The sequence below is a fragment of the Sphingomonas sp. TREG-RG-20F-R18-01 genome (genome assembly GCF_022662475.1).
Lineage (GTDB): Bacteria > Pseudomonadota > Alphaproteobacteria > Sphingomonadales > Sphingomonadaceae > Sphingomonas.
On record NZ_JAKNQQ010000001.1, the window covers coordinates 456,126 to 508,914 of the forward strand.

At 66.1% G+C, this 52,789-nt stretch carries 59 protein-coding genes and 1 tRNA gene (2 of these 60 only partly in view); 23 read left to right on the plus strand and 37 right to left on the minus strand.

Annotated elements, in window-relative coordinates; genetic code table 11:
• On the minus strand, positions 1–2,117 hold the 5' portion of the coding sequence (lon, locus tag L8K25_RS02250; protein WP_242137289.1) for an endopeptidase La. 313 nt of this gene lie to the left of the window's left edge; the window shows 2,117 of its 2,430 coding nt (coding positions 1–2,117); the start codon lies at positions 2,115–2,117; its stop codon lies off the left edge, out of view.
• Between the two features lie 320 nt (positions 2,118–2,437).
• On the opposite strand from lon, the gene L8K25_RS02255 reads away from it, so the two are divergent.
• On the plus strand, positions 2,438–4,390 hold the full coding sequence (locus L8K25_RS02255) for a beta-N-acetylglucosaminidase domain-containing protein (RefSeq protein ID WP_242137290.1): 1,953 nt from the start codon (positions 2,438–2,440) through the stop codon (positions 4,388–4,390).
• Positions 4,391–4,478: 88 nt separating this feature from the next.
• Here the strand turns inward: L8K25_RS02255 and L8K25_RS02260 are convergent, their stop codons facing one another.
• A complete protein-coding gene (locus L8K25_RS02260) occupies positions 4,479–5,525 on the minus strand; it encodes a lactonase family protein (RefSeq protein ID WP_242137291.1) in 1,047 nt (348 codons plus the stop codon).
• Between the two features lie 177 nt (positions 5,526–5,702).
• Complete coding sequence (locus tag L8K25_RS02265) at positions 5,703–6,305, minus strand: PEPxxWA-CTERM sorting domain-containing protein (RefSeq protein WP_242137292.1); 603 nt, start codon at positions 6,303–6,305, stop codon at positions 5,703–5,705.
• Positions 6,306–6,665: 360 nt separating this feature from the next.
• On the opposite strand from L8K25_RS02265, the gene L8K25_RS02270 reads away from it, so the two are divergent.
• Complete coding sequence (locus L8K25_RS02270; protein ID WP_242137293.1) at positions 6,666–8,402, plus strand: M1 family metallopeptidase; 1,737 nt, start codon at positions 6,666–6,668, stop codon at positions 8,400–8,402.
• Positions 8,403–8,429: 27 nt separating this feature from the next.
• A complete protein-coding gene (locus L8K25_RS02275; RefSeq protein ID WP_242137294.1) occupies positions 8,430–9,029 on the plus strand; it encodes an isoprenylcysteine carboxylmethyltransferase family protein in 600 nt (199 codons plus the stop codon).
• Positions 9,030–9,087: 58 nt separating this feature from the next.
• Here L8K25_RS02275 and L8K25_RS02280 read toward each other — a convergent pair whose 3' ends face one another.
• From L8K25_RS02280 to L8K25_RS02300, 5 genes are all read right to left on the minus strand, one after another.
• A complete protein-coding gene (locus L8K25_RS02280; RefSeq protein ID WP_242137295.1) occupies positions 9,088–9,738 on the minus strand; it encodes a DUF4893 domain-containing protein in 651 nt (216 codons plus the stop codon).
• A 174-nt stretch (positions 9,739–9,912) separates the two neighbouring features.
• The gene (gene clpX / locus L8K25_RS02285; RefSeq protein ID WP_242137296.1) at positions 9,913–11,181 is read right to left on the minus strand and encodes an ATP-dependent Clp protease ATP-binding subunit ClpX; all 1,269 of its coding nucleotides are present in this window, start codon (positions 11,179–11,181) and stop codon (positions 9,913–9,915) included.
• A gap of 164 nt (positions 11,182–11,345) precedes the next feature.
• Positions 11,346–12,047: an ATP-dependent Clp protease proteolytic subunit gene (locus L8K25_RS02290; RefSeq protein WP_277923010.1), complete on the minus strand. Its 702-nt coding sequence runs from the start codon at positions 12,045–12,047 to the stop codon at positions 11,346–11,348.
• 430 nt (positions 12,048–12,477) lie between these two features.
• Positions 12,478–14,112, minus strand: coding sequence for a trigger factor (gene tig, locus L8K25_RS02295; protein ID WP_242137297.1), 1,635 nt, complete (start codon positions 14,110–14,112; stop codon positions 12,478–12,480).
• A gap of 61 nt (positions 14,113–14,173) precedes the next feature.
• Positions 14,174–14,258 (minus strand) — tRNA-Leu (locus tag L8K25_RS02300).
• Positions 14,259–14,405: 147 nt separating this feature from the next.
• Between L8K25_RS02300 and L8K25_RS02305 the strand changes: the two genes are divergently transcribed.
• Positions 14,406–14,615, plus strand: a complete 210-nt coding sequence (locus L8K25_RS02305) for a hypothetical protein (RefSeq protein WP_242137298.1) — start codon at positions 14,406–14,408, stop codon at positions 14,613–14,615.
• Positions 14,612–14,833, plus strand: coding sequence for a hypothetical protein (locus L8K25_RS02310; protein WP_242137299.1), 222 nt, complete (start codon positions 14,612–14,614; stop codon positions 14,831–14,833). Before L8K25_RS02305 ends, L8K25_RS02310 begins: the two co-directional genes overlap by 4 nt.
• A 59-nt stretch (positions 14,834–14,892) precedes the next feature.
• On the opposite strand, the gene L8K25_RS02315 is transcribed toward L8K25_RS02310, so the two are convergent.
• The 5 genes from L8K25_RS02315 to gatC all read right to left on the minus strand — a co-directional run bounded on the left by L8K25_RS02315 (position 14,893) and on the right by gatC (position 19,340).
• The gene (locus L8K25_RS02315) at positions 14,893–15,225 is read right to left on the minus strand and encodes a hypothetical protein (RefSeq protein WP_242137300.1); all 333 of its coding nucleotides are present in this window, start codon (positions 15,223–15,225) and stop codon (positions 14,893–14,895) included.
• A 147-nt stretch (positions 15,226–15,372) separates the two neighbouring features.
• Positions 15,373–16,848, minus strand: coding sequence for an Asp-tRNA(Asn)/Glu-tRNA(Gln) amidotransferase subunit GatB (gene gatB / locus L8K25_RS02320; RefSeq protein WP_242137301.1), 1,476 nt, complete (start codon positions 16,846–16,848; stop codon positions 15,373–15,375).
• Positions 16,849–16,914: 66 nt separating this feature from the next.
• Positions 16,915–17,508 (minus strand): serine acetyltransferase, encoded by a 594-nt coding sequence (locus tag L8K25_RS02325; protein WP_242137904.1) that lies wholly within the window; start codon positions 17,506–17,508, stop codon positions 16,915–16,917.
• A complete protein-coding gene (gatA, locus tag L8K25_RS02330) occupies positions 17,447–18,931 on the minus strand; it encodes an Asp-tRNA(Asn)/Glu-tRNA(Gln) amidotransferase subunit GatA (RefSeq protein ID WP_242137302.1) in 1,485 nt (494 codons plus the stop codon). Before gatA ends, L8K25_RS02325 begins: the two co-directional genes overlap by 62 nt.
• Positions 18,932–19,037: 106 nt before the next feature.
• A complete protein-coding gene (gatC, locus tag L8K25_RS02335) occupies positions 19,038–19,340 on the minus strand; it encodes an Asp-tRNA(Asn)/Glu-tRNA(Gln) amidotransferase subunit GatC (protein WP_242137303.1) in 303 nt (100 codons plus the stop codon).
• Positions 19,341–19,538: 198 nt separating this feature from the next.
• Between gatC and L8K25_RS02340 the strand changes: the two genes are divergently transcribed.
• Positions 19,539–20,678 carry a DUF3089 domain-containing protein gene (locus L8K25_RS02340; protein ID WP_242137304.1) on the plus strand — a complete coding sequence of 380 codons (1,140 nt, stop codon included), beginning with the start codon at positions 19,539–19,541 and terminating at the stop codon, positions 20,676–20,678.
• A gap of 11 nt (positions 20,679–20,689) precedes the next feature.
• Positions 20,690–21,154, plus strand: coding sequence for a Holliday junction resolvase RuvX (gene ruvX, locus L8K25_RS02345; RefSeq protein ID WP_242137305.1), 465 nt, complete (start codon positions 20,690–20,692; stop codon positions 21,152–21,154).
• Positions 21,155–21,183: 29 nt separating this feature from the next.
• Here ruvX and L8K25_RS02350 read toward each other — a convergent pair whose 3' ends face one another.
• A complete protein-coding gene (locus L8K25_RS02350) occupies positions 21,184–22,044 on the minus strand; it encodes a PEPxxWA-CTERM sorting domain-containing protein (protein WP_242137306.1) in 861 nt (286 codons plus the stop codon).
• 63 nt (positions 22,045–22,107) lie between these two features.
• Between L8K25_RS02350 and L8K25_RS02355 the strand changes: the two genes are divergently transcribed.
• Together L8K25_RS02355 and L8K25_RS02360 are read left to right on the plus strand one after the other, a co-directional pair.
• A complete protein-coding gene (locus L8K25_RS02355; protein ID WP_242137307.1) occupies positions 22,108–23,094 on the plus strand; it encodes an aspartate carbamoyltransferase catalytic subunit in 987 nt (328 codons plus the stop codon).
• Positions 23,091–24,326, plus strand: a complete 1,236-nt coding sequence (locus L8K25_RS02360; protein WP_242137308.1) for an amidohydrolase family protein — start codon at positions 23,091–23,093, stop codon at positions 24,324–24,326. The genes L8K25_RS02355 and L8K25_RS02360 overlap by 4 nt, the downstream gene beginning before the upstream one ends.
• Positions 24,327–24,334: 8 nt before the next feature.
• On the opposite strand, the gene L8K25_RS02365 is transcribed toward L8K25_RS02360, so the two are convergent.
• Positions 24,335–24,547, minus strand: coding sequence for a hypothetical protein (locus tag L8K25_RS02365; protein WP_242137309.1), 213 nt, complete (start codon positions 24,545–24,547; stop codon positions 24,335–24,337).
• A gap of 195 nt (positions 24,548–24,742) precedes the next feature.
• Between L8K25_RS02365 and L8K25_RS02370 the strand changes: the two genes are divergently transcribed.
• Entirely contained in the window at positions 24,743–25,813 is a 1,071-nt protein-coding gene (locus L8K25_RS02370; RefSeq protein ID WP_242137310.1) for a PA0069 family radical SAM protein, read from the plus strand.
• Positions 25,814–25,816: 3 nt separating this feature from the next.
• Here the strand turns inward: L8K25_RS02370 and L8K25_RS02375 are convergent, their stop codons facing one another.
• Genes L8K25_RS02375 through L8K25_RS02385 form a run of 3 tightly spaced genes read right to left on the minus strand, consistent with a single transcriptional unit; the run spans position 25,817 to position 28,452 of the window.
• The gene (locus L8K25_RS02375; RefSeq protein ID WP_242137311.1) at positions 25,817–27,136 is read right to left on the minus strand and encodes an SPOR domain-containing protein; all 1,320 of its coding nucleotides are present in this window, start codon (positions 27,134–27,136) and stop codon (positions 25,817–25,819) included.
• Positions 27,137–27,143: 7 nt separating this feature from the next.
• Entirely contained in the window at positions 27,144–27,734 is a 591-nt protein-coding gene (locus L8K25_RS02380; protein ID WP_242137312.1) for a hypothetical protein, read from the minus strand.
• Between the two features lies 1 nt (position 27,735).
• Positions 27,736–28,452 carry a ParA family protein gene (locus tag L8K25_RS02385; protein ID WP_242137313.1) on the minus strand — a complete coding sequence of 239 codons (717 nt, stop codon included), beginning with the start codon at positions 28,450–28,452 and terminating at the stop codon, positions 27,736–27,738.
• 142 nt (positions 28,453–28,594) lie between these two features.
• Here L8K25_RS02385 and L8K25_RS02390 point away from each other — a divergent pair, with 142 nt between their 5' ends.
• A complete protein-coding gene (locus L8K25_RS02390; RefSeq protein ID WP_242137314.1) occupies positions 28,595–29,560 on the plus strand; it encodes an SPOR domain-containing protein in 966 nt (321 codons plus the stop codon).
• Here the strand turns inward: L8K25_RS02390 and serB are convergent, their stop codons facing one another.
• Positions 29,561–30,442, minus strand: a complete 882-nt coding sequence (gene serB, locus L8K25_RS02395) for a phosphoserine phosphatase SerB (RefSeq protein WP_242137315.1) — start codon at positions 30,440–30,442, stop codon at positions 29,561–29,563.
• Between serB and miaA the strand changes: the two genes are divergently transcribed.
• The 6 genes from miaA (at position 30,435) to L8K25_RS02425 (ending at position 35,898) form a co-directional block, all read left to right on the plus strand.
• Complete coding sequence (gene miaA, locus L8K25_RS02400) at positions 30,435–31,364, plus strand: tRNA (adenosine(37)-N6)-dimethylallyltransferase MiaA (RefSeq protein WP_242137880.1); 930 nt, start codon at positions 30,435–30,437, stop codon at positions 31,362–31,364. The two genes, serB and miaA, sit on opposite strands and share 8 nt — an antisense overlap.
• Positions 31,365–31,438: 74 nt before the next feature.
• Complete coding sequence (locus L8K25_RS02405) at positions 31,439–33,190, plus strand: acetolactate synthase 3 large subunit (protein WP_242137316.1); 1,752 nt, start codon at positions 31,439–31,441, stop codon at positions 33,188–33,190.
• Complete coding sequence (locus L8K25_RS02410) at positions 33,190–33,339, plus strand: hypothetical protein (RefSeq protein WP_242137317.1); 150 nt, start codon at positions 33,190–33,192, stop codon at positions 33,337–33,339. Before L8K25_RS02405 ends, L8K25_RS02410 begins: the two co-directional genes overlap by 1 nt.
• A 3-nt stretch (positions 33,340–33,342) precedes the next feature.
• Positions 33,343–33,858 carry an acetolactate synthase small subunit gene (gene ilvN / locus L8K25_RS02415; RefSeq protein WP_010217549.1) on the plus strand — a complete coding sequence of 172 codons (516 nt, stop codon included), beginning with the start codon at positions 33,343–33,345 and terminating at the stop codon, positions 33,856–33,858.
• A gap of 128 nt (positions 33,859–33,986) precedes the next feature.
• A complete protein-coding gene (gene ilvC, locus L8K25_RS02420; protein ID WP_242137318.1) occupies positions 33,987–35,006 on the plus strand; it encodes a ketol-acid reductoisomerase in 1,020 nt (339 codons plus the stop codon).
• A gap of 271 nt (positions 35,007–35,277) precedes the next feature.
• Positions 35,278–35,898: a YceI family protein gene (locus L8K25_RS02425; protein WP_242137319.1), complete on the plus strand. Its 621-nt coding sequence runs from the start codon at positions 35,278–35,280 to the stop codon at positions 35,896–35,898.
• A gap of 42 nt (positions 35,899–35,940) precedes the next feature.
• Here the strand turns inward: L8K25_RS02425 and L8K25_RS02430 are convergent, their stop codons facing one another.
• Positions 35,941–36,333 carry a BLUF domain-containing protein gene (locus tag L8K25_RS02430; RefSeq protein WP_242137320.1) on the minus strand — a complete coding sequence of 131 codons (393 nt, stop codon included), beginning with the start codon at positions 36,331–36,333 and terminating at the stop codon, positions 35,941–35,943.
• 230 nt (positions 36,334–36,563) lie between these two features.
• Between L8K25_RS02430 and leuA the strand changes: the two genes are divergently transcribed.
• Entirely contained in the window at positions 36,564–38,222 is a 1,659-nt protein-coding gene (gene leuA / locus L8K25_RS02435) for a 2-isopropylmalate synthase (RefSeq protein WP_242137321.1), read from the plus strand.
• Positions 38,223–38,359: 137 nt separating this feature from the next.
• Here the strand turns inward: leuA and L8K25_RS02440 are convergent, their stop codons facing one another.
• From L8K25_RS02440 to folE, 3 genes are read right to left on the minus strand one after another with little or no spacing between them, the layout of a single operon-like run.
• Entirely contained in the window at positions 38,360–38,731 is a 372-nt protein-coding gene (locus L8K25_RS02440; protein ID WP_242137322.1) for a dihydroneopterin aldolase, read from the minus strand.
• Entirely contained in the window at positions 38,719–39,471 is a 753-nt protein-coding gene (locus L8K25_RS02445; protein WP_242137323.1) for an SDR family oxidoreductase, read from the minus strand. Before L8K25_RS02445 ends, L8K25_RS02440 begins: the two co-directional genes overlap by 13 nt.
• The gene (gene folE / locus L8K25_RS02450) at positions 39,471–40,091 is read right to left on the minus strand and encodes a GTP cyclohydrolase I FolE (RefSeq protein WP_242137324.1); all 621 of its coding nucleotides are present in this window, start codon (positions 40,089–40,091) and stop codon (positions 39,471–39,473) included. Before folE ends, L8K25_RS02445 begins: the two co-directional genes overlap by 1 nt.
• Positions 40,092–40,340: 249 nt before the next feature.
• On the opposite strand from folE, the gene L8K25_RS02455 reads away from it, so the two are divergent.
• From L8K25_RS02455 to L8K25_RS02470, 4 genes are all read left to right on the plus strand, one after another.
• Entirely contained in the window at positions 40,341–42,923 is a 2,583-nt protein-coding gene (locus L8K25_RS02455) for a TonB-dependent receptor (protein WP_242137325.1), read from the plus strand.
• A gap of 123 nt (positions 42,924–43,046) precedes the next feature.
• Entirely contained in the window at positions 43,047–43,250 is a 204-nt protein-coding gene (locus L8K25_RS02460) for a DUF2945 domain-containing protein (RefSeq protein ID WP_242137326.1), read from the plus strand.
• Positions 43,251–43,292: 42 nt separating this feature from the next.
• On the plus strand, positions 43,293–43,574 hold the full coding sequence (locus L8K25_RS02465) for an SWIB/MDM2 domain-containing protein (RefSeq protein WP_242137327.1): 282 nt from the start codon (positions 43,293–43,295) through the stop codon (positions 43,572–43,574).
• Between the two features lie 238 nt (positions 43,575–43,812).
• Complete coding sequence (locus L8K25_RS02470) at positions 43,813–44,796, plus strand: aldo/keto reductase (RefSeq protein ID WP_242137328.1); 984 nt, start codon at positions 43,813–43,815, stop codon at positions 44,794–44,796.
• A 252-nt stretch (positions 44,797–45,048) separates the two neighbouring features.
• Here the strand turns inward: L8K25_RS02470 and L8K25_RS22795 are convergent, their stop codons facing one another.
• The 13 genes from L8K25_RS22795 to L8K25_RS02535 all read right to left on the minus strand — a co-directional run bounded on the left by L8K25_RS22795 (position 45,049) and on the right by L8K25_RS02535 (position 52,042).
• A complete protein-coding gene (locus tag L8K25_RS22795) occupies positions 45,049–46,023 on the minus strand; it encodes a site-specific integrase (RefSeq protein WP_242137329.1) in 975 nt (324 codons plus the stop codon).
• Positions 46,024–46,174: 151 nt separating this feature from the next.
• Entirely contained in the window at positions 46,175–46,552 is a 378-nt protein-coding gene (locus L8K25_RS02480; RefSeq protein WP_242137330.1) for a hypothetical protein, read from the minus strand.
• Positions 46,549–47,076, minus strand: coding sequence for a DUF1643 domain-containing protein (locus L8K25_RS02485; protein WP_242137331.1), 528 nt, complete (start codon positions 47,074–47,076; stop codon positions 46,549–46,551). The genes L8K25_RS02480 and L8K25_RS02485 overlap by 4 nt, the downstream gene beginning before the upstream one ends.
• Positions 47,073–47,351 carry a hypothetical protein gene (locus L8K25_RS02490; RefSeq protein WP_242137332.1) on the minus strand — a complete coding sequence of 93 codons (279 nt, stop codon included), beginning with the start codon at positions 47,349–47,351 and terminating at the stop codon, positions 47,073–47,075. Before L8K25_RS02490 ends, L8K25_RS02485 begins: the two co-directional genes overlap by 4 nt.
• Positions 47,348–48,415, minus strand: a complete 1,068-nt coding sequence (locus tag L8K25_RS02495) for a hypothetical protein (protein ID WP_242137333.1) — start codon at positions 48,413–48,415, stop codon at positions 47,348–47,350. Before L8K25_RS02495 ends, L8K25_RS02490 begins: the two co-directional genes overlap by 4 nt.
• Entirely contained in the window at positions 48,412–49,278 is an 867-nt protein-coding gene (locus L8K25_RS02500; RefSeq protein ID WP_242137334.1) for a DNA cytosine methyltransferase, read from the minus strand. The genes L8K25_RS02495 and L8K25_RS02500 overlap by 4 nt, the downstream gene beginning before the upstream one ends.
• 64 nt (positions 49,279–49,342) lie before the next feature.
• Positions 49,343–49,603 carry a hypothetical protein gene (locus L8K25_RS02505; RefSeq protein ID WP_242137335.1) on the minus strand — a complete coding sequence of 87 codons (261 nt, stop codon included), beginning with the start codon at positions 49,601–49,603 and terminating at the stop codon, positions 49,343–49,345.
• Positions 49,604–49,620: 17 nt separating this feature from the next.
• On the minus strand, positions 49,621–49,968 hold the full coding sequence (locus tag L8K25_RS02510) for a hypothetical protein (RefSeq protein ID WP_242137336.1): 348 nt from the start codon (positions 49,966–49,968) through the stop codon (positions 49,621–49,623).
• Entirely contained in the window at positions 49,965–50,318 is a 354-nt protein-coding gene (locus tag L8K25_RS02515) for a hypothetical protein (protein WP_242137337.1), read from the minus strand. Before L8K25_RS02515 ends, L8K25_RS02510 begins: the two co-directional genes overlap by 4 nt.
• Positions 50,315–50,533 (minus strand): hypothetical protein, encoded by a 219-nt coding sequence (locus tag L8K25_RS02520; protein WP_242137338.1) that lies wholly within the window; start codon positions 50,531–50,533, stop codon positions 50,315–50,317. The genes L8K25_RS02515 and L8K25_RS02520 overlap by 4 nt, the downstream gene beginning before the upstream one ends.
• Entirely contained in the window at positions 50,530–51,009 is a 480-nt protein-coding gene (locus tag L8K25_RS02525; RefSeq protein WP_242137339.1) for a hypothetical protein, read from the minus strand. Before L8K25_RS02525 ends, L8K25_RS02520 begins: the two co-directional genes overlap by 4 nt.
• Positions 51,006–51,443, minus strand: coding sequence for a hypothetical protein (locus L8K25_RS02530; protein WP_242137340.1), 438 nt, complete (start codon positions 51,441–51,443; stop codon positions 51,006–51,008). The genes L8K25_RS02525 and L8K25_RS02530 overlap by 4 nt, the downstream gene beginning before the upstream one ends.
• Positions 51,440–52,042 carry a hypothetical protein gene (locus tag L8K25_RS02535; RefSeq protein WP_242137341.1) on the minus strand — a complete coding sequence of 201 codons (603 nt, stop codon included), beginning with the start codon at positions 52,040–52,042 and terminating at the stop codon, positions 51,440–51,442. The genes L8K25_RS02530 and L8K25_RS02535 overlap by 4 nt, the downstream gene beginning before the upstream one ends.
• On the opposite strand from L8K25_RS02535, the gene L8K25_RS02540 reads away from it, so the two are divergent.
• Complete coding sequence (locus tag L8K25_RS02540) at positions 52,041–52,286, plus strand: hypothetical protein (RefSeq protein ID WP_242137342.1); 246 nt, start codon at positions 52,041–52,043, stop codon at positions 52,284–52,286. The two genes, L8K25_RS02535 and L8K25_RS02540, sit on opposite strands and share 2 nt — an antisense overlap.
• An 11-nt stretch (positions 52,287–52,297) precedes the next feature.
• Here L8K25_RS02540 and L8K25_RS02545 read toward each other — a convergent pair whose 3' ends face one another.
• A protein-coding gene (locus tag L8K25_RS02545) for a phage Gp37/Gp68 family protein (protein ID WP_242137343.1) crosses the window boundary here: on the minus strand, positions 52,298–52,789 show its 3' portion. Its footprint extends 597 nt past the window's final position; the window shows 492 of its 1,089 coding nt (coding positions 598–1,089); the start codon falls outside the window, past its right edge; its stop codon occupies positions 52,298–52,300.

Genomic DNA, 52,789 nt, shown 5'->3' on the forward strand with positions numbered 1-52,789 from the left:
TCACGACGGACCGGCACGCCGGTCAGCGTCGAGACGATCGCGGTGACGATCCCGATGCCAGCCGAAGGACCATCCTTGGGTACCGCGCCCTCGGGCAGATGGATGTGGACGTCCTTGCGCGCGAACACGCTCGGCTTGATCCCGTAGGACGGCGAGCGCGCCTTGATGAAGCTGAACGCGGTTTCGATCGACTCCTTCATCACGTCGCCGAGCTTGCCCGTGATCTTGGCGACACCGCGACCGGGTACCGTCACGCTTTCGATCGTCAGCAACTCGCCGCCGACCTCGGTCCACGCCAGGCCAGTGACCGCGCCAATCTGGTTTTCCTCTTCGCCGAGGCCATGGCGATACTTCTTCACGCCCGCGAAGTCGGAGAGGTTGTCCGCCGTGATCGTGATCGCGGTGTCCTTGTTCTCCAGGATCCGGCGCAATGCCTTGCGCGCGAGCTTGGCGATCTCTCGCTCCAGCGTGCGCACGCCCGCCTCGCGCGTGTAATATTGGATCAGCGCGCGCAGGCCCTCGGTGGTCAGCGTGAACTCGCCCGCTTTCAGGCCGTGGGCCTCGATCTGCTTGGCGATCAGGTGCCGCTCGGCGATCTCGACCTTCTCGTCCTCGGTATAGCCCTCCAGCCGGATGATCTCCATGCGGTCGAGCAACGCCTGGGGCAGGTTGAGCGAGTTGGCCGTCGTCACGAACATGATGTCCGACAGGTCGACGTCGATCTCGAGATAGTGGTCCTGGAACTTGGCATTCTGTTCGGGATCGAGCACCTCGAGCAGCGCCGATGCCGGATCGCCTCGGAAATCCTGGCCGAGCTTGTCGATCTCGTCGAGCAGGAACAGCGGGTTGCTGGTGCCGGCCTTCTTGAGATTGGTGACGATCTTGCCCGGCAGCGAGCCGATGTAGGTGCGGCGATGCCCGCGGATCTCGGCTTCGTCCCGCACGCCGCCCAGCGACTGACGGATGAACTCGCGGCCGGTCGCCTTGGCGATCGACTTGCCGAGCGAGGTCTTGCCGACGCCGGGAGGCCCGACGAGGCACAGGATCGGCCCCTTCAGCTTGTTGGTGCGCGCCTGCACCGCGAGATATTCGATGATCCGGTCCTTGACCTTCTCGAGCGCATAATGGTCCTCGTCGAGCACCGCCTGCGCCGCCGAAATGTCCTTGCGGATCTTCGACTTCTTGCCCCACGGCAGGCCGAGCAGCACGTCGAGGTAATTGCGCACCACCGTGGCTTCCGCCGACATCGGCGCCATCGTCTTGAGCTTCTTGAGCTCCGCCGTCGCCTTGGTCCGCGCTTCCTTCGACAGCTTGAGCGTCGCGATCTTCTGGGTCAGCTCGGCGATCTCGTCGCCCTCGCCTTCCTCGCCCTCGTTGCCGAGCTCGCGCTGGATCGCCTTCAACTGCTCGTTGAGGTAATATTCGCGCTGAGTCTTCTCCATCTGGCGCTTGACCCGCGACTTGATCTTCTTCTCGACCTGCAGGACGCCGAGCTCGCCCTCCATGAAGGCGAACACCATCTCGAGCCGCTTCGCCGGGTCACGCTCGACCAGCAGCGCCTGCTTGTCCGAAACCTTGACCTGGATGTTCGCGGCGACCGCATCGGCGAGCTTGCTCGCGTCCTCGATCTCGCCGAGCTGCACCGCGGTCTCGGCGGGCAGCTTGCGGTTGAGCTTGGCATAATTCTCGAACTGGTCGACGACCGAGCGCATCAGTGCCGACACCTCGGTGTTCGCCACGACCGGCTCCTCCGGTTCGTCGTCGGCTTCGAGCATGTCGACCGTTGCCGACAGGAAGCCTTCGACCTCGGTCAGCTCGGACAGCGACGCGCGCCGCTTGCCCTCGACCAGCACGCGCACCGTTCCATCGGGCAGCTTGAGCAGCTGCAGCACGGTGGCGGTGACGCCGATGTCGTACAGATCATCCCGCGCGGGATCGTCCTGCGCCGGGTCAAGCTGCGCAACGAGGAAAATTTCCTTGTCGCCGGCCATCGCCGCTTCGAGCGCCGCTACCGACTTGTCCCGTCCGACGAACAGCGGAACGATCATGCTCGGGAATACGACTATGTCCCGCAGCGGCAGGACGGGATAGGAATGCGAGGCAGAGGCTTGCGTCATGGATACTCCGGGTCGCGCCATTCAAAGCGCGTTCTTCCTTTATATGGGGCTAATACCGCCGCCATCAATCGTCACGCGTTTTTGAGCGGCGCGCGAGCGTGGCACGCCATGTCGTTGCCGTCCGGCCGGGGCCGTTCCGTCCACCCTCGCTCTGATGCCCGCGCCATGGGCCACGACGGCCGACGGCACGGACGGAGGAATTGGACCTAGTTTGGGTCCATCCTGCGCGCAACGCGGGGCAAAGCATGCGTGGGGGTTGCCGCCGCACGCGCGGCACCTTAGTCCTCAACGTAATACCACAATAATACCGAAGGACATGGATGATGCGACGTGCCGGCGAGTTCCGCACCGTTCCTGCGCTGTTGGCGGCCCTCGCCGGATGGACCTGCGCCCTCCCCTTCGCCGCTTCGGCCGAACCGGCGACGCTCCCCGCAATCTTCCCCGCCCCGGTGTCGATCGCGCTCGGCACGGGCACCGTCACGCTCGGCACGTCCGTCGGGCTGGTCGTGGCCGACGGCACCGGCCCGGAGACGATCGCCGCCGTTCGACAGATCCTCGAATCGGCCGGCGTGGAAACGGTCGCGACCGCCAGGCGCGTCCCGGCGCGGCTCGACCGCACCTATGTCATCCTCGGCACGGGCAAGGCGGCGGTCGTGCGCGCGGCGCTTGGCCGCAGCAACACGGTGCTCGACGGCCATGACGAGGGCTATACGATCACCAGCGCGGCCGGAAATGGCGGCGGGATCATCACGCTGGCGGGGCATGACGCGGACGGACTGTTCCATGCGGTCCAGACCCTGCGCCAGTTGGTGCGCCGCCCGACCCTTCCCGCGCTGGTGATCCAGGATCACCCGGCGATGCCGATCCGCGGAACGATCGAGGGCTTCTACGGCAAGCCCTGGTCGATGGCGGATCGCACGCAGCATCTCGACTTCCTCGCGACCGTCAAGGCGAACACCTACGTCTACAGTCCGAAGGACGACCCGTTCGCGCGCGATCGCTGGCGCGAGGCCTATCCCGCCGCGACCCTCGCGTCGCTCGGCACGTTGGTGGCGACCGCGCGCCGCAACCATGTCGACTTCGTCTATGCCGTTTCGCCGGGGCCATCGGTCTGCTTCTCCGATCCCGCCGATGCGCAGGCGCTCGAGCGCAAGTTCGCCGCGCTGCGCGGAATCGGCGTCCACCGCTTCTACGTCGCGCTCGACGATATCGAATATACCAAATGGAATTGCGATCGCGACAAGGCCGCATTCGGGCCGTCCGGGGCGGACGCCGCCGGCGTCGCGCAGGCGAAACTGCTGAATGCGGTGCAGGCCAACCTCGTCGCGACCGACCCGGCCTCGCATCCGCTGATCATGGTGCCGACCGAATATTACGACGCCAAGGAAACCCCCTACAAGGCGGCGTTGCGCAAGCATCTCGACCCCCGGGTCGTCGTGCAATGGACCGGAACCGACGTCGTCCCGCCCGCCATCTCGATCCCCGATGCGCGCACCGCGACCAAGGCGTTCGGGCGCAAGACGCTTTTGTGGGACAATTATCCGGTCAACGATTATGCCCAGACGACCGGCCGCCTGCTGCTCGCGCCCTATGCGCGGCGCGAGGCCGGGCTGTCGGCGGAACTAACCGGCATCCTGTCCAACCCGATGAACCAGGAGGCACCGAGCCGAGTCGCGGTGACGGGCGTGGTCGCGTTCGGCTGGAACGACACGGACTACGACCCGGAGCGGACGTGGCAGTTCTCGGCGCGCGCCCTTGCCGGGGGCGATGCCCGGGCGGAAGCCGCGCTGCTGACCTTCTTCGATACGCAGCACATGGCACCGACCTTCGGCAGCCAGCCGTGGCAGCCGCAAGCGCCGCGCCTGAAGGCGGCGCTGGATGCGGTGCGCGATACGATCGCGAACGGCGACGCGTCGGCGCGCCGGGCGGCCATCACGGACCTCTCGCGTCAGGCCGACGCGCTGGCGGATGCGTCCGACGTCATCCGATCGGGAACGGTCGATCCCGCCTTTGCCGAACAGGCCCGACCGTGGCTGGATGCGCTGCAACGCTGGGGGCGCGCGCTGCAACTGACGGCGGCGGGGCTCGATGCCGCCGACCACGGCAATCGCGCTGCCGCGCGGTATTTCGCCGATGCCAGGCGGATCGCCGCGGAAGCCGCCGGCATACAGACGATCCCGGGCGCGACACGGTTCGACGGCCCGATCAAGATCGCCGATGGCGTGCTCGACCGGTTCGTCGCCGATGCACCCACGCTGATCGCGGTTCGCTGAAGACGCGCCGAAGCGCGGATCGTCCCGCCGCCCCCTTTCGGCGCTAGACGAGATGGCGGGCCGCGCGGGACGACCGGTTCCTCAGCCGCTACACCCGCAACACATAGCCGACCCCCGGGATCGGCAGCGATGTGCCGGTCGATCCCAACCGCCCGTCCGCATCGATCGCCAATGTCGTCACCGTCTGCGCTTTCTCGTGCGCGACGACCATCAGCTGATGATCCTCCAGCAACAGGAAGAAGCGCGGCGATGCGCCGTTGGTGGGCGCATAGTCGAGCAGCGTGGGCATCCCGTCCCGGTCGAGGGCGAAGACCGCCACGCTGTCATGGCCACGGTTCGAAACGTACAGCCGGTCCCCCGCGGCATTGAGCGCGATATGCGCGAGGATCGACTCGCCCTGCCACCCCGGCGGCAGGGTCGACAGCGTCGCCACCGCCGCAAGTGTCCCGTCGTCGGCGCATTCCAGCACGGTCAGCGTGTTGGCCAGCTCGTTCGCCAGATAGGCGCGGCGCGGCAGATGCGGATGCAACAGCAGATGCCGTGGCCCCGACCCCGGCGGGGCGGCATAGGCGGTCCGCGGCACGCCGACGGCACCATCTTCGTCGATGGCAAAGCACAGCACTTCGTCCGTCCCCAGATCGGTCTGGTACAGCCGGCGCCCATCCGGGCTGAACCCGACCCAATGCGCATGGGGGGCTTCCTGCCGGCGCGGATCGGGGCCCGAACCGGCGTTGGCGCGCACCTGCACCGCGCCGGCGGGAAGACCGGTTTGCGGATCGAGACGGACCAGCGACATGCTGCCGCTCGCGTAATTGGCGACTGCCAGACGGGTCTCGGTGCGATCCAGCGCGATGTGACACGGCGCCGCCCCGCCGATCTCCAGCGATGCGAGCCGCACCCAGCCTTGCGCCCCGTGCCGCAGCACGCCGACCCGTCCGGTCGCGTCTTCGTCCACGACGTAATGGAGGTCGTGCCGCTCGGAATAGATGCTGAACGCGCTGTTGGGCGCCTGATCGAAGGCGGCGCCGGGGACCAGCCGTCCGTCCGCGAACAGGGCGACCGATTGCAGCCCGCGCCCCCCGCCGCCCCGGTAGGTGCCCGCGGCAAGATGCAGGACGGGCTGGGGTTCGGTCATCGTCAATCCTGTACGCAGCGGCGCAAAGCGCGGGACCGCGCGAGTATACCGCATCATGCGCTGCGGCGACCCCGTTCGCGCACGGATTGCGGGAACACGACAGCCAGACGCGGCGCAACCGACCGCACAAAGCCACCAGCCTTTCGGCCGGTGGCTTCGAACGCCGGTCAACCGGGATCAGGCGAAACGGACGCTCGTCTTGACCGCGCCGCGACGGCGGGCGGCGAAGCCGATCATCCCGAAGCCGGCAAGCATCATCGCCCAGGTGCTCGGCTCGGGAACCGCGCCGGGGGTGAAGGACAGCTTCGACAGCGCCTGTGTCCAGCTGCGGCTCGTACCTTCGCCGTTGCTCCACACGATCGAGCCGATATCCGAACTCGACAGCGTATAGGAGGTACCGTTGAGCGGACCGGATGCGAGCAGCACCGCGCTCGGGGAGTAAACGCGATAGTTGTTCGCGCCGTTATACCCCTGATTGCTGAAGACGAAGCTGACGTCCGATACGGGTGTCGCGAACGTGGCGATCAGGCTGTCGGCGGTCGGGTACTCGCCCGCTTTCGGCGAATTGCTCAAACCCGCGCCGTAATAGGCAATCGTCGGGGCGCCCGAAGCGAGGCCGCCCGCCAGCGAGAAGGTAACGCCGGGATATTGCGTGGTGACGGCGGTGCCGGATGCCAGCGCCGTGAAGTCGATCGTGACGGTCGCCGCGTCAGCCGCAGTCGCCGCGACCGACAGCGCAATCGCGATTGCCGTGCCGGAGAGGATGTTGGTGAACTTCATGATATGCCCCTGTTGTGTACGCCCCTCGATCGACAATACCGCGTCCCGACTGGATCGGTTGATCGAGACCCTTCTCTCAGCACGCATCGTGCCAATTGGCTTTGCCGATTATTTGTGATTGTTTTTCAGCAAGATGCGCAGTTTTCCCGTTAACCATGACGAGCCCGGTGTAACCACCACCGTCCTTTCATCCTTAACGGCCGCCCCCTGCCCAGGGCCTCGTCGACACCGGCCTCGGACGTGCTTGCCGGCGCACCGCAACGCCCGCGTGCGCTCCCCCGAATTTGTGCTTATGATCGCGCGAGCCTCAGCTTTTCGCCGGGTCTTTCGCGTGGTTTTTCCGGTGGAGTTCGTCCCAGCATGATCGTGTCCCGCGTTGCGGCCCTGCTCGCTTGTGTGTCATTGACGGCCGCGACTCTTCCCAGAAAGGGCGAGCCGCCGATCACCGCGCAGACACAAAAGTCCGGTGGCCCGATCGACCCAGACCAGGCGAAACTGACCTTCGCCGCGGCCGACCTGTCGTTCGAGGTGTTGCCCAAGACCCAGACGCTGCGCGGGATCGCGACGCTCGATTTCGCCGCGCGTGCGCCGCTCGACCGGCTGGTGGTCGATCTCGACCGTAACCTGCCCGTCGACTCGATCGCGATCGACGGGACCGCCTTGCCGCGGGACTCCTGGACCAACCCGCAGGGGCAGTTGCGGATCACCTTGCCCCACGCCGTCCCGACCGGGCGCCACCTGACCGCGCGGATCGTCTATGGCGGGCAGCCGCACGTCGCGGTCAATGCGCCGTGGGATTCGGGGATGGTGTGGTCGACGACCCCCGACGGCGCGACCTGGTTCGCGACGACGGCAGAGGGAATCGGCTGCGACCTGTTCTGGCCCTGCCTCGATTTTCCGACCGGCAAGCCGGGCGTGGTCACGCTGCACATCACCGTGCCACAGGGGTTGAAGGCACCTTCCAACGGCGTCCTGCTCGGCACCGACGCGCTCCCTGATGGGCGGACCCGGTGGAACTGGCGGATCAAGCGCCCGGCGACCTATGGCATCGCGCTCAACGTCGGCCCGTATGAGGAACTGTCGGGCGTCTACCGGAGCCGCTACGGCAACATGATCCCGCTCTTCTACTGGTATCTCCCCGGCGAGGAGGCGCAGGCACGCGCGCTGTTCGCCGAATTCGCGCCGACGCTCGATTTCTACGAAAGCCAGGTCGGCCCGTATCCGTTCGGCGACGAAAAGGTCGGCGTGGTCGAGACCCCGCACAAGGGCATGGAGCACCAGACGATCAACGCCTACGGCAACGCCTATGCCAAGGCGCCGGAGGGGTTCGACTGGCTGTTCCAGCATGAATTCGGCCACGAATGGTTCGGCAACCAGCTGACCGCCGCCGATTGGGACGATTACTGGCTGCACGAGGGCTATACCGAATATATGCAGCCCTTTTACGGCCGCTGGCGCGAAGGCGCGGCGCGCTATGCGGTGATGATGGACGATCAGCGCAACCGGATCGCCAACCTGCGCCCGATCGTCTCGGGCAAACCGCGCACCGAGGAACAGGTCTATGAGGTCGCCAAGGGCGGCCCGGGTCAGGACATCTATTACAAGGGCGCGTGGATGCTCCACACGCTGCGCGGGCTGATCGGCGATCGTGCGTTTCGCGACGTGACGCGCCTCGCGGTCTATGGGCGGCTCGATCCGCGGCCGGGCAATTTCGTTCCGCGCTACGGCACCACTGACGAATATGAGCGATTCGTGCAGCGCGTGACGGGAAAGGACTATGGCTGGTTCTTCGACGTCTATCTGCGCCAGGCGGCCCTTCCCGACCTGATCGAGACGCGCACTCCCGCGCGCCTGACGCTGCGGTGGGACGCGCCGGGCGGACGCCCGTTCCCGCTTCCGGTCGAAGTTCAGGTCGGGCAACGGATCGTCCGCCTGCCGATGACCGCGGGGCTCGGCAGCATCGCCGTCCCACGCGGTGCGCATGTCGTGGTGGATCCCGCCGCGCGCGTGCTGCGCCGCTCGATCGCGGTCGAGCAGTATCAGGCGTGGCGCGACGCGCAGGCGCACAAGAAGGCGGCCGCGCCCGCCAAGGATTGACCGACCCTTCACCGACCGGAGATTGCCATGCCATTCGCCCCCGAACCCGTCGGCCTTCCCGGGCTTGCCGCCCTTTCGCTCGGCATGGCCGGATTCGTGGGCGTGCTCCTGCTTGCGCGCCTGCGGGGACGACGCGCACCGTCCGTCGCGGATAGCGGTCGCCGCAACGCGTCGATCGTGTGGATCGTTGTTCAGGGGGTCGGGATTGCCTGCGCCGGGGTGGGCCCCATCGTCGTGACGCGCGATCCGCTGTCGGCACCCGCGTTGCTGAGCGGTGCGATCGTCCTGATGCTGATGGTTGCGGCGTCCGCCCTGTTCGACTCCGCGTCGCGGACGATGGGGCGCAACTGGGCGCTGGTCGCACGGACGCGCGGCGACGGGACGCTCGTCGAGACTGGCCCCTTCGCGTACGTCCGCAACCCGATCTACGTCGCGTTGCTGCTCATCCTGCTCGCGCTGGCCATTGCCTGCGGGCATCTCGGCAGCCTCGTGATCGCGCTGCCGGTCTTCGCGGTCGGGACCGCGATGCGGATCCGGCACGAGGAAACCGTGCTGCGCGCCGCCTTCGGCGGAGCCTATGATCGCTACGCCGCACGGGTGAAGCGGTTCCTGCCCGGGGTCTTCTGACCCCGGTCGTCGCGATCGGCAAGGCCGACCGGGGCCGGGTGCCTGGTCGCGCGCGCGCCTAGCCTGCGACCGCGGGCACCGATCCAGGCACCTTCGGGGTCACCGGCACCAGTTCATAGACATCGAGCACCGCCCCGCCCCCGGCGCGCGTCATCGCCATGCGCCAGCGAAACCCGGACACGCGTTCGACCACGCCCGCCACGCTGAGCGCCGGGTTCGCGCCATAGGCAGGGGCCGCCCCGCCCCGCGCCGGCTGGAACGCACCCAGGAACACGCTGCGCGTGTCATTGTGGGCGAAGAGCCAGCCACGGGGCTGGCTGGCGCCGCTCTGCTTGTTGAACGCGACGCCGGCAGCATTGGCGACGACCGTGCAGAAGTCGGGCTTGGACGTCGCAAAGCCCGCGCGACCTCCGAACCGCAGTAGCCGGCAATAATAAAGGCCTGGCGGCAACTCGGGCTTGGGCAGCGCGATCGTCGGGTCGAGCAGCGGCCCTTCCGCCGCAAGCGCAGCGCGCGCGCGGCGTGGGACTGCAGCACGGGCCTTCGTCCAGGTGACGCCAAGCTGGTCGATCGCGGTCCGGTCGGTCGGCGTGACGCGCATGTGCCAATTGTCGGGCACGTCCGGTTGCGTGGCGACGGCAAGGTGCGTTTGCTGGGCGCAGCCGCCGAGCCCCAGTGCGGCGAAGAGCAGCATCGTGACGATGCGCATGACCATCTACTCCGGGTTTCAAAACCGAACCTTGGCCGAAAGGCAGGTATATGCCGGGTAAGCCACAATGGTTAACGAATGGTGAATTTCCGGGCCCGCGACGGCCCGGCGACCCTCATCAAAAAGGGCGCCGATCGCTCGACGCCCCTTTCGGTTCTGCAAGGGAGGCTGGCGTTACGCCGCGCCCGCCCCCGCCTTTTCCTTCTTGGCATAGACGCGGATCGGCTCCTTGCGGCCGTCGATCACGTCCTTGTCGATCATCACCTCGTCGACGCCGTCCATCCCGGGCAGGTCGAACATCGTGTCGAGCAAGATGCCCTCGAGGATCGAGCGTAGCCCGCGCGCGCCGGTCTTGCGATCGATCGCCTTCTTGGCGACCTGCACCAGCGCGTCGTCGGTGAAGCCGAGCTTGACCGTCTCCATGTCGAACAACTTCTGATACTGTTTTACCAGCGCGTTCTTCGGCTCGGTCAGGATCGTCACCAGCGCGGGCACGTCGAGATCCTCGAGCGTCGCGATCACGGGCAGACGGCCGACGAACTCGGGGATGAGCCCGAACTTGAGCAGATCCTCGGGCTCGACCGCCTTGAGCGTCTCGCCGGTCCGGCGTTCCTCCGGCGAAGCGACATACGCCCCGAAGCCGATCGACTTGCCCTGCAGGCGATCGCCGATGATCTTCTCAAGACCGCTGAACGCGCCGCCGCAGATGAACAGGATGTTGGTCGTGTCGACCTGCAGGAACTCCTGCTGCGGATGCTTGCGCCCGCCCTGCGGCGGAACGCTCGCGGTGGTGCCCTCCATCAGCTTGAGCAGCGCCTGCTGGACGCCCTCGCCCGACACGTCGCGCGTGATCGACGGGTTTTCGGCCTTGCGGCTGATCTTGTCGATCTCGTCGATGTAGACGATCCCGCGCTGCGCCCGCTCGACGTTATAGTCGGAGGCCTGGAGCAGCTTGAGAATGATGTTCTCGACGTCCTCGCCGACGTAACCGGCTTCGGTCAGCGTCGTCGCATCGGCCATCGTGAACGGCACGTCGAGGATGCGGGCGAGCGTCTGCGCGAGCAGCGTCTTGCCGCAGCCGGTCGGGCCGACGAGCAGGATGTTCGACTTGGCAAGCTCGACATCCGCGCCCTTCTGGCCGTGGTTGAGGCGCTTGTAGTGGTTGTGCACCGCCACCGACAGCACGCGCTTGGCGCGCTTCTGGCCAATCACGTAATCATCGAGCACGTCGCAGATTTCCTGCGGCGTGGGCACGCCGCCGTCCTTCTTGCTCACCAGCGCGGACTTCGTCTCCTCGCGGATGATGTCGTTGCACAGTTCGACGCATTCATCGCAGATGAAAACGGTAGGGCCCGCAATCAGCTTGCGGACTTCGTGCTGCGATTTGCCGCAGAACGAGCAATAAAGCGTGCTCTTGGAGTCGCCGCCGGTCATCTTTGGCATTTAGTCCATCCTTGGCAGCCCTTGGGGCGCACTAATGCGAGAGTCCATCCTAGACCGCCCTCGCGCGGTCCGACAATCACCAAAATCGTCTTGAGATAGGTGTGCCGGGCTAAACCTTGGACGCCCGGCACTGAATATACGGTGAATTTACGATCTTTACGAAATTATGCCGAGGTGAGCGCGGGCGGCGTGGTCGAGTCGTCGGGGAGTGCCGGACGCTTGTCGAACACCTGATCGACCAGACCGAATTCCTTGGCCTCATGTGCCTCGAGGAACGTGTCCCGGTCCATCGCACGCTCGATCTCCTCGATCGGCTTGCCGGTGTACTGCGCGTACAGCGCATTCATCCGGTTCTTGATCCGCTGGATTTCCTTCGCCTGGATCTGAATGTCGCTGGCCATGCCCTGCGCCCCGCCCGACGGCTGGTGGATCATGATCCGCGCGTTGGTCAGCGCGACGCGCATCCCGGGCTCGCCCGCGGCGAGCAGGAAGCTGCCCATCGATGCGGCCTGCCCCATGCACACCGTGCCGACGCGCGGACGGATGTACTGCATCGTGTCATGGATCGCCATGCCCGCCGTGACGACGCCGCCCGGCGAGTTGATGTACATGAAGATGTCCTTCTTCGGATTCTCCGACTCCAGGAACAGCAGCTGGGCGCTGATCACCGAGGCCATGTGATCCTCGACGCCACCCGTGATGAAGATGATGCGTTCGCGCAGCAGCCGCGAGTAGATGTCGAAGCTGCGCTCGCCGCGATTGGATTGCTCGATGACGATCGGAACGAGCCCGCCCTGGGGCGAGACCGCCATCCCGGCGCCATTGAGGGGGGCCATGAAGTCACCGGTGTCGAACGGATTGCGCATGATGAGTCTTGAAATCCTTTATGCCCCGAAGAGACGCCATACATCGGCGTTGCCGGAAACGAGTTCAACCCCCGTTGGACTGCGGTGGAGTGGATCAGGGACGGCGACGGTCGGATGACACGGCCTTCCCCGTTCTGCCGTCGCCCCAACTCGGGGTGAGGCCCGATGCGAAAGTAAGCCACGGCGTAGCTGTTTTCCCGCGAAGGCGGGAATCCAGAGCCAAGCAGAACAACGGCTGACGGTGCTCGCAACGCCTGGACTCCCGCCTGCGCGGGAGAACGGCAACCCCCGCGCCGAGCCAGGGGGAACATAGCGTCTTACGCTGGCGCTTCCCAATTCGGTTGCAAGCCCGCGCTGTCCAAGCCCCCAAACGCAACAGGGGCGATCCGAAGACCGCCCCTGCCAATACCCTTACTCTTCAACCAGAAGCTTACGCCTCAGGCTCTTCCTTGACCGCAGCGGCCTTCTTCTTCGCGGGAGCCTTCTTGGCAGGCGCAGGTGCTTCCGAAGCGGCCTCGTCGCCAGCAGGCTCTTCAGCCTTCTTGGCGGGTGCCTTCTTGGTCGCAGCCTTCTTCACCGGCTCGACGGGGGTCGGTGCCGCCGCATCGTCGGTTGCCGGAGCGGCTTCCCCTTCGGCGTCATCACCCTCGGACGACTTGGCCTTCTTGGCCGAAACCTTCTTGGCCGCCTTGGGCTTGTGGTTGTCGTGATCGTGGCTGTGGGTGCCGGTCGAGAACCCCTCGTCGCTCTCGATCGCTGCCTCGAGCTCCTCGCGCGTCACTTCGCGATCGCTGATCTCGGACTTTTCGAACAGGTAATCGACGACCTTGTCCTCATACAGCGGCGCGCGGAGCTGTGCTGCTGCCATCGGCTCCTGCTGAACGTACTGGAGGAAACGCTGGCGATCCTCCGGGCCGTACTGCTGGGCTGCCTGCGCGATCAGGCGGTTCATTTCCTGCTGGCTGACTTCGACGCCATTGGCCTGGCCGATCTCGCTGAGCAACAGCCCCAGGCGAACGCGACGCTCGGCGATCTTCTGATAGTCGTCGCGCTCGGACTCCATCTCGGCAAGTGCTGCCGCCGGATCTTCCTCATGCGTCGCTTCATGCTCGAGCTGCTGCCAGATCTGGCCGAACTCGGCCTCAACCATCGACGGCGGCACTTCGAAGTCATGCCCCTCGGCGAGCTGGTCGAGCAGCTTGCGCTTCATGTAGGTGCGCGTGAGCCCGTTGAGCTCCTGCTCGATCTGGCCCTTGAGTAGCTCGGTCAGCTGCTCGAGGCTCTGCAGCCCGAGCGAGGTCGCGAGCTCGTCGTCGATCTTGGTCTCGCCAGCGGTCTTCACCGACTTGATCGTCAGGTCGAACGTCGCGGCCTTGCCGGCGAGTTCCTTGGCCTGGTAATCGGCCGGGAAGTTGACGTTGATCTGGCGCTCGTCGCCAGCCTTCACGCCGACGACCTGCTCCTCGAAGCCCGGGATCAGACGCCCCGAACCGATTTCGACCGACATGTCCTCGCCAGTGCCGCCATCGAACGCGACGCCGTCGACCTTGCCGACGAAGTCCATCACGACGAGGTCACCCGTCTCGGCAGCGCGATCCTCGGCTTCTTCCCAGCGCTTCTGCTGGTCGGCGAACTTCTGGAGCTGCGCCTGGACGGCAGCCTCGTCGACCGGAACCGTCAGCCGCTCGAGCTTGAGGCCCTCGATCGCCGGGGTCGGCACGTCGGGAAGCACTTCGAGCTCGACCTTGATGCTGGCGTCCTGGCCAAGCTCATAGCCGTCATCGAGGCTGACCGAAGGCTGCAGCGCGGGGCGCAGCTTGTGCTCGGCGATCAGCTCCTGAATGCCCTGCTGGATCGAGCTGTTGAGCGCGTCCTGCATCAGCGCCGGGCCGTGCATCTTGCGGACCAGGTTGGTCGGCACCTTGCCGGGGCGGAAGCCGGGCATCTTCACCGTCGGCGCAACGCGCTTCAGTTCGGCGTCAACGCGCGAATCGATGTCCTTCGCGGTGATCTTCAGCGTGTAGGCGCGCTTCAGGCCCTCGTTCAACGTCTCGACAGTCTGCATGTTCAGGTCTGGCCTTTTACAGGAAATTCGGTTGGCGGCCGCCCGTTTGCCACGGGCGGCCTGGTGCGGGCGAAGGGACTCGAACCCCCACATCTTGCGATGGCAGGACCTAAACCTGCTGCGTCTACCAGTTCCGCCACGCCCGCATAGGACACCGCCGGTGTGGGGGGCGTCTATAGCAGGCGCACGGGGTTGGGCAAGTCGCGGCGTTACCCTCCCGAAAAACAGTCCGGGAGATTACGGAGCAACCCCGGACGGAGCCATGCGTTAGAAGGGGGTAGAGGAGATTTGAGATGGCCACGACGCCCCCAACCGAACTGCCCCCGATGCCCGGCAACCCCAGCGGCATACCGACCGAACCCGGTCAGCCGACACCCATGCCGACGGAATTGCCGAGCCCGACGCCCGACACCGACATTCCGGATTCGATGCCGGGGAGCGATCCGGGCGTAGCACCGGGCCAGCCGGTCGACGACAGCGGTCTCTCGGGGGATTTCGCATGAGCGATACCCCGCACGAACCGAACAAGGGCCCGCTCGACGATCCCAAGGAAGACATCGACGATCGCAGCGATCTCCAGAAGATGGTCGAGGCGCGCAAGGACGCAGTCGAGCGCGGCGAAGGTGGCGATGAGCCGGACAATTTCACGTCCACCGGCATGTCCGACGGCGTCGGCGGTACGGGCGGCGTGACCAAGAACCAGGACGACGACGCGCAGTGAATTGACGGTATTGGGCGTGCCGCAAGGTCAGCGGCACGCCCTGATTCACAACGCTATGTTCAAGACGCCGACTTCAGCCCGACGCACTGCTTCCATATGCCGCCGACAGTACCGAACTTCTTGCGGTAATCGATGCGGCTACCGGTGGCCTCCGGGTAAACCGAGAAGGCCAGCGAGACGCCGCCATATCCGTTCTTGATCAAGACGACCCGCGAGCCGTCCTCCTGTTCCAACGCCGCGGTGTTGTTCTTGTTGGCCAGACAGAATGCGACCTCCCGGACCGATTGCGGTGCATGGAATGTCTGGGTAACCGGGCCATTCAAGACCGTTTGCGTAGACGCACACCCCCCTAACGCCAGCGCAATGGCTGCCGCATGATAACGCGCTTTCATGATGCCCCCCGTTTTATTGCGGCGACGCACGGTGTCGCCGAGACGGACATTCCTAGAAGCGCGGTTTCCTGTCAACGCGCCATTGATCAAGTATAGATGAAGGGCCCGCCAAGACCCATTCGGTAGCTCGACAGACGCAGCCTTGCGCTAAGCCAACATCTTCTTGAGCACGTCGTTGACGACGCCGGGATTGGCCTTGCCACCCATTGCCTTCATCGTCTGGCCCACGAAGAAGCCGAACAACTTGTCCTTGCCGCCACGATAGTCGGCGACCTTGTCCGCGTTCGCCGCCATCACTTCGGCAATGACGCGTTCGATCTCGCCGGTGTCGCTGGTCTGCTTGAGTCCGCGCTCCTCGACGACGGCGCCCGCGCCCTGCCCGGTTTCGAGCATGATCTCGAACACCTGCTTGGCGAGGCTCCCCGACAGCGTTCCGTCCGCGACCAGCGCGAGCAGCTCGGCGGCCTGCGCCGGGCTGACCGGCGAGGTCGTGAAATCGGTGCCCGTTCGGTTGAGCGCGCCGAACAGCTCGGACGTCGTCCAGTTCGCCGCCGCGACCGGCTTGGTACCGGTTTCGAGCAACGCATCGAACCAGCGCGCCGCCTCGACCTCGGCAGTGAGCACGGCCGCCTGATACGGCGAGACACCGAGCGCCTCATAGCGCCGGCGCTTGGCGTCGGGCAATTCCGGCAGCGACGCCCGGCATTCCTCCAGGAAGGCGTCGTCCAACTCGAGCGGCAACAGATCGGGATCGGGGAAGTAGCGGTAATCGTGCGCGTCTTCCTTCGACCGCATCGAGCGGGTCTCGTTCCGGTCGGGGTCGTACAACCGCGTTTCCTGGACGATGCGGCCGCCCTCCTCGAGCACCTCGACCTGGCGACGCGCCTCCTGCTCGACCACCGCCATCACAAAGCGGACCGAATTGACGTTCTTGGTCTCGGTCCGCGTGCCGAGCGGATCGCCCGGCTTGCGCACGCTGACGTTGACGTCGGCGCGCATCGAGCCCTCCTCCATATTGCCGTCGCATGACCCGACATAGCGCAGGATCGAGCGCAACTTGCGGAGGTAAGCGCCTGCTTCGGCGGGAGACGTCATGTCGGGCTTGGACACGATCTCCATCAGCGCGACGCCCGAGCGATTGAGATCGACATAGGAGCGCGTCGGATGCTGGTCGTGCATCAGCTTGCCCGCGTCCTGCTCGACATGGATCCGCTCGACGCCAATGCGCTTGCCGCTCTGGTCGGGGTTCTTGTCGTCGAGACTGATGTCGATCGCGCCCTCGCCCACCAGCGGATGGAAGAGCTGGCTGATCTGATAGCCCTGCGGCAGATCGGCGTAGAAATAGTTCTTGCGGTCGAACCGCGACCAGCGGTTGATCTGCGCGTCGATCGCCATGCCGGTGCGGACAGCCTGGCGGATGCACTCGCGGTTGGGCACCGGAAGCATCCCCGGCATCGCGGCGTCGACCAGCGACACCTGGCTGTTGGGCTCCGCCCCGAACGCGGTCGCCGCGCCCGAGAATAGCTTCGCGTTGGAGGTCACCTGCGCATGGACCTCGAGGCCGACGACGACCTCCCACGCTCCGGTTTCGCCGTGAATCACATAGGTCTGATGTTCGCTCATGCGCGGTGGCTAGCACGCAGTGTATCGTTCTGCATTTGGAAAATCACGGACCATGTCGCCCCGGGGTTACCGGTTGAGGATTTTCCCCGGAATGCCGACGACGGTCGAGTCCGGCGGGACGTCCTGCAGCACGACGCTGTTCGCGCCGACGCGGCAATGCGCGCCGATCGTGATAGGCCCTAGGATCTTGGCGCCCGCGCCAATATCGACATGGCCACCGATGGACGGCACGCCAGTCCCCGCGTGCCCAATCGTCACTTGCTGAAACAACAGACAGTTAGGACCAATATCTGCGTCGGGATGCACGACGATCCCGTTGGGATGGGGCAGCAGCAGCCCCCCGCCGATCCGGCTGGTCAACGGGATGTCGGCCCCGCTGACCGCACTCCACCAGCGATGGCGCAACACGGCGATCTTGCGCGCCATATGCGCGACCAGGCCACGGCGCGTGCGCCAGTGCTGGTAGCTGCGGATGCTCGCGAGCAGCGACTTGCCAGGCGACCACTCGCCCCGTGCGCGATGCTCGCGGGTCCAGTCCGGCTCCGCTGCCGACACCCGCGTCGCGAACGGCGTAGGTGTCGGCACGTCGATCACGCCATCACCACCAGCGTTCGGCCCGCGCGACGAAGCCGGCGCGTTGCTCGAGCGCAAGCCCCGCATTCAGCACGCCCTGTTCGTCGAACGGCTTGCCGATGATCTGCAGCCCGAGCGGCAGGCCCTGCCCGTCAAGCCCGCCGGGCACGCTCATCGCCGGCAGTCCCGCCAGCGACGACGGCACGGTAAACACGTCGTTGAGGTACATGGCGAGCGGGTCGGCACTCTTTTCGCCGAGCGCGAACGCCGCGCTTGGCGCCGTCGGCGTCAACAGCAGGTCGCACTGGGTCCAGGCCTGTTCGAAGTCGCGCGCGATCAGCGTGCGGATCTTCGAAGCCTGGGTGAAGTAGGCGTCGTAAAAGCCGGCCGACAGGACATAGGTCCCCATCATGATACGGCGCTTCACCTCGTCGCCGAAGCCATCGGCGCGGGTCGCGGCGTACATGTCCTGCAGGTTCGCCCCCTCGGGCAGGTCGCGCAGGCCGTAACGCACGCCATCATAGCGCGCGAGGTTGGACGAGGCTTCGGCGGGGGCGATGATGTAATAGGCCGGCAGCGCATATTTGGTATGCGGAAGCGAGACCTCGACGATCTCCGCACCGGCGTCCTTCAGCCAGTCGATCCCCTGCTGCCACAGCGTCTCGATTTCGGGGGGCATCGTGTCGACCCGATATTCCTTCGGAATACCGACCCGCTTGCCTTTAAGATCGCTGGACAATCCGGCTTCCCATGCGGGAACGGGCAGATCGAGCGAGGTCGCGTCCTTGGCATCGAACCCGCTCATCGCCTCGAGCAGGATCGCACAGTCGCGGACGTCGCGCGCCATCGGCCCGGCCTGGTCGAGCGACGAGGCGAAGGCGATCGTTCCCCAGCGCGAGCAGCGGCCATAGGTCGGCTTGATCCCGGCGATGCCGGTGAAAGCGGCGGGCTGGCGGATCGAGCCGCCGGTGTCGGTGCCGGTCGCCGCCGGGCACAGCCGCGCCGCGATCGCCGCGGACGACCCGCCCGACGAACCGCCCGGCGCGAGCGCGGCGTTCCCGCCATCGCTGCGCCGCCACGGCGAGATGACGTTGCCGAACGCGGACGTCTCGTTCGACGAACCCATCGCGAACTGGTCCATGTTGAGCTTGCCGAGCATCCCCGCGCCGGCGTTCCACAGATTGCCCGAGACGGTCGATTCGTACGGCGGGGTGAAGCCTTCGAGGATATGGCTCGCCGCGGTCGCGGGTACGCCCTTGGTGCAGAACAGATCCTTCATCCCGATCGGCACGCCGGCAAGCGGCTTGGGCGCCTCGCCCGCCGCGCGGGCGGCATCGGCGGCATCCGCGGCGGCGAGCGCATGCTCGGGGGTTTCGACGAGGAAGGCGTTGAGCACCTTGGCGGCGGCGACGTTGGCGATGAAGCCCTCCGCCACTTCGCGCGCGCTGAAGGTACCGGCGCGGACCCCATCACGGATGGCGGCGACACCGAGATCGGTAAGGTCGGTCATGCAGAAATTCCCGTCACCCCGAAGACCGGGGCGGTTACGTCGTGAAACACGCTGCGCGCAAGAAACATGGCGGCCACGGCCTGCGCCGGTGCAGTGCGGCGGCGGCTCACTCGATCACCTTTGGCACGGTGAAGAACCCGTGCTCCGCCTGCGGCGCGTTCGCCAGCACGGCATCGCGGATCCCGCCCCCCGTCAGCGGATCGGCATTCACCACGTCGGCGCGCAGCCGCAGGTGGTTGGGGGTGACCGCGGTCATCGGCGCGACCCCGGTCGTGTCGACCTCGCCCAATTGTTCGATCCAGCCCATGATGTTGTCGAGCTCGGGTGCGATCCGCGCGGCTTCCGCCTCGGTGATCGCGATCCGCGCGAGGCTGGCGATCTTCTTCACGGTGGGAATGTCGACTGCCATGCGGCCCCTTGGTCTGTCTTGAAGGTCGGTATCCGCGGCGGCTAGCATCGCACCCCGCGGCCATGCAAGCTATGCGCGCGTTCCGCCCCCCAGATCAACCTGCCGGATCAAGACGATTGCAACGCGCGCGGTCCCGGGCCACCCAATGCGCAATTGCACGGCGCGCGGTTTATGCTGCACTGCACAATGGAGTCGTCAGTGGCACGGAAGTTCCTGTATGTCGTGGTTGCCCTTATCGTGTTAGCGATTGCCGGAGCGTTTGCGTACCGCTTCTGGGGCGCCGAGATGCTCCGCATGGCGATGGTGCCGAGCGCCCGGTTCGAGGCGCAGCCGGCCGAGCCGGCCGCCAGCTATCGCGACGCCCGCCTGTGGCTCGCGCGCCCCGACAAGCCCGGCAACCCGGCGCGCTGGACCCCGGCGGGCTACACGCCGGGTGCCAATCCCGAGGCGGCGGTGTTCTTCATCCATCCGACGTCGTTCCTCGACCGCTCGCGCTGGAATGCACCGCTCGACAATGCAGAGGCCAATGCGCGCGCGGAACTGTTCCTGCGCGGCCAGGCAAGCGCATTCAACGCAGTGGGCGCGGTATGGGCACCGCGCTATCGCCAGGCGACGTTCGGCGCGTTTCTCACCACCCAGGCCAATGCCACCAAGGCGCTCGACCTGGCGTACGGCGATGTCGCCGCCGCGTTCGACGCATTCCTGGCGCAGGCGGGGGACCGACCGATCATCCTTGCCGGGCATAGCCAGGGATCGCTGCACCTGATCCGTCTGCTGCGCGAGAAGATCGCGGGCACGCCGGTCGCGCGACGGATCGTCGCCGCCTATGTCGTCGGCTGGCCGGTCTCGCGCACCGCGGACCTCCCCAAGCTCGGCCTGCCGGAATGCCGCACCGCCGACCAGGCCGGCTGCATCCTGTCCTGGCAAAGTTTCGCCGAGCCCGCCGACCCGTCGCTCGTGCTCGACACGTACAATGCCAGCCGGACGGTCGACGGGATCGCGCGACGCGGCACGCCGATGATCTGCACCAACCCGCTGACCGGCATGCCCGATGCGATCGCCCCCGCCGACGCCAATCTGGGCACGCTGTTCCCGTCCTCCGACCTGACGACCGCGACGATCGAGCCGAAGCGAGTCGCCGCGCGCTGCGATTCGCGCGGGTTGCTGCTGATCGGCAACCCGCCCGCGCTCGGCGGCTATGTCCTGCCCGGCAACAATTATCACGTCTATGACTACAGCCTGTTCTGGGCGAACGTCCGCGTCGACGCGGCACGGCGGCTGGCGGGGTTTGTCCGTGATCGCGCCGCCGCGGCTGGGCATCACCGCCAGCCTGTGTAAACAGACCGCCGATGATCACGACCGACCGCCTCGAATTCCGTGCCGCGCTCCCCGTGGGGGGGCGGCTGATCGGCCTCGACGTGGGCACCAAGACGATCGGCACCGCGCTGTGCGACGCCCGATGGAGCTTCGCCTCGCCCGCCGTGCTGATACGCCGGACCAAGTTCCAGAAGGACAAGCTTGCCCTCGCCGCGATGATCGCGGCGCAGCAGGTGAAGGGCATCGTGATCGGGCTGCCGCTCAACCTGACCGACGGCAGCGAAAGCCCGCGCAGCCAGTCGAGCCGCGCGTTCGCGCGCAACCTCGCCGATCTCGCGCTGCCGATCTTCCTGCAGGACGAACGCTGGTCGACCGTGGCGGTGACGCGCACGCTGATCGAACAGGACGCAAGCCGCGCCAAGCGTGCCGAACTGGTCGACAAGATGGCGGCGGCCTACATCCTGCAAGGCGCGATTGATGCGCTGGTGGCGGTGTGATCTCCAGAGCGACGATCTGACCGCCCATTCTAGACGCGCCGAGCCGCCGCGAGGACCGTCCGGCGTCGACCCTGCCGCGCCGCCAGACCAACGCCCAGGAAGCCGACGAGCATCAGCGACCAGGTGGCCGGCTCGGGGACGGCGGCGACCGACAGGGTCGCGTTTTCCGGCGCGAAGTCCGTGATCTGGTTATTGTTGCCCAACCCGATCCGCGGCCACAGATTGAAGCCGTATTGAGTCGGGGAAAAGCCCGTGCTCGGCAACAGCGAGAGCGAGATCCTCGCGGTCAGGATGTTCCCGGCGATCGAGATGTTTGCCGGATCGAGCACGTTCGTGCCGATTACCCCCGTCCCGTCCTTCTGGATAACGATGGCCTGATTGAAAATAACGTTCGGTTCGCCGATCGCGGCGAAAGGCCGCGCGGTGCCCGTCCCGGTATTCACGCCAAAGACGTACAGGCCCGGGGTCTGCGGGTTGATATCCCCCGCGAACGTCGCGCCTAGCGTGAAGAATTGAAGTACACTGTTGTAATTGACAGAAAATCCCGTGACGTCGAGATCAGCGAGCCGTGGCCCTGCCGTATAGGTCGGCAGAAAGTTCCCGGTCGGGTCGACCACCGACGCCGCCAGTGCCGGTGTTGCAAGAAGAATCGTGGAGGCAAGCAATCCGGCTGCGATATCTTTGATATGCATGACGTTCTCCTCAAAAAGACCGCGAATACATCCAGCGGCGAGGACTTCTTTACCATATATTGCGGACAGACACGATCTGACACAGGCGCGAAGCCCCCACCGCCGTGCTCCGCTGGCGCCGTCCAACCCCGCCGCCGATACACGCGTGCCCCGGTAAGCGCGGGTCAGGCCATCGCCGCGCGCCGGCGTGCGCGACACCGCCGATGACAGCCCCCATCCCGTCTTGCCACCACGCCCCCGCACCGCTACCCGACACCCTCGATGCAACGCTCCGATCACCGCCCCGCCTCGCTCATCCCGGGCCGCGCCGTGTTTCCGCACCGGCACCTCACCGGAATCGAGGGATTGCAGCCCCATGAGATCCTGTTCCTGCTCGACGAAGCCGACGGCTGGGTCGCCGCCAATCGCACGCGCGCGATCAGCGACAAGAGGCTCGGCGGGCTCACGCTGATCAACGCCTTCTTCGAGAACAGCACGCGCACCCTGTTGTCGTTCGAGATCGCGGGAAAGCGGCTCGGCGCGGACGTCGTCAACATGCACGCGGCGCAGTCGAGCGTGAAGAAGGGCGAGACGCTGATCGACACCGCGATGACGCTCAACGCGATGCGCGCGGACATGATCGTCATCCGCCACATGTCGTCGGGCGCGGTGCGGCTGATCGCGGGCAAGGTCGATTGCCCGGTGCTGAATGCCGGTGACGGCCAGCACGAACACCCGACCCAGGCGTTGCTGGATGCGCTGACGATCCGACGGCGGCGCGGGACGATCGCGGGCCAGCGCGTGGTGATCTGCGGCGACCTGCTCCACAGCCGGGTCGCGCGGTCCAACATCCTGTCGCTCACCGCGCTGGCCGCCGAAGTCCGCGTCTGTGCGCCAACGACGCTGATGCCCGCCGCGATCGAGCGCATGGGGGTCACGGCCTTTACCGATTTCGACGAAGCGCTCGACGGTGCGGACGTGGTGATGATGCTGCGGCTCCAGAACGAGCGGATGAACGGCGGGTTCGTCCCCTCCAACCGCGAATATCACCTGCGCTATGGCCTGACCGAACGGCGCCTGGCGCTCGCCAAGCCCGACACGCTGGTCATGCACCCCGGCCCGATGAACCGGGGAGTCGAGATCGACTCGGTCGTGGCGGATCACGCGCGTTCGGCGATCACCGAGCAGGTCGAGATGGGGGTCGCGGTCCGCATGGCCTGCCTCGACGTGCTGACGCGGCGTTCGCGCGGCGTGGCGGGCTGGGCATGAGCCGCACGATCGCGCTTCTCGATGCGACCCTCGCCTGCCCCATGGCGGGCGTGTCGCGCGGCGGCCTGCTGATCGTCGACGACACGATCGCGGCAACCGGGCTGATCGACGTGCCGGCGGGTGCGGAGACGATCGATTGCGCCGGACTGGTGCTGGCGCCCGCGATCGTCGACCTGGGTGTCTTTGCGATCGACGTCCCGGCCTTTCATGCGGGCGGCATCGTCCGCGTCGGCCTGATGCCGGACCAGTCGCCGGTCCTCGATGATCCGGGCGTAGTCCAGCGCGCGGCGCTGATCGGGCGACCCGGGCTGTGGATCCACCCGATCGCCGCCGCGACACGCGGGCTGGCCGGGCACGATCTCGCCGAAATGGCGATCAACCGCGATGCGGGCGCGCGCGCGGTGGGTACGGGCGCGGGCTGGATCGCGGACTCGGGCGTGATGCGCAAGGTTCTGGCCTATGCCAACGATCTTGGCCTGGTGGTGATCGCGCATGCCGAGGACGGCGGCGTCACGGCAGGCGCGGTCGCGACCGCGGGCGAGACCGCGACCCGGATGGGCCTGGCATCGGCCCCTGCGGTCGCCGAGGCGCTGGCGATTGCACGCGACCTGATGCTCGCGGAGGAGACCGGGGCGGCCGTGCACCTGCGCACCGTCACGACCGCGGCCGGATTCGATCTGGTGCGCGCAGCCAAGCGGCGCGGCGTCCGGGTGACCTGCGGAATTACGCCGGCGCATCTGTTGCTGTCGGACATTGCGATGAGCGATTTCCGCACGTTCGCCCACATCTCCCCGCCGCTGCGGCAGGAGGACGACCGGCGCGCGGCGCTGGTGGCGCTGGGCGACGGGACGATCGACGTGCTGTGTTCGGCGCACGATCCGCATGGACCGGAGGAAAAGCGCCTGCCGTTCGGCGATTCCGCAGCGGGCATGGCGGGTGCGGAAACCCTGCTCGCGCTCGGCCTTGGCTTCGTGCGCGACGAGGTCATCACGCTCGACCGGCTGTTTGCGTTGCTGGCGGCCAACCCGGCTAAGGTCCTTGGCGTCGCGACGGGAACCCTGACGGTGGGCGCGCCCGCGGATCTGTTGCTGTGCGATCCCCGGGCGCCCTGGCAGGTCGCGGGCGACCGGTTGCAGGCCAAGGCCGGCAACACCCCATTCGACGGACTGCCGGTCGAAGGCAAGGTCAGGCGCCTGTTCAAGGGCGGTACGGCGCTCGCCCTCCCCGCCTGACCGGCGCCTCAGCGCATCGCGAAGTAGACGATCGCCACCCCAACCCAGGTCAGCAGCGAGACGGTACACGTCAGCACCATCGCGCGAATCGCCCTGAGCGGAATGTGACCGTTGTCATAGCGGACGGACGGGTCGGGATGTTGGCTGGACCCCAATTTGCGGATCAGCGAATAGCCTGGGGGACCGCGCCTGGAGAAACGCACTGTTGGACGAATGGGCATGATACGCGCCTAGGTTGTTAATTCATGTTAGTAACGCGGCTCATCGCATTCCGGGCGCAACTCGTCGACACTAAAACGTCGTTTTTTGAAATAATGTTTTCATACGTGGGCGTTCCTGCGAAATTTAAGAATTCCGGCAGTCTGGCATCGGCCAATCGTTCTTGCTTTGTTCGATGCACGTGGTACGGTCGTGGTATGCCAGCCCATCGCCCCCGCCGCGGCGCGACCCATAATCCGGAGAGCGCGCGTTTCGGTCTTGCCGTCCGGGAAGCCGACGGCGACTGGCTGGACGCCCGGACCGAGCAGGACGGCGCCCCGCCGCCGCTGCGGACGAGCGTCACGGTCGAGCGGGCACGGACGATCTTGACGCGCAATCAATCCCCCGACCTTGGGTTCGACCGTTCGGTCAACCCGTACCGCGGCTGCGAACATGGCTGCATCTACTGTTTCGCGCGCCCGAGCCATGCCTATCACGACCTGTCCCCCGGCCTGGATTTCGAAAGCCGCCTGTTCGCCAAGCCCGACGCAGCGGATTTGCTGCGTAAGGAATTGATGAAAAAGGGTTATCAGGCAGCACCCATCGCCTTCGGCACCAATACCGATCCCTATCAGCCGATCGAATCGGACTGGCGGATCACCCGCGCCTGCCTTGCGGTGCTCGACGAGACCAACCATCCCGTGACGATCACGACCAAGTCCGACCGCGTCGTAAGCGACCTTCACCGTCTTTCGGCGATGGCCGCCCGGCAGCTCGTATCGGTTGCGGTGTCGCTGACGTCGCTCGATCCCCGGATCGCCATGACCCTGGAACCCCGCGCGCCTGCTCCGCACCGCCGGCTCGCCGCGATCCGCGCGCTCAGTGAAGCCGGCGTGCCGACCTACGTCTCGATCGCCCCGGTGATCCCGGCGATTACCGACCATGAACTGGAGCATCTGCTCGAAGCCGCCGCCGCTGCCGGCGCCAGCGCGGCGTTCTTCATCCCGGTGCGCCTGCCGTGGGAGGTCGCGCCGCTGTTCAAGGCCTGGCTTGACGCACACTTCCCGGATCGCGCCGGCAAGGTGATGGCGACGATCGCCTCGCTGCGCGACGGGCGCGAGAACGACCCCGGCTTCTTCACCCGGATGCGCGGCAGCGGGCCGTGGTCCGCCTTGCTGCAGACGCGATTCGCGATCGCCTGTCGGAAGTATGGCCTCGATCAAAAGCGGATCGTCTTGCGCACCGATCTCTTCCGCGCGCCTGCCGGGCCGCAGGGCGAACTGTTCTGACGCTCAGCGCGCGGCGAGTTCCCGGCCGCGCGCCCATTGCGCGATCTGATCGCCAGCGCTCGCCCGAACGAAACAGGCGCCACCGCGCGCGCGATACCCACGGCACAGCGAGACCGCGTCCTCGCGCGCAAGCCCGCCGACCGAAAGCCGGTAGAAGGTCGCGCCGCCGGCGGTGACCCCCATCCCTTGCGGGACATGGCCAGACAGCGCCGCGAACCGATGCGCGGCCCGCATCCAGGCATCATGCGCAACCGCGGCCGTATCGTAGGCGCCGAGCTGCACATAGAAATTCCCCCGCACGGCGGCGCGCGCCGGCATCGCGGGCGGCCCCTGCCGGCTGGCCTCCATGCGCGCCATGTCGCGCCGCGGCTTCGCGGCGGCGAGCAGAGGCGCGGGCAAGGCCTGCACCACTTCACGCTGCGGCGCGAAGACCACGCCTGCGATCGCGGGACCGACTGCGCCATCGTTCGTCGCCACGGACGGGACAACCGCGGTCGGAGCCGCCACGCGCGCGTCGACCGCCGTCGCGTCAACCGCCGTGGCCGCCATGGCCGGCGCAATCCCGCTGCGATTGAGGGCCAGGCGCTGCGGTTGACCCGAGTCCACGACCGGAATGACCCCGAGCAGGCTGGAAATCTGGTCCGATGCAGACGTCGGACGCGAAAACGTCGACCATTCGAGCAATCGGCGCGGGACGTCGGTGGGAGCGAGATCGATCGCAACGACACTCTGCGCCTCGCGCCAGCGTCCCGCGAGGGCGAGGCTCAACGCGAGGTTCTGGCGGACCTTGGCATCTGCGTCGGGGGACCGTGCCGCCGGGCCGAGCAGCTCGACCGCCGCCACCGGATCCCCCGCCAGTGCCATGGCGAGCCCCCGGTCGCTGATCGGGATTACGCTCGCATGGGCGTCCAGCGTGGTTCGCGCGCCTGCCCAGTCGCCGGTTCCGATCTGCATCAGGGCCAGGTGCAGCGCTGCCTTCCCGTTCGTTGGTTCCAGTGCGAGCGCGTCCGCAAAGGCATCCCGCGCCGAAACGAAACGCCCTGCCTTGAGATAGCTCTGCCCCAACGTCAGCCGATACTCGACGGCGTCCGGCTGATCGGCCACTGCCATCTCCGCGTGCGCGATCGCCGCGGTGACGTTCTTCCGCGACAGCGCCGTGCGGGCCTTAGCGATTTCCCGGCGAGCGTGCCGTTCGGCCTTCGATTGATCGCGAGCACTCGCCCCGGCAATCGAAGACGTCACGGTCGCGGCTACGCCGCTCAGCAACAGCACGGACAGACCCAGCGTGACAGGGCCGACGGATAAGGCGGACCGAACGGTCATGGCGTCTCTAGCGCTTGGCCGAGGTCGGCAGCTGGCTGACCAGCGCATCGACTTCGGGCAGGGTTTGCAGGAATTGGTCGAGCGCGGCCGTTACCAGCAATTGCGCCGAGGCATTCTGGAGCGCACTGGCAAGCCGCAGGCGCAAATGGCGATCCTGGTCCAGCCGGAGCGTAAACGCGGTGCGGGCCTGCCCGGCCGCCCCGGTTTTCGGGCCGGAGCGCTTTGCCCCCTCGGCCTTCGCGCTGTGTTTCTGATGCGTCTCCCGACCGATTCGCGTGGCGGTGGCGACCGAGACGGGCTTCATCGTGATCGTGCGCGGCGCGGCTGGCGACGGGATTATCGCCGCCGCGACGTCTTCGCGGAGGACCTCGCGCTGCGCGAGCACCGGCGGTATGGATGGCGCAGGTGCTGGCGGATTTGGCGCGGGCGGCGCTTCGGTGCCCCCCATGTCATTCCAGCCGAGATCGTCCTGCCCCCCCGCCATCGCGCCGAAGCCGCCAAAACCCTGCGGGCGCATCGCCGGCTTTGCCTGACCCTTGCGCGCCAACAGCGTCGACGACAGCGAGGCGAGCGGTTTGGATTGGCCAAACGCATTCATGTCAGCTCACCACCCGTCGACCGAACCCGCCCGCTGCGGGGCGCTGGGCGGCATAGGCGTTCACGCCCGTCGGCACGGCGAACACCGTCCGACGGAAGTTCTTTTCGAGCCGATCAGAGATATAGGTCCAGAGATCACGGACCTCCTGCGCGGACCGGCTTTTCGCATCCACTTCCATCACCGTGCGCCCGTCAATCATCGAGGCGGCGAAATCGGTGCGATGGTGGATCGTGATCGGCGCGACCGTTCCGTGTTGCGACAAGGCGACCGCGGCTTCGGCCGTGATCCGCGCCTTGGGGGTCGCACCATTCACGACGAACAGCAGCGGCTTGCCGGCGCGTTCGCACAGATCGACCGTTGCCCCGACCGCACGCAGATCGTGCGGGCTGGGGCGCGTCGGAATGACGATCAGCTCGGCCACCGCGATCACACTCTGGATCGCCATCGTAATGGCAGGCGGCGTATCGATCATGGCGAGCCGGAACCCCTGCTGACGCAGCGTTTCCAGGTCCGCGGCAAGCCGCGCGACCGTGGTCTGCGCAAAAGCCGGGTACTCGCTGGTCCGCTCGTTCCACCAATCCGACAGCGATCCCTGCGGATCGATGTCGATCAGGACGACCGGGCCTGCGCCTGCAAGCTGGGCCTGAACAGCGAGATGCCCGGACAAGGTGGTCTTGCCGGATCCGCCTTTTTGAGATGCCATCGCTAGGACGCGCATGAGCCCCTTTCACTCCTGCCTGTTCGAGAAAGTGAAGTGGCACCCGAGGCTTCAACAATCGGTTAATTCCGAAGGTCGGCGTCGTACTTTTAGCCGAGGGTGGATAACGATTTGTTTGCCATGCCGCGCGTAGGGGAGTTGCATGAGCTTGCGAAGCAGAACCAGGACGCCGCGGTCGGCATGCAGGACGGCGTTACGCGCCACGGTCGCGCTCGTGCTGCTGTTTCCGATGGTCTGCCCGGCGAGAGCGGACGTCCGGGACGGGGTCGATGCGTGGGGTCGCGGCGATTATGGTCGCGCGGTCGAATCCTGGCGGCCTGCCGCCGCTGCCGGCGATGCCGACGCGCAGTTCAATCTGGCGCAGGCGTATGTGCTCGGGCGCGGCGTGAAGCCGGACCGGGCAGCCGCTACGGAATGGTTTCGCAAGGCGGCGATGCAGGACCACGCAGCGGCAGAGGCGAAATACGGTCTGCTGCTGTTCGACCAGGGGAAACGGACCGAAGCCACGCCGTGGCTCGAAAAAGCGGTTGCCCAGCATGAGCCGCATGCGCAGCTTGTCCTCGGCACGATGCTGTTCAACGGGGACGGGGTCGCGAAGGACTGGCGACGCGCCTATGCGTTGCTCGTGCGTGCGGCGGCGGCGGACGTGCCCCACGCCTCGCAAGTGCAGGCGCAGATGGACAAGGTCATTCCGGTCGATCTCCGCCAGCAGGGGTTGGCGCTAGCGCAGGTCGATGAAGCCGCAGCGCAACGTCCGCAACTGCTCCCTGCACTCGCCCCCGCCCCCACCTCTGCCGCGCCCCCGCTAGTCGCCAGCGTATCGGTCCCAAAGATCGAACCCGGCAAATCTGCCCGGATCGCGGCGTCCAACGCGAACGCGCCGGCAATGATCGATCGCGGGGGGTGGCACGTCCAGCTGGGTGCCTTCGGCGATCCTGCCAATGCGCACCGGTTGTGGACCCAGATCGGTCCGAAATTCCCCGGCGCTCGCGTTCGCTTCGTCAAGGCCGGGGCCATGACCCGAGTCCTGGTCGGCCCCTATGGCTCGAGCGCTACCGCCGCGCGAGCCTGCGCCGCCGTCAAACCATGCGTACCGGTCGGGTCGTGATCACCCCGTGACCCATTCGCGCCGGGCAATCCCCTGCGCGTACAATAGCGCGGTCAGGTCGCCATGGTCGATCCGCGCGCTCGCTGCCGCGGCGACGATCGGCTTGGCCTTGAACGCCACGCCCAGTCCCGCCGCATCGATCATCTTGAGGTCATTCGCACCGTCGCCGATCGCGAGCGTCGCCTCGGGCGGCAGCCCGAGATCCGCCGCCGCCGCGCGCAACGTCTCGAGCTTGGTGTGCGCGCCGACGATCGGCCGCTCGACTCGCCCGGTGAGCGCGCCGTCGGCGATCTCGAGCCGGTTGGCGATCGCGTAATGGAAGCCGATCCGCTCCGCCACCGGCTCGGCGAAGCGCGTGAAGCCGCCGGACACCAGGATCGCGGTCGCCCCCCGCGCGCGCATCGTCCGGACCAGCGTCGCGGCTCCCGGCGTATCGACCACCCGGTCGGCAAGGCATTGCGCGATCACGCGCTCGTCCAGCCCGGCGAGCAACGCGACCCGCGCATCGAGCGCCGCCTCGAAATCGAGTTCGCCGCGCATCGCTGCTTCGGTGATCTCGGCGATCTGCGGCTTGATGCCCGCGTAATCGGCGAGTTCGTCGATGCACTCGACCGTGATCATCGTCGAGTCCATATCCGCGATCAGCAACCGCTTCTCGCGGCCCTCGGCCTGCTGCACGATCACGTCGACCCCGGGGAACGCCCCATCGAGCGCCCGGCGCGCGGCATCTGGCGCGCTTGCGAACATCACGTCCGCCGCCTGCCCCGGTTCGATCCAGCCCTCCGCGACCGCGGAACACCCCGCCGCGTCGAGCCGGTCGCGCGCGGTCGAAATATCGGCAGCGCTTAGCCGCCCGGATGCTATCAGCGTGGCAATGAACACAGACGATCTCCCGAAGCTCGCGCTCATCGCAGGGCCGACCGCCAGCGGCAAGTCCGCGCTCGCGATCGCGGTCGCCGAAGCGCACGACGGGATCGTCATCAACGCCGACTCGGCGCAGGTCTATCGCGACCTGCGGATCCTGACCGCGCGCCCCTCCCCCGCCGACGAGGCGCGGGTGCCGCATCGGCTGTTCGGATATATCGACGGGGCGGAGGCCTGTTCCGCCGCGCGCTGGGCGGACGCGGCGCGGCGCGAGATCGCTGCGGCGCATGCGGCGGGGAAGCTGCCGGTGCTGGTCGGGGGGACCGGGCTGTATCTGCGCACCTTGCTCGACGGGATCGCGCCGGTGCCCGAGATCGACCCCGCGATCCGCGCCGCGGTGCGCGCGATGCCGGTGGCCAAAGCCCATGCCGCGCTTACGCAGGCCGACCCGGCGGCGGCGGCGCGGCTGGCGGCGGCGGACACCACGCGAGTGGCACGCGCGCTCGAGGTGGTGCGCTCGACGGGACGGCCGCTCGCGGCGTGGCAGGCGGAGCGAAGCGGCGGGATCGCAGCGAAGGTTGCACAGAGCGCGGTCGTGCTGCTGCCCGAGCGGGACTGGCTGTTCGAACGTTGCGATGCGCGCGCCGCCGCGATGTTTGACGACGGCGCGGCCGAGGAGGTCCGTATCCTTCTGCAAAGAAACGATATTCCTGACGACGCCCCGATCCGCCGGGCGATCGGCGTGCCCGCGCTGGCCGCTTTCGTGGCGGGCGCCCAGTCTCGCGAACAGACGCTGGAAGCGTTGCGGCTAGCCACGCGGCAATATGCCAAGCGGCAATATACCTGGTTCCGCAACCAGCCTCCGCCAAGCTGGGCCAAGATAACCGAGTCACAAAGTTCCGACAGAGTGCTTATATTCGACAGATTGTTTCAGCTATAAAGGTTGACACGCACGTTTCATACCTATAGCCGCGCTTTTCCCGTTGCTGCCGTGCAGCATCGTCGCCGAGGAGAATGACCGTGACCGAGAAGAGTGGAGCCGACATCCTGATCGAGGCGCTGTGCGATCTCGGCGTGGAAGTCGTGTTCGGCTACCCCGGTGGTGCGGTGTTGCCGATCTACGACGCGCTGTTCCGCTCAGGCCGGATCAAGCACATCCTCGTCCGCCACGAACAGGCCGCGACGCATGCCGCCGAAGGCTATGCGCGCTCGACCGGCAAGCCCGGCGTGGTGCTCGTGACCTCGGGTCCCGGCGCGACCAATGCCGTGACCGGCATCACCGATGCGCTGATGGATTCGATCCCGATGGTGGTGATCACTGGGCAGGTGCCGACCGCGCTGATCGGCACGGATGCGTTCCAGGAAGCCGACACGGTGGGCATCACGCGCCACTGTTCGAAGCATAACTATCTGGTGAAGGACCCCGCCAAGCTCGGCGCGACCGTGCACGAGGCGTTCTATATCGCGACCTCGGGTCGTCCCGGTCCGGTGGTGATCGACATCCCCAAGGACGTTCAGGTCGCGACCGCGCGCTACGCCAAGCCCGGCCCGATCCGCCACAAGACCTATCGCCCGCAGGTCAAGGCCGACCAGCCTAGCATCGAAGCGGCGATGGACATGCTCGCCGCCGCCGAACGCCCGGTGCTCTATACCGGCGGCGGGATCATCAACGCGGGGCCAGCGGCGAGCCAGTTGCTGTGCGAACTTGCGCGGATCAGCGGTGCGCCGGTGACGTCGACGCTGATGGGCCTTGGCGCGTATCCGGCGACCGGCTCGCAGTGGCTCGGGATGCTCGGGATGCACGGCACCTATGAAGCCAATATGGCGATGAACAAGGCCGACCTCGTCGTCTGCCTCGGCGCGCGGTTCGACGACCGCGTGACCGGGCGGCTCGATGCGTTCAGTCCCCACTCGCGGAAAATTCACGTCGATATCGACCGGTCTTCGATCAACAAGAACGTGCGCGTGGATTTGCCGATCGTCGCGGACGTCGGCCATGCGCTCGAGGACATGGTCCGCGTGTTCAAGGCCCGCCGTCATCCGAAGCCCGATCTGACCGAATGGTGGCAGATGATCGAGGAATGGCGCGACAAGCAGAGCCTCGCCTTCACCGATCTGGAAAGCGACATCATGCCCCAGCGCGCGATCCGTGCGCTCTGGCAGGCGACGCACAAGCGCAATCCAATCATCACGACCGAAGTCGGCCAGCATCAGATGTGGGCGGCGCAGCATTTCGGATTCGAGGCGCCCAACAAGTGGCTGACCTCGGGCGGTCTCGGCACGATGGGCTATGGCCTGCCCGCCGCGATCGGCGCGCAGATCGGCAACCCCAAGGCGCTGGTGATCGACATCGCGGGCGAAGCCTCGATCCAGATGAACATCCAGGAGCTCGGCACCGCCTCGCAATATCGCCTGCCGGTCAAGATCTTCATCCTCAACAACGAATATATGGGGATGGTCCGCCAGTGGCAGGAGCTGACCTATTCGAGCCGCTATTCGGAAAGCTACAGCGACGCGCTGCCGGACTTCGTGAAGCTCGGCGAAGCCTATGGCTGGAAGGGGATCCGGATCGAGACGATGGGCGAGCTCGACGACGGGATCGCGGCGATGCTCGATCATGACGGGCCGGTGATCGTCGATTGCCGGGTGACGAAACTGGCGAACTGTTTCCCGATGATCCCGTCGGGTGCCGCGCATACCGAGATGCTGCTGCAGGCGAGCGAAGTCTCGGGCGAGATGGACGACGAAGCGAAGGCGCTGGTGTGATGACACTTTTCGTCACCCCGGCGAAGGCCGGGGCCGCCACGTTGCCGCGCGCAACCCGCGTTTCGATTCCTAACCTGGCGGCCCCGGCCTACGCCGGGGTGACGTCAGCGCATTACAGCACATCGACCGCGGCCACGGTCACGGGATAAGCCATGCACATCACCCAGGAAAAAGCCTCCCGCCACACGCTCGCCGTAATGGTCGACAACGAACCCGGCATCCTCGCGCGGATCGCGGGGCTGTTCACCGCGCGCGGCTATAATATCGAGAGCCTGACCGTGTCCGACGTCACCGCCGACAAGGCGGTCAGCCGGATCACGATCGTCACCTCGGCGAGCGATGCGACGATGGAGCAGATTCTCGCGCAGCTCGACCGGTTGATCCCGGTGCATTCGGTGACCGACCTCACTGCGCTCGGGCCGCACGTCGAGCGCGAATTGGCGTTGCTCAAGGTGTCGGGGGTCGGGGATCACCGGATCGAGGCGCTCCGCCTCGCCGACGTCTACCGTGCGCGCGTCGTGGATGCGACGACGACCAGCTTCGTGTTCGAAGTGACCGGCGGGCGCGAGAAGATCGACACGTTCGTCACGCTGATGCGCGAAGTCGGGCTGTGCGAGGTCGCGCGGACCGGGATCGTCGCGATGGCCCGCGGCGCCAAGGCGGTTTAGACACATTCCCGTCACCCCGGCGGAGGCCGGGGCCGCAGGGTCGGGCGAGCAACGCCTGTTGCCCGCAACAACCGCGAGGCCCCGGCCTCCGCCGGGGTGACGGATCGTTTTTCTGGAAGGGACTATCTATGCGCGTTTATTATGATGCCGATGCCGATCTGAACCTGATCGCCGACAAGAAGATCGCGATCGTCGGCTATGGCAGCCAGGGCCATGCCCACGCGCAGAACCTGCGCGATTCCGGCGTCAAGGAGGTCGCGATTGCGCTCCGTCCCGGCTCCGCCACCGCCAAGAAGGCGACCGACGCTGGCTTCAAGGTGATGACCAACGCCGAAGCCGCCGCCTGGGCCGACATCACGATGATCCTCGCCCCCGACGAGCATCAGGCGGCGATCTATGCCGACGATCTTCACGCCAACCTGAAGCAGGGCGCCGCGATCGCGTTCGCGCACGGCCTCAACATCCACTTCGGCCTGATCGAGCCGCGCGCCGATCTCGACGTCATCATGATCGCGCCCAAGGGGCCGGGCCACGCGGTGCGCAGCGAATATGTCAAGGGCGGCGGCGTGCCGTGCCTGATCGCGATCCACCAGGACAAGAGCGGCAACGCGCATGACATCGGGCTCGCCTATGCGTCGGGCGTCGGTGGTGGCCGTTCGGGGATCATCGAGACCAACTTCAAGGAAGAGTGCGAGACCGATCTGTTCGGCGAGCAGGCCGTGCTGTGCGGCGGGATCACGCATCTGATCCAGGCCGGGTTCGAGACGCTGGTCGAGGCGGGCTATGCGCCCGAAATGGCGTATTTCGAGTGCCTCCACGAGACCAAGCTGATCGTCGATCTGCTGTATGAGGGCGGGATCGCCAACATGCGCTATTCGATCAGCAACACCGCGGAATATGGCGACATCACCACGGGGCCGCGGATCATCACGGACGAGACCAAGGCGGAGATGAAGCGCGTTCTCGCGGACATTCAGGGCGGACGGTTCGTCAAGAACTTCGTGCTCGATAATCGCGCGGGGCAGCCCGAGCTGAAGGCGGCGCGCAAGGCGGCGGCGGCGCATCCGATCGAGAAGGTTGGCGCGGAGCTGCGTGCGATGATGCCGTGGATCGGCGCGAACAAGCTGGTGGACAAGGACAAGAACTGAGTTTTTTGGCGGGGGGGTGGTGGTTCTCTGCAAGGCACTGCCCCACCCCAACCCCTCCCCTGAAGGGGAGGGGCTAAGAAGAAGAAGAGCGCGGGAAAAAGCCCCTCCCCTTCAGGGGAGGGGTTGGGGTGGGGCAGACCAGCAGCGCAACGCCCCCCGTATCCAGCCCCCGCCGCCCCCCATCCCGCGCAAGAAACCGTCCGTTGCCAAAACGTTGCTTGTTCCACCTCCGCCCAGTGCGCCAAGGCGATCCTCCAACAGGAGTATTCCCATGCAGCGCACCCCCCTCGTCCTCGCCGCCATCGCAGCCATCGCGGCCGCCCCGCTCGTCGCGCAGATGCCGACCACCCCGCCCGGCACGCGCACCCTCTCCAAGGTCGCCGCCGGGACGTACAAGGTCGATCCCGCGCACACGCAGGTCGTGTTCACGCTCAACCACCTGGGTTTCAGCGAATATAGCGGTCAGTTCACGCAGCCGACCGGCACGCTGACGCTCGATCCGCGCGATGCGGTCAAGGACAAGGTCGAAATCGTCTTCCCGATCGACAAGGTCTCGACCACCGTCCCGGCGCTCGACGCGCATCTGAAGACACCCGACTTCTTCGATGCCGCCAAGTTCCCCGAGGGCCGCTTCGTCTCGACCAAGGTCACGGTCAACGGCATGACCGCGACGATCGCGGGTAATCTCACGATCCACGGCGTGACCAAGCCGGTCGTGCTCAACGCCAAGTTCGTCGGCGCGGGCCCGTCGCTGTTCGGCGCGCACAAGACCGTCGTCGGCTTCTCGGCAACGACGTCGATCAAGCGCAGCGACTTCGGCGTGAACGGCTATCTGCCGCTCGTGTCCGACAAGGTCGATCTCACGATCAACGCCGCGTTCGAAGCCCAATAAGACGTCGCCGGCGTCCCGCGGCCAGCGCGGGGCGCCGTTCGATCAGGCGTCGACCAACGCCCTGAAATACTCGGCCGTTTCCGGCGATACGCCCATCAGCAGGCGCCGCAGACGTCGGTCGAAATCGTCCACCGTCTCGCGGCGTTCGCGATGGACCATCATCCAGTCGCCGAACTCGCGCTCCTCGACCGTACGATCGAGCAGGATCTTGATGTCGCGGTGGCGCGGATCGGAGCGCAGGCTCGCCAACAGGTCCGCCACGCTTTCCTCCGGCCCCTCGATCGTCTGCAGGTAGCCATCCTGTTCGGTATACAGCAGGCCCGTGATGCCATCGAGGCCATTGCGCGCCGACGCGATCCGCAGGATTGCCGGCAAGTCATCCGATGCACGACCGCTCTCGGCGGTCGTGATACTCGTATAGATAATCTGACGCATTGTGATCGCCCTAACATGCGATCGACAAAGCGGCGTTGATATGGATCAGTGCCGGTTCGCGCTGGACACGATGCCGAGCGGCGCGCTATCGTTTTGGATATGGCGATCGTGCGCGACCTCCCCCTGCTTCGACTTACGCGCCCTTAGGCGCGGACTTCTCCGTGCGCGCTGCGCACGACGCGCCTGAGGGCCTGATCCAATCCCGTCCCCCTTCGTTGACGAGACCCATCATGCTGCGCGACCCATCGACCAAATACCGACCTTTCGCCCCGATCCCCCTGCCCGACCGGCAATGGCCGTCGCGGATCATCGACACCGCGCCGCGCTGGCTGTCGACCGACCTGCGCGACGGCAACCAGGCGCTGATCGACCCGATGGATGCCGAGAAGAAGACCCGGATGTTCGACCTGATCGTCAAGGTCGGGATCAAGGAGATCGAGGTCGGCTTCCCCGCCGCGGGGGCGACCGAGTTCGACTTCATCTCCGGACTGGTGCAATCGGGCCGGATCCCCGACGACACGCTGATCCAGGTGCTGACGCAATCGCGGCGCGATCTGATCGAGCGGAGTTTCGAATCGCTGCGCGGCGCACCGCGCGCGATCGTCCATCTGTACAATGCGGTGAGCCCGGCGTGGCGCAAGATCGTGTTCGGCATGACGCGCGACGAGGTCAAGCGGATCGCGATCGACGGCGCGATGATCCTGCGCGACCAGGCCGCCGCGCAGCCCGACACCGACTGGTATTTCGAATATAGCCCCGAGACCTTCTCGACCGCCGAACTCGATTTCTCGCTCGAGGTGTGCGAGGCGGTGATGGACGTGCTGCGGCCGACGCCCGACCACAAGCTGATCCTCAACCTGCCCGCGACGGTCGAATGCGCGACGCCCAACGTCTATGCCGACCAGATCGAATGGTTCGGCCGCCACATCCGCAACCGTGACTGTGTCGCGCTGAGCCTCCACCCGCACAACGACCGCGGCACCGGCGTCGCCGCCGCCGAGCTCGGCCTGATGGCGGGCGCGGACCGGGTCGAGGGCTGCCTGCTGGGGAATGGCGAGCGCACCGGCAATTGCGATCTCGTGACGGTCGCGCTCAACATGTACACGCAAGGCGTCGATCCGGGGCTCGACTTCTCGGACATCGATGCGATCGTCAACACCGTCACCTATTGCACACAGCTGCCCGTGCATCCGCGCACGCCTTATGCTGGCGACCTGGTCTTCACCGCCTTCTCGGGAAGCCATCAGGACGCGATCAAGAAGGGCTTCGCGGCACAGGACACGAAGAACGATCCGCTGTGGGAAGTCCCCTATCTGCCGATCGACCCGGCCGACCTGGGGCGCAGCTATGAGGCGGTGATCCGCGTCAATTCGCAGAGCGGCAAGGGCGGGGTCGCCTGGGTGATCGAGCAGGACAAGGGGCTCAAGCTGCCGAAGCGGCTCCAGGCGGACTTCAGCCGCCACGTCCAGCGGCTGGCCGACGAGACCAGCCGCGAATTGAACGCCGCCGATATCTGGGGGCAGTTCGCCGCCACCTATCTGGCGCGGGATGCGGACCGGTTCCGTCTGGTCGATTATCAGGAGAGCGGGAGCGTCGGGGACCGGTTGTTCGTCGGGCATGTCGCGGTGGACGGGACCGAGCGGTCGATCTCGGGGCGGGGCAACGGGTTGATTTCGGGCGTGATCGCGGCGCTGGAGGGCTCGACCGGGCCGACGCTCGACGTGGTGGACTATAACGAGCACGCGATCGGCCACGGTGCGGATGCGCAGGCGGCGGCCTATGTCGAGTGCCGCACGGCCGACGGGCGGACAGTGTTCGGCGTCGGGATCGACGCCGACGTTGCCACCGCGAGCGTCCGCGCGGTGTTGAGCGCGGCGAACCGGGCTTAGCCAGCACTTCTTCCCCGGCGAAGGCCGGGGCCCAGTCGCGATGGCAGTGGTAACTGGCGACGAGGCGCGGTTACGATCTGTCTCGCTACTGGGCCCCGGCCTTCGCCGGGGAAGTCCCTTTTGCGGACACGAGGGAATTACCGCCCCCGTTCGATCTCGCACCCGATCGCGGCGTCGGGATAGATATCCGGCTTGGTCGTCCGTACCGTCACCCGTTCGACGCGCGCGTCGGCAAGGCACAGCGCCGCGATCGCCTCGCACAAAGTCTCCTGCAGGTCGAAGTGCCGCCCCGCGACCAGCGCCTGGATCCCGCTGCGCACGAAATCATAGTCGAGCACCTGGTCGATCCGGTCGTCGGCGGGCGGCGCGGGATAGACGACCTGCATCCGCACCGAGACGATCACACGCTGCGGTGCGGCACGTTCGACCGGGTGGATGCCCAGCCCCATCACGAGCTCCAGCCCCTCCAGGATCGTCGTGAAACGCACCGGCTCGATCATACCCGACATTCGAACATCACATCCCGCTGGCTTGGAAGGAAATGCTGCCCGCAGTCGACGAAAAGATTCTGGCCTTCGATCCCGCGCGCAGCGAGCAGGAAGGCCACCGCCCGGGCAATGTCCTGCGGATCGACCGGCCGGCGCAACGCATTGCGCGACGCGACCGCAGCAAATTCCGCGTCCGTCTGGTCCGCACTGGGCAAGGTCAGCCCCGGCGAGACCGCGTTGATCCGGACCCGCGGACCCAGCGCCTGCGCCAGCATCGTCGTCGCCCCCGCCAGCGCGATCTTGGCGCAGCTATAGGCGAAGAAATCCGGGTTGAGATTGGCGACCTTCTGGTCGAGCACATCGACCACCGCGCCCGACGCGAGATCGTCCTGCCGGGCCAGCGCGCAGGCAAGCAGGACCGGCGCCTGCAGGTTGACGCGCGCATGAAGTGCCAGCGCGCCGGCCGATACGTCGGGCGGGGTATCGTAATCGAACAACGACGCGCTGTTGACGACCGCCATCAACGGCCGCCCGAACGCCGCCCGTGCCGCCGCGATCAGCGCGTCCGGCGTATCCGGCTCGGCCAGATCCCCGGTGACGACGGTCGAGCCGGGCAGATCCCGGGACAATGCCTCGGCCGCCCCGGCCGAATGCAGGTGGTGGATCGCGACCCGCCACCCTTCCGCAGCGAGATGCCGCGCGATCGTCGCGCCCAGCCGCCGCGCGGCGCCGGTCACGAGCACCGTCCGCTCGTCGCGCATCAGCAGCCCATCAGCGCCAGGATTTCCTTCCGGCTGCGCTCGTCGTCGCGGAACACGCCCATCATCCGGCTGGTGACCATGGTGACGCCCGGCGTACGCACGCCGCGCGCGGTCATGCAGGCGTGGCTCGCCTCGATCACCACGGCGACCCCGAGCGGCTTCAGATTGTCCCAGATGCAATTGGCGACCTCCGCCGTCAGCCGCTCCTGCACCTGCAACCGCCGCGCATAGGCGTGGAGGACACGCGCCAGCTTTGAAATGCCGACCACCCAGTTGGACGGGAGATAGGCGATATGCGCCTTGCCGATGATCGGTGCCATGTGATGCTCGCAATGCGACTGGAACGGAATGTCCTTGAGCAGGACGATCTCGTCATACCCGCCGACCTCCTCGAACACGCGCGCCAAATGCACCGCCGGATCGTCCTGATACCCCGCGCAATATTCCTTCCACGCGCGTGCGACTCGCTGGGGCGTCTCGATCAGGCCCTCGCGCTCGGGGTTGTCGCCGGCCCAGCGGATCAGCGTGCGCACCGCCTCGGCCACGTCCTCGGGCACGGCGAGCTTGGCCGGTGCGGCCACCAGATCGGCGTTACTGCGCACGTGGGTATCGTCGTCCATGTTTCGTCTTCCAGTTCTTGGTCCCGTATGACGCTACGGCAACCGTCATGTCCTGCAGCAGGATTCCAAGGACCCGAATTGGTCCTGCTTTGCAACTGTCTCCTTTCGGCAACGATCCGGAGACCCTGCGCAATACGTACGATTATGCCATTGACGGCAGATTCAACGACACGCTATTTCACAAACCCTAAGTTCGAAAAATGCAGATCCGGCGTCAGATCGGGGACTGCGGCAGCGAGAGGATGACCTATGAGAAAGTCGGACCTGCTTGGCGCGTCGGCAATTGCCTTGCTGTACGCCGTTCCCGCCGTTGCACAGGATACGCCGCCGACGACCCAGGCGCAGGGGGCGCCCGCGGCAACCTCCTCCGCCCCGCGGGTCGATCGCAGCGCGACCGATACCGACGACATCATCGTGACCGCGACCAAGCGCGAACAGACGTTGCAGGACGTTCCCGTGTCGGTCGCGGTGACCAGCGACGACACGATCAAGAAGGCGAAGATCCACGATCTCATCGACTTGCAGGCGACCGTTCCCTCGCTCAAGGTCACGCAGTTCCAGAGTGCTGGCCAGACCAACTTCACGATCCGCGGGTTCGGCAACGGCAACGGCAACATCGGCATCGAGAGCTCGGTCGGCGTGTTCATCGACGGCGTCTACCGTTCGCGCTCGGCATCCTCGATTTCCGACCTTCCCGAACTCGAGCGCATCGAGGTCCTGCGCGGACCGCAATCGACGTTGTTCGGCAAGAACGTGTCGGCGGGCGCGATCTCGATCATCACCAAGCGACCACAATTCACCTGGGGCGGGACCGCGGAAGCGACCACCGGAAACTTCGGCAACATCGAGGCGCGCGCCTCGATCACCGGGCCGATCACCGATACGCTGGCCTTCCGCCTGTACGGCAGCGTCAACCAGCGCGACGGTTATTATTCCAATGCGGTCAACGGCGTGAAAGTGAACGGCCGGGATCGCCAGTCGCTGCGCGCCGACGTGCTGTTCGAACCGTCTTCGAATTTTTCGGTGCGGATCATCGGCGACCTGAACAATATCAACGAAGTCTGTTGTGGCGCGGTGACCGTCACCAACGGTCCGTTGACCCAGCTGATCGGCCTGCCACGGGCGTTCGGCGGCGTGGGCGGCGTAATCGGCAATCCGGCGACCCCGTTCAACCGCCAGGTCGTCTACAACACCGCGCCCAACAACAAGCTCAACGGCAAGGGCATTTCCGGGCAGGTCGACTGGAACCTGGGGTTCGCCAAGCTGACCTCGATCACCGCCTACCGCCGCCAGACCAACGACACCACGCTCGACGTCGATTTCACCGGGGCGGACGTGTCGAACCAGACCACCGCCGATACGATCAAGACGTTCAGCCAGGAGCTGCGGCTGGCATCGGACTCGACCGGCCCGTTCAACTGGCTCGTCGGTGGCTTCTATTCGGATGAACGGATCAAGACCGGCCGCAACATCCTGTACGGTACCGACGCCCGGCGCTTCGTCGACGCGGCCGCGCTTGCCGCTACCGGTGCGTCGCTGCTCGGCACGTCGCCGATCACGACCCTCGAGGCGCTCCAGCGCGCCGCCGGCAACACGACGGTCGTACCGGGCCAGACGTACTTCGCCTCCGGCACGGGGATCTTCGACAATTACCGGCTGACCGACCTGTCCTATTCGATCTTCGGGCAGGCCGACTACAAACTGTTCGAGAAGCTGACGCTGACGGTCGGCGGGGCGTATCTGCACGATCGCAAGGCGGCCGTCTCGAACGTGGTGCTGACCGATCGCTTCTCGCAGCTGAACCTGCAGAACGTCCCCGAACTCGGCTTCCTGCCGGCGCGGATCATCAATCCGGCCGCCCCGGCCGCGGCGCGCATTCCGACCAACCTGTTTGCCGGCCTGAACGCCCTGCAGTTCTTCTACCCCGATACCGCCAACCACGGTCCGGTCAATTTCCCCAACGCCAGCGAAGACGGCATCCTGAAAGGCAGCAAGTTCACCTATCTCGGCCGTGTAAAATATGATTTCTCCCGCAACATCAACGTCTATGCGAGCTATTCGACGGGCTGGAAGGCTGGCGCGTACAATCTCTCGTCGGACAGCCGCCCCCCCAATAACGGCGTTGGCCGCACAGCCGACCCCGAAGACGTCCGCGTCTTCGAGATCGGTGCCAAGTCGCGCTTTGCCGGGGGGTATCTGAACATCGCGCTGTTCGACGAGAAGATCAAAGGCTTCCAGTCGAACGGCTTTACCGGAACCGGTTTCGCGCTGGTGAACGCCGGCAGCCAGTCGGTCCGCGGGGTCGAGGTCGAGGGGTCGTACAAGCCGTTCCGGGCGTTGCTGCTCAACGCATCGGGTACGTATCTCGATGCCAAATACGACAGCTTCACCAAGGCGCCCTGCTTCGCCTTCGATCCGCGCTGCCAGGTCGCGCCGGGCTCGGCGGCAGGCACGCTCGCGCCGCAGTTCCGCGACCTGACCGGTGCGCGGCCGGGCGGCGTCCCGGAATTCTCCGCCAACGTCAATGCCACCTACACCCAGCAGATTACCGACCGGGTGAGCGGGTTCGTGCGCGGGGAGTTCGTCTATCAGAGCAACACGGCGCTGACCGACACCGTGCCCGCCTCGGTGGCCAGTTCCAAGGTCCAGACGGTCAATGCCAGCATCGGGCTCGACCTCCCGGACCAGTTCCAGATCCAGGGCTGGGTCCGCAATCTCGGCAACGACAATTACTATCTCGGTGCCTTCAACACGGTCATCCAGTCGGGCAGCTACAGTGCCTATATCAACGAACCCCGCACCTACGGCGTGACGTTACGCAAAAGCTTCTGACCATTACTGCCTGAAAATCGATGAACGGCTCGCTTTTCCTGTCGGAATGGCGGGCCGTTTGTCGTCGGATGCAACCGAAAGCATGGTTCGAGCGCTGATGCGCGCAACCGACGGAGACGAGCGATGGACGACTTGCACAAGGGCGACGCTGTTACGTGGAAATCGCATGGCGGGACCGCGCATGGCGTCGTCGAGAAGAAACAGACCAGCGCGACCCATATCAAAGGCCACAAGGTCGCGGCCACGCCGGACGACCCCCAGTACATCGTAAAGAGTGACAATGGCGGCAAGGCAGCGCACAAGAGCGCAGCGCTGCACAAGGCGTGAAACCGATGTCGGTTGTAACGGCACACCAGGAAGGACCAAAAAATGGCCAAGACCCCAACCGCGAAGAGCGACGCCCCCAAGACCGGCGGTATCTTCGCGCCTATCCAGCCATCGGCCGAACTCGGCGCGATCGTCGGCAACGACAAGCTGCCGCGCAGCGAAGTGATCAGCAAGGTGTGGGAATACATCAAGGCAAACAACCTGCAGAACCCTGAGAACAAGCGTGAAATCGTCGCTGACGAAAAGCTCAAGAAGGTATTCGGCAAGGACCGCGTGACCATGTTCGAGATGAACAAGCATCTCGCTGGTCACATGAAGGCCTAAGCTGATCGAACATGGCTGCGGCCGCGATACCCCCCGGTGTCGCGGCCGTAATGGTGTCCGCGGTACGGCGCGCTGGTAGACCGGCCGATGAAGGCATCGCGGTCGATCCGGTCGTCTCGCCGCACTGATCTACCCCGTTCCTGAGAGGTTGCCGACATCCCGTGGTTATCCCGGGGGAAGCGACGCCCTATCTCGAGAACGGGTCCGCTGCTCGGCGGGCGAACCAAGGACATTCTCGATGCAAGACCGTACTCTCGGGCAAGGATTGAACGTTTCGGCGATCGGCTTCGGCTGCATGGGGCTCAATTTCGGCTATGCGACGACGATGACCCGGCCGGAAGGGGTCGCGCTGATCCGCCAGGCGGTCGAGCGCGGCGTGACCTTCTTCGATACGGCGGAAGTCTACGGCCCCTATACCAATGAGGAGATGGTCGGCGAGGCGCTCGGCGCGGTGCGCGACCAGGTCGTGATCGCGACCAAGTTCGGGTTCGACATCGGCAAGGGCATGGGGGCGCTCGACAGCCGACCCGCACAGATCCGGGGCGTTGCCGACGCTGCGCTGAGCCGTCTCGGCGTCGAGCAGATCGACCTGTTCTACCAGCATCGCGTCGACCCTGCCGTACCGATCGAGGACGTCGCGGGTACGGTCAGGGATCTGATCGCGTCTGGCAAGGTCAAGCACTTCGGTCTCTCCGAACCCGGGATCGAAACCGTTCGCCGAGCCCATGCCGTCCAACCGGTGACGGCTATCCAAAGCGAATATTCGCTCTGGACGCGGGGGCCGGAAAGCAACGGGACCCTGGCGCTATGCGCGGAGCTCGGGATCGGCTTCGTGCCCTACAGCCCGCTCGGCCGGGGTTTCCTGACCGGCGCGATCACGGCGGACACGAAGATCGCCGCCGGCGATTTCCGGGCCTCGCTGCCGCGCTTCACGCCGGAGGCCATTGCGACGAACGAAGCGCTGGTCGATCTGCTCAAGCGCATCGCTACCAGCAAGGGGGCGACGCCTGCGCAGATCGCCATTGCCTGGCTGCTGGCGCAGCGGCCGTGGATCGTCCCGATCCCCGGCACGACGAAGCTCCACCGGCTGGAGGAGAATCTTGGCGGTGCGGCAATCGTTCTGACCGGCGAAGACCTCGCGACGATCGACACGGCATCGCGCGGCATCGCGATCGCGGGCGAGCGCTACCCCGACCATTTGCTCGCGGTCACCGGCGGCTGACCATGCGACCCGGTCGCGCGCCGCGTGCGCGGCCAGGCGTGGCGCGATCGACTGGCTTTGCGCGCTGCTGCGGAATGGTGCCCCCGAGTGGATTCGAACCACCGGCCTGCGGTTTAGGAAACCGGCCGTTGCTCGTGTCGCACGAGACAAAACAGCTCATTTCCGCCCCTGTCCGGGGCGGGATATAGCAGGACATAGCCAGAACATGCGGCACGTAGGTGCGATGCGTGGCTAGGAGCAAGGGTTGCGATTCTACCACGTCAGCGACTCCGCGGCGGTGGACAGGAAATCAGGTGAGAATCGGGCGTAGACGCGCTCGGTGATTCGGCTGTCGGAGTGGCCTAGAAACTGCGCGATCTGGAAGACCGGAACGCGGTCTTCCGCCATCCAAACAGCTGCACTGTGTCTTAGCATGTGCGGCGTCGCAGTGATGCCGGACCGGACGCAAGCAGCGGCAAAGCCCTTCTTGATCGACCCCACCTTCCCACGGCCAAGCTCGATCACGTAGGGCGACAGGGCCCCGGTCTTCGCCTCCTCGAGCGCGGCACGGATCTGCCCGTTCATCGGCACGGTCGCGCGGTACTTGCTGGTCTGTACGCGGTCAGCCGGATTGAGGGTGATCAACCCACGGTCGAAGTCGACGCGATCCCAGGTCAGGTCGAGCAGTGCGTTCGAACGCGCGCCGGTGGCGACTGCGAGCTTCATGAACAGCTTCACGTGCGGCCGCCCGGCGCCGTCAAGAAGCTTGCGGAATTCGGCTTTCGAAAGGTGCCCGATCGTCGAAGCCGGCAGCTTCGGCATCTGGATGAAGGGAGCCTCGGCAATCAGCTTCTCTTTCTTCGCCCAGTTCAACGCTGCGCGAATGACCGCGAGCTCGTTCCGAACCGTGATCGCCGCGCAGTGTGCCCGGCTCTCGCGGTAATCGAGTGCTGCCTGCTTATCTACGCGCTCGATCGGCAGCTTGTCCCAGAACCTGCGAGCGGCTTTCCACGCGACCTCCGCGCGCTTGATCGACAGCATCTTTGCCTTTGCCTCAAGGTAGCGGTCGACAGCTTGACCGACGGTTTCGGTGAGTCCGCCTACCGATCTCCGCGACCAGAAGCTGCGCGCGGCGGCTTTCGCTGCCGTAGCATCTGTCGTTCCAAGTGAATGGCGGCGGCGTCGGCCGTCCTCGTTCCAGACGATGGCGAGGAATCCGCGGTATCGTTGGAGGGTGTAGTCCGGCACTCGAATTTCTCCACTTCATCGGCCCGAATGCGGACCAGTTTTCCTCCGAGCCTGAAGCTCGGCAAATCCCCGCTTTCGATCAGCGATCGAACAGTTCGGGGTGAACATGCCCAGCGCTCGGCGAGCGTCGGCACGTCGTAGACGGCGGCGGTCATGGCATTGGTCCTTCCTTCAAGGGTTTGAGCTGACGCAGTCCGGCGGGCACGTAGCGCGCGCGGCGCAGCGCAGCCCGGACGGCGACGGTGTTGGGAATCACGGGTCCGGCGTTGCCGTCGATTCGGCCGGGTGCGGGATCGGTCGAGAACTTCTGCACCGCGGCGCACGGGACCGGGAAGCGATCGAATGCTGGCGCGGTGCCGTACCGGTGCCGGTGATAATAGTCGGGAGCCGCGTCGATCTCTTCGCGACTGTACTCGCCCGCCCACGGCAGCGGATATGCATACCCCGCGTTCTTCGGACGCCAGAGCGTGATGTACGGGTTGCCCCGAAAGTCCTCGCGGACGTCGACGATATAGAACGGGTCCATCATAGCGAATTCCACGGCTGGGGGATGATGTCGTGGCCGACGTAGAGCGGGTGCTTCGGCGTTCCGTCGGCGTTGATCTGGAAGGCGGTGACGCGAGCGCCGGCGGCGGCGAGCAGCCCCAGCACGGCGCGCTCGCGGTCGAGGTGCCGCCCCTGCGCGCCCCAAGCTGCGACCAGCGCCACCTTGCGTTCGATCGAGGTCAGCGCCGCAAGACGGATTGCTTCATCGTTCTCCGGTCCGATCGGCTCGGGATGCAGCTTCATCACCCGCGGGTCGGTGGCGCGGAGGGCGAAGAGGTTCACGACCACGACGCCGCCATACGCCCAAGCACGCGCGCGCTTGGCGAGTCCGGCGATCGTCGGATCGAGCTTCTCGTGCGTCGCGGTCGACGGGTTCAGCATGCAGACGACGAGCGGCGGCAGCGCCCGGTCCCAGATCCACGCGAGGCTATAGCGGTGCGCCTCGTCGTCGGAGAAGGTCGCGGTGCACTCCATGCCTGTGAGGTCGCTGCGCGATAGGGTCTTCATCGTTCCCCCTCCTGCTTAACGACGACGCCGGGCAGAACGAACTTCAGATCTTCGGTGATCGTGACAATCGCTTTGGTGCCGGTCTTGTACGCCGGGGAGCCGGCGGTCTCGTCTTCGAAAAGCACTTGGAAAGACACGCCTGGTCCAATGGGACTGACCGGCCCCCGCCCGAGCTGTTTGCAAATAGCGTCGGCGATTATCCGCTCAAGTTCTGCCGCGGGCACAACCGCCCGATGCTTCCGGACGTGGGTCTCGGGGGTGACGACGTCTTTCATTGCTGCACCTTCCCGGCATCGTCCGCGCTCGACCGAGGCTCGCTCTCCCACAATCCAGGCGGATCGAACCGGCTGAAGCCACGCGAGGGTTGCGCCGGCTGATCTGATGAGACGGCGACGAAACGCCCGTCATGGAACTCGGCGGTGTTGCGCGCCCAGAGCTTCCCATCCTCGCCGCGGTAAATGGCGAGTTCGGCATGCTCGTGCTGGGGCTGTCCGGCCTGCAATTCGGCGGTACCGACCATCTCGTACAGCGTTCCGCGCTTCACATGCCGAAACCGCTCGACTGGTGCTACGGGCATTGCGGCGATGACGGCGTCCGCCATTTCCAGCCAGTATTCCTGCACCTCAGACTTGCTGTCCGCAAATAACGCCGCTTCTTCCTCACCAGCAATCCGGCGCGGCCCGGCGGCCTCGTTCAGGACCTTGGCTAGCGCGTGCCGATCAACCGTACCGGTGTCGTGGGCACGTGCCGTCAGTGCTTCCAGCTTCGGCTTCATTTCAGCGCGCCAGACTTCAAAGGGCGATTTCGCACGGGCACCGAACCCGAGCATCTTCGCGATCTCGTAGAACGCGGTTGCGTAGCCATCGCCGGCGGCGGGGCGGTCATATGCGGACGGCTTAGGCGCGCTTTTTGACGGGAAGCCTGTTGGACCAGACCGCCAATCACGCATTGCCTGCGCAATTGCGCGAACCTGCGCGCAGTGGCTGGGATCTCCCCCCGCGGCGGCACGTCGGTCTGCCCACGTGTCGGCCATCGTCGGCGCGTCCGGGTCACGTGCTAAGAGTACCAAGTAGGGTTCATCCGGCGCTCGCTTAGCAAGGCAATCGTGGTTGCCCTGTTCGCCAACGACCTCTCCGGGGTGGGGGCGGGCGGCGTAAGCGACATGCGCGAGCACGCGGACAGCTGCGTCCTCGATACCTCGGCTGGAACCTGACGTAGCCTCGCGACGGACCATATGGCTTTGAAGGAGGGCACGCGCCTCAAGCTCGCGGAACAGCAAGTCACGCGCGGCTTCCCTAACAACCTCGTACATCGACGCGGCGGTGGGGGTGTCGTTCATGCTGCGATCCTCTCGTCGATTTCGAGCGCGTCGACGGCGGCAATCCGCTCGCCAATCCAGCGCATCACCGGCACGGCCATGCTGTTGCCGAGCGCCTTGTAACGCGGCCCGTCCGCCATCGGCTTGCCGCGATATGGGGCCAGCGTGTAATCGTCCGGGAATCCTAGCGATCGTTCCCATTCTCGAGGGGTGGCAATGCGGACCCTACCCCCATCCAGAACGCAAGGCGTGCGGTCGTCGAAAGCCATTGACCCAAGGCGGGTGAGAACAGGCGCGGCTGCCGGTCGCGACGCGCGATCCCGCGCAACGCCCGGTTGCTCAAAAAGTACCTGGCCTGCGGTGGCAGCGCTTCCGCGATATCCGACCATGATGACGCGCCGGCGGGGCTGATCGAGAGGCCCTCCGGCCCCGCGGCTGTCCACAACTCGCCATGCGACACCATACCCCAACTCTGCAAAGCTTCGCACGAATCGGATGAAGCCGGGCGCCAGTCGAGCGCATAGAACGTTGGGGACATTCTCCCAGACGAACCATCGAGCATGCGATCGGCGAGTAAGCTCGACAAAGCCTCGGGCGAGGCCGCTGCGGCTGCCGTCGAAACCGGAGCCAGCGACACCAGCGCCGGCCGCATAGCCGACGCTGTTGTCTTGGCAGGGGGTTCCTCCGACAAGAAGGTCAATTGGTCCATATTCATCGCCCCGTATGGTGGTGAAATCGCCATGCAGCGGCGTGTTGGGATAGTGGTGGGCCAGCACAGCGCGCGGCGCGGGCTCGATTTCGCTGTAGGCCGCAGCTTCCCAGCCGAGCGGCTTCCATGCCACGCTGCTGGCGCTGATTCCGGCGCAGACGTCGAGGTAGCGCATCAGGCCACCCACCCTTTGGCTCGGCCCCTTAGAGCCGCCTGCTCGAGGATCATCTCACGACCGGTCACGAGCGCGGCGGCTTTATGCTGGAGTCCGCGTCGCGGAGATCCTGGATCGGCAGGCCAGCCTCCTCCGAGCCCTGCCCGATCATATCGAGGGCGGCCCGATGCGTCGGAGCGCCGAACAGCATGATTTTGACCGGAAAACCGAGGCTGGTCAGGTCGAAGGTGTGGGTCTTCCCGTCGCTCATATAATCGGCGGCGGCGGCGGTGACGCCGATGATCGCGATTGGGCTACCGTCGGGTTGCGCGGCCAAGCCGAACACGCACTGTTCCTCGCGCATCATGCTTCACCTGACGGCGCTGTCGCGCGCGTTCCCACCTTCTGGCTGGTACCGTCCCAGACGAATTGCCCACCGTCGCCGACCGGGAAATGTGCCTCGCACCCGGCGCAGAACGTGCCGCTGTAGAAGAACGGGTCGCGGGCATAGGTCTCGGCAAGAGCGAGGCCCATGTTGGTGACGACGCCGCATTTCTCATGGACGTAGGCGCGGCGGACAGGTTCGACGAAACCCTTAGCGCGCTCGTTGGCGGACAAGACGACATAGCCCTTCTGCATGCCCGTTGCCGGGTTGATATCGCGGTGGTCTGGGGTCACCGGACTCCCATCGGTCAAAGTCGTATCGCTCACAGCAAGTCTCCAGATTGAGGGGGCAGGATCGCGCGCAGCGGCGTGCGGCGGTGGATTGGTGTTTCGGGCGCACCGACGATGAGCCGGACAACTGCGGGGTGGTGGAGCTTGCCGTCGGCCCCCATCCAGGTCAGGCGACCGTAGTGGATCCAGTCCTCGGGCAGTTCGGACGCGCCGAACCGCAGCAGTGGCTCGATGTCTTCCGGATGCTCGGCGAGGTAGGAGACGAAGCTTCCGGCCGTCTCCATCGCGCCGACGCCTGCGGCTTGACCGAGAGCCTCGGCGACCTCGGCGATGCGCTTGATGACCGCGGCGGCGGCGGCGAAATCGATCGTCGACACGTCCGTCATGACGGCTTTCGGAGATCGGCAAGCGCCCGCGTCAGGTCCATGCTCGCGCGGCGGACCGCGCCGCTGTCCTTGGGCCGAATGCTGTCGTCCATCCAAGCCTTGCCGCTTTTCGCCCATTCTGCCGGCGCGCGCTCGATCGGCGCTGGGACTGCCTTGGCGCGGGCGAGGAAACGCTCGGCCTCGGCGATCGCGGTGGTGAGGGTGTCGCGATTCATTCCGCGGTTCCTTTCGGTGCTGGAAGCATCGGCAGCATCGCGGGCATGGTGCCGACCCGATACGCCCCTGCAATTTGCGGCCGCATCCAGTCGCCGACCGACTTCCCGTCGGGCAGCACGATGTTGGCCATGAACTCGTCTTCGAACAGTGCGATGCCGCTCTCGACCGCCTCGAGCTTCGCCTTGATGACGAGCGCGAGGGCGCGCCAACGCTGGCGGACCGCTTGGTCGAATTCCTTGGCGGCGGCATCGGCGGTGCGGGTGCCGCGGCTGTGATGCGTGCAGGCGCGGTCGTTGCGCGCCGGCAGCGGCAGGACGAACTTGATCTGGCGCCCAGCCATACGGAAGCCGACGAGCGCGGCATCGTCCTGCCAGCCGTACATGAACTGGTCGGCACCGTAGCGGATCAGCGTGCGCTCGTTCTCGTCGCGCGACCGCGCGCTGGTGACCTCGGTCGAGGCAGCATAACGCGTCATGCTGCCACCTCATCAAGCAAGACGGCCCGCGGGCGCGTTCCGCTCAAGGTGCGCCAGGCGAACGACGGGGCCGATGGCAATAGCCACAGGTGACGCATGTTCGCGACGTTCACGATGTCGCTGTCGGCGGGGTAAATCTCCACTGCCCAGCGATCGCCGTACCCGGCTTCACGCTTGAGCCGCTGGCGATCGTCCCAGCTGATATCATCGCGCCAGCGCTGCTGACGTTCGTTCCACTCGGTGCGATTGACCGACAGCCGCAGGATGCCGTCGGCCTCGGGGAAGATCTGCACCAGAAATTGACGGGAGCGCATGACGTCGAGCCGCACCGCACCATCTACCGGCCATTCCGACCGAGACACGCCGATGAGCTCGACCGGCCACACGCGGCTTTGCCGGCGCATATCGCGCAGCTGTTGCGACGTCGGCTTCATGCCGCAATCCGATCAATGTTCCCACGCACGACGCGGAAGGTCAGAGCCACGACGTCGGGATTATCATCCCAATGTTGCCCCTCTGCGGGGTGAAGGCTCGACCAGAGTTCGCGGTACCACCACCGCGGAGTAACATTCACGTGAGGCTGCTCGGTCTCGACCATCCAACCGTCGAGCGGGCGACCGAGACCCTCCATCCATCCGCGGAGCTTCGCGCCCTCGGCGATGCAATCGTCTTCGCTGATCGACTGAAGCGCCTCGACCTTTATGCCTTCAACGATCAGCGTCAGCCGGGAAGCCCATCGCGGCATATGGATCGACGGCTTGTAGCTCGGCCACGTCGGGACTGCGCTGGAAGCCAAGGCGACTGGGATCTGTTCAACGAACTCGGTGTGACTGGCGCGTTCGTGCGCCATGTACCCGACCTCGACCACGTCGCTGTAGACGCTGCGGACAGCGAACGATTCCCGGACGTAGAGCCGATCGCCGACCTCTACGCGTCGCAATGGTGACGTGGCGAGACGCCGTGTCTGCGTCTTGCGGTCGTCACAAAGCGCGCGCACCATGGCCGATGAAAAGATGATGGGACGATCAGTCATGACGGCGGAACCTGAACTCGAGCGCGGAACACCGGCGAAGCTGTTCCGACTCTCCGGCTTTCCCGGTCAGCAGACGCAAGCAGGGGGACCTATTGAGGAAGGTTCGCTCCGGGACTTGCTCCAGGTCGCCATGAACGACGTGGACGATCTCTGGCGCTACTCGATCGTGACGCTCGGCCGCCCGCTGATCAAGGAAAGCGACATTCGTGCCCTGGCGAAGGAATGGGATATCCGACCAGCCTGAAACACCGCAGATCACTTCGGCATCCCGTCATGCTGGACGCCATCGAGCAACCGCCCGGCGGCGCGCTTGCCGACCGAGCGCATCACGACGAAGCGCTTGCCGTGGAAGCCACATCCGCCCTCAAGGTTCAGCCACTTCGACTTGCCGCGATCAACGTAATCGTTCGTATAGTCGGCGCGCCAATCAGGATCGTCCCGCTCGCGATCGAGCGCTAGTTCCCAGTCTCCCCACTGCTTCATGAGGAACGGGACACCTGCAGCGGCGCACTGATCGCGCAGCCCACGTGCCCAGTCCGGATGCATCGGGCGCGACCCGGGGCCGCTCTCGCCACCCACGATCACCCAGTCGAGGCAAGCGCGCCCGAGGCCGTTGTTCTGCCAGATGGCAGACCAGCCATGGACGGGGCTTCCGTAATCCCGCGACTTTTCGGCCCCCGTGATGTTTGTCAGATCGACCGGACCAAGGAGTGGCTCGCACGATAGGAAGCGCACCGCGGCGGGCGT

Excerpts from the sequence above, each read along its gene's own strand:
- L8K25_RS02255 (WP_242137290.1), top strand. The coding sequence starts at position 2,438 with ATGATGCGACGTGCCGGCGAGTTCCGCACCGTTCCTGCGCTGTTGGCG.
- L8K25_RS02260 (WP_242137291.1), bottom strand. The coding sequence starts at position 5,525 with ATGACCGAACCCCAGCCCGTCCTGCATCTTGCCGCGGGCACCTACCGG.
- L8K25_RS02265 (WP_242137292.1), bottom strand. The coding sequence starts at position 6,305 with ATGAAGTTCACCAACATCCTCTCCGGCACGGCAATCGCGATTGCGCTG.
- L8K25_RS02270 (WP_242137293.1), top strand. The coding sequence starts at position 6,666 with ATGATCGTGTCCCGCGTTGCGGCCCTGCTCGCTTGTGTGTCATTGACG.
- L8K25_RS02275 (WP_242137294.1), top strand. The coding sequence starts at position 8,430 with ATGCCATTCGCCCCCGAACCCGTCGGCCTTCCCGGGCTTGCCGCCCTT.
- L8K25_RS02280 (WP_242137295.1), bottom strand. The coding sequence starts at position 9,738 with ATGCGCATCGTCACGATGCTGCTCTTCGCCGCACTGGGGCTCGGCGGC.
- clpX (WP_242137296.1), bottom strand. The coding sequence starts at position 11,181 with ATGCCAAAGATGACCGGCGGCGACTCCAAGAGCACGCTTTATTGCTCG.
- L8K25_RS02290 (WP_277923010.1), bottom strand. The coding sequence starts at position 12,047 with ATGCGCAATCCGTTCGACACCGGTGACTTCATGGCCCCCCTCAATGGC.
- tig (WP_242137297.1), bottom strand. The coding sequence starts at position 14,112 with ATGCAGACTGTCGAGACGTTGAACGAGGGCCTGAAGCGCGCCTACACG.
- L8K25_RS02305 (WP_242137298.1), top strand. The coding sequence starts at position 14,406 with ATGGCCACGACGCCCCCAACCGAACTGCCCCCGATGCCCGGCAACCCC.
- L8K25_RS02310 (WP_242137299.1), top strand. The coding sequence starts at position 14,612 with ATGAGCGATACCCCGCACGAACCGAACAAGGGCCCGCTCGACGATCCC.
- L8K25_RS02315 (WP_242137300.1), bottom strand. The coding sequence starts at position 15,225 with ATGAAAGCGCGTTATCATGCGGCAGCCATTGCGCTGGCGTTAGGGGGG.
- gatB (WP_242137301.1), bottom strand. The coding sequence starts at position 16,848 with ATGAGCGAACATCAGACCTATGTGATTCACGGCGAAACCGGAGCGTGG.
- L8K25_RS02325 (WP_242137904.1), bottom strand. The coding sequence starts at position 17,508 with ATGCGGGGCTTGCGCTCGAGCAACGCGCCGGCTTCGTCGCGCGGGCCG.
- gatA (WP_242137302.1), bottom strand. The coding sequence starts at position 18,931 with ATGACCGACCTTACCGATCTCGGTGTCGCCGCCATCCGTGATGGGGTC.
- gatC (WP_242137303.1), bottom strand. The coding sequence starts at position 19,340 with ATGGCAGTCGACATTCCCACCGTGAAGAAGATCGCCAGCCTCGCGCGG.
- ruvX (WP_242137305.1), top strand. The coding sequence starts at position 20,690 with ATGATCACGACCGACCGCCTCGAATTCCGTGCCGCGCTCCCCGTGGGG.
- L8K25_RS02355 (WP_242137307.1), top strand. The coding sequence starts at position 22,108 with ATGCAACGCTCCGATCACCGCCCCGCCTCGCTCATCCCGGGCCGCGCC.
- L8K25_RS02360 (WP_242137308.1), top strand. The coding sequence starts at position 23,091 with ATGAGCCGCACGATCGCGCTTCTCGATGCGACCCTCGCCTGCCCCATG.
- L8K25_RS02365 (WP_242137309.1), bottom strand. The coding sequence starts at position 24,547 with ATGCCCATTCGTCCAACAGTGCGTTTCTCCAGGCGCGGTCCCCCAGGC.
- L8K25_RS02370 (WP_242137310.1), top strand. The coding sequence starts at position 24,743 with ATGCCAGCCCATCGCCCCCGCCGCGGCGCGACCCATAATCCGGAGAGC.
- L8K25_RS02375 (WP_242137311.1), bottom strand. The coding sequence starts at position 27,136 with ATGACCGTTCGGTCCGCCTTATCCGTCGGCCCTGTCACGCTGGGTCTG.
- L8K25_RS02380 (WP_242137312.1), bottom strand. The coding sequence starts at position 27,734 with ATGAATGCGTTTGGCCAATCCAAACCGCTCGCCTCGCTGTCGTCGACG.
- L8K25_RS02385 (WP_242137313.1), bottom strand. The coding sequence starts at position 28,452 with ATGCGCGTCCTAGCGATGGCATCTCAAAAAGGCGGATCCGGCAAGACC.
- L8K25_RS02390 (WP_242137314.1), top strand. The coding sequence starts at position 28,595 with ATGAGCTTGCGAAGCAGAACCAGGACGCCGCGGTCGGCATGCAGGACG.
- miaA (WP_242137880.1), top strand. The coding sequence starts at position 30,435 with ATGAACACAGACGATCTCCCGAAGCTCGCGCTCATCGCAGGGCCGACC.
- L8K25_RS02405 (WP_242137316.1), top strand. The coding sequence starts at position 31,439 with ATGACCGTGACCGAGAAGAGTGGAGCCGACATCCTGATCGAGGCGCTG.
- L8K25_RS02410 (WP_242137317.1), top strand. The coding sequence starts at position 33,190 with ATGACACTTTTCGTCACCCCGGCGAAGGCCGGGGCCGCCACGTTGCCG.
- ilvN (WP_010217549.1), top strand. The coding sequence starts at position 33,343 with ATGCACATCACCCAGGAAAAAGCCTCCCGCCACACGCTCGCCGTAATG.
- ilvC (WP_242137318.1), top strand. The coding sequence starts at position 33,987 with ATGCGCGTTTATTATGATGCCGATGCCGATCTGAACCTGATCGCCGAC.
- L8K25_RS02425 (WP_242137319.1), top strand. The coding sequence starts at position 35,278 with ATGCAGCGCACCCCCCTCGTCCTCGCCGCCATCGCAGCCATCGCGGCC.
- L8K25_RS02430 (WP_242137320.1), bottom strand. The coding sequence starts at position 36,333 with ATGCGTCAGATTATCTATACGAGTATCACGACCGCCGAGAGCGGTCGT.
- leuA (WP_242137321.1), top strand. The coding sequence starts at position 36,564 with ATGCTGCGCGACCCATCGACCAAATACCGACCTTTCGCCCCGATCCCC.
- L8K25_RS02440 (WP_242137322.1), bottom strand. The coding sequence starts at position 38,731 with ATGTCGGGTATGATCGAGCCGGTGCGTTTCACGACGATCCTGGAGGGG.
- L8K25_RS02445 (WP_242137323.1), bottom strand. The coding sequence starts at position 39,471 with ATGCGCGACGAGCGGACGGTGCTCGTGACCGGCGCCGCGCGGCGGCTG.
- folE (WP_242137324.1), bottom strand. The coding sequence starts at position 40,091 with ATGGACGACGATACCCACGTGCGCAGTAACGCCGATCTGGTGGCCGCA.
- L8K25_RS02455 (WP_242137325.1), top strand. The coding sequence starts at position 40,341 with ATGAGAAAGTCGGACCTGCTTGGCGCGTCGGCAATTGCCTTGCTGTAC.
- L8K25_RS02460 (WP_242137326.1), top strand. The coding sequence starts at position 43,047 with ATGGACGACTTGCACAAGGGCGACGCTGTTACGTGGAAATCGCATGGC.
- L8K25_RS02465 (WP_242137327.1), top strand. The coding sequence starts at position 43,293 with ATGGCCAAGACCCCAACCGCGAAGAGCGACGCCCCCAAGACCGGCGGT.
- L8K25_RS02470 (WP_242137328.1), top strand. The coding sequence starts at position 43,813 with ATGCAAGACCGTACTCTCGGGCAAGGATTGAACGTTTCGGCGATCGGC.
- L8K25_RS02480 (WP_242137330.1), bottom strand. The coding sequence starts at position 46,552 with ATGATGGACCCGTTCTATATCGTCGACGTCCGCGAGGACTTTCGGGGC.
- L8K25_RS02485 (WP_242137331.1), bottom strand. The coding sequence starts at position 47,076 with ATGAAGACCCTATCGCGCAGCGACCTCACAGGCATGGAGTGCACCGCG.
- L8K25_RS02490 (WP_242137332.1), bottom strand. The coding sequence starts at position 47,351 with ATGAAAGACGTCGTCACCCCCGAGACCCACGTCCGGAAGCATCGGGCG.
- L8K25_RS02495 (WP_242137333.1), bottom strand. The coding sequence starts at position 48,415 with ATGAACGACACCCCCACCGCCGCGTCGATGTACGAGGTTGTTAGGGAA.
- L8K25_RS02500 (WP_242137334.1), bottom strand. The coding sequence starts at position 49,278 with ATGCGCTACCTCGACGTCTGCGCCGGAATCAGCGCCAGCAGCGTGGCA.
- L8K25_RS02515 (WP_242137337.1), bottom strand. The coding sequence starts at position 50,318 with ATGACGGACGTGTCGACGATCGATTTCGCCGCCGCCGCCGCGGTCATC.
- L8K25_RS02520 (WP_242137338.1), bottom strand. The coding sequence starts at position 50,533 with ATGAATCGCGACACCCTCACCACCGCGATCGCCGAGGCCGAGCGTTTC.
- L8K25_RS02525 (WP_242137339.1), bottom strand. The coding sequence starts at position 51,009 with ATGACGCGTTATGCTGCCTCGACCGAGGTCACCAGCGCGCGGTCGCGC.
- L8K25_RS02530 (WP_242137340.1), bottom strand. The coding sequence starts at position 51,443 with ATGAAGCCGACGTCGCAACAGCTGCGCGATATGCGCCGGCAAAGCCGC.
- L8K25_RS02540 (WP_242137342.1), top strand. The coding sequence starts at position 52,041 with ATGACGGCGGAACCTGAACTCGAGCGCGGAACACCGGCGAAGCTGTTC.
- L8K25_RS02535 (WP_242137341.1), bottom strand. The coding sequence starts at position 52,042 with ATGACTGATCGTCCCATCATCTTTTCATCGGCCATGGTGCGCGCGCTT.